Source organism: Methyloprofundus sedimenti (assembly GCF_002072955.1).
GTDB lineage: Bacteria > Pseudomonadota > Gammaproteobacteria > Methylococcales > Methylomonadaceae > Methyloprofundus > Methyloprofundus sedimenti.
This window is the reverse complement of the sequence record NZ_LPUF01000003.1, coordinates 287,585-345,255: the sequence shown is the minus strand read 5'-3', so window position 1 is coordinate 345,255 and position 57,671 is coordinate 287,585. Positions and strand designations below refer to the sequence as shown.

The window sequence follows — 57,671 nt, the reverse complement described above, 5'->3', positions numbered from 1 at the left end:
TTATTATAAAAAAGCGATGATGGCATTGACTGTTTGTTTGAACTATACTCTTCGAATAGCAAAGAAATATTTAGAGAGATAGTTATAAAAATCAAAGATTTTTATCCTTGGCTAGTTTAGACAGCGCAACTGACAAACCATCAAAAATTACAAGTCTCAAACGAGCTTTCAGGCAATGCTTCAGGAGACGTTGGGCTGTGCTTCCTCTTAATCCTGTCACTGGGTTTAATTAAATGATTTGGTTGGCGAGGATGGCTAGACACGCAATTCAAAAACGATAACTCCTCAATAATTTATAACTAATGTTGTGGGTGCTAATGAATGATATCATCAGCTAATGTAGACATAACCTAAAAAAATCTCTGATACAAATCTAGTTTTTCACAGTTAATATCTATTTATTAGCCTGTCCATAAATGTTTTTAGGTCAGATAAGAAGCTTTCCCATGACACAAAAAAATATTTTATATTTAATTTTCGCTATTTTTGTTTTCAGTGTCGGAATTATAGTTGGAAAAATAGGTATGATTTCAACAGAAAAGGTAAATGTACTTGAAGAGCGAATAGCAGCTTTGGAGAGAATGAATGATTCAGGTTTTTTATTAGCAGAGCAAAAACCTGAGAACTACCAATTTGGAATTGATATGTTGGAAGAGAAGCTAAAGCATATCGAGAACAATATTTATCCCCGCTTGAAACTAATTGAGCAAGAACTTCGAGAATATTCTTATGCCAGACAAGAGCAGCAAGTGGACGATGATGAAAAAGTCTTAAGTGCTAATGATGAACTCGAATCCAGTATTGGTTTATTGGAACAGGCCGCTGCAATTGGTGTTTTGGATAAATCGACACAGGTCAAACTGGATGAAATAATCAAGAAAATGGATCCGGAAACAAACAAACGATTTTGGGAGCGAATGTTTTCTGACTTGGAAACTGGAAAATTTGAATTGCCTGAAGATGATGTATCAAATGAGCCAGTATTTCCATAAGAGACAAGGTTTATTTTTTTAAAATGAATCTGATCCTGATTATGTCAATCAAAAAAATGACTTCCAAAAACGGACAGCGCTTCCTATCACTTTGGATAAATATTAAGCTTCGCAGGTGAAATTGTCTGAACTCTTGTACATGCTTAATAATACCGAAAACTGTTTCAACAGTTGATTTTCTTTTGGCGTAGAGTTGTCCCTTATTTTATTTTTAATCGATGCCGCATTGCTTCAACCGGGGAGAGTTTGGATAGGTCCTTTTCTGGCTCATGTTTATTCCTTTGTTTCAGTGTCTGGTTATGAGATTATCGTTTTTCTGTGATATAGGGGATATATTCGATTCGTCACAGGCAGTCACATTGGACTCACTGCAATGCCCTGTATCCGCTAATATATTGTCTATTCTCCCTAAGCTCTGTCAGGGAGTTGACTGAATTTGTTTATGCCGGGAACTATTTCGTGTTTATCATTGGCGTGTTGTGCCACAGCATGCGCAAACAATTAAGTGTGTGTCAATATCTGTCTGGGCATTATAAGCTTGTTCAAAGCCCGTTTTTGTACATTGGACTAGGGATAAAAAACCAGCCGATATTTTTGCGTTAATCATGGGGTAGCATTATACCTGCATGGTAAGGGGGAATGCTTTCATAGTCTCTGAAACCATGCCCCTAACCAGGTTATATATTTTTAGTGAAGAAGTTTTTTATTCGGTTGCTTCTGTAACAGGCTTTAGCATGGAAGTGCGCCCCACCATAATATCAACAGCCTTTTTTAATCTTTTAAATACTGAGTCCTGGCGATAAGGTATACCGTATTTTTTACACACCTCGACAACTTTTGGTTGTACATATTGATATTGACTTAATGGTATATCAGGCCATAAATGATGTTCTATCTGGTAATTTAACCAGCCATAAAAAAAATCATTAAAGTCTGACCCCGTTGGGTAATTGACCGAGCCTAGAATCTGACGCAGAAAAAATTCCCCTCGACCCTTGCCTTTGTCCTCAAACATCATGACATCATCACCCGCATGATTAGGCACGATGACTAGAAATGAATGTATATTTGTAAATGCCTCTGCCAAAAGGGTGGTCAGAAAAACATTGATAACAGCAAAGGTACCCAGCGGTAAAAACAGCAGCGGTAACAAGATAAAACGAAAGCCAACATATGGCAGTATACTTTCGAACCATAATGCTCGCCCCTGTTTGGTAAACAGGCTCCAGGCACCTGATCGCGTCATTTCAGGTAAAACTTCTCTCTTTTGCCTGGTCTGACTTATACGTAACTCTTTGTGTGTTCTGGGGGTGTAATACAAAATTTTCCATGCAGCTGTAAACAGAGCGACGATAACATAACGTAAGCCCATTGGAATGCTGGATTGTCTTAGCCATTCCATATTATGCTGTAAATGGTCCGGGTCCAGTTTTTCGCCGAGATTATAATGATGTAATATATCGTGTTCCTGATGCCATCCTGCAGGTGTGATCCAGTCCGGCCAGTCCAAAAAGCGTCGCCATCCCTGAGCAAATTTTTGACTGGTATAGCTTTCTGGAATATTAGCTATTTTGTCATAGCCTTTATGCACGATGGGGTGAGTCATTTGAGTCCAGCGTGTGAAACTGCCCTGGCTGATTAGTAACGCTGAAATCGGGTTAGGAAAAATCCATGCTGTTGCATAACCCAATATTGAACACAACTGTCCCCAGCGCTCCATTTTTTTTAAATGTTGAAAATCCTGCTCGCCAACGCGAGCCAAAACTTCTTGATGAATTTCATTAAGATCTTTTGCCAGTGCTTCTCTATCTACGTTTTGGTAACTGTTTAAACTCATTTTCTTTAAATTATTTGGTCGGGTAAAGGCTGGCCTGAAAAATAGGCTTGCAGATTACTTAATACTTTTTCACCCATCGCTGTTCTAGTGGTAAGTGTGGCGCTGCCTAGATGAGGTAAAAGTGAGACATTATCCAGTGTTAATAATTCGCCCGGCACATTTGGCTCAGCTTCATAAACATCTAGTCCTGCTCCGGCAATATGCTTGCTTTTCAGTACGTCAATCAATGCCTGAGTATCAACAATATCTCCGCGAGCTGTATTTATAAGATGGGCTGTTGGTTTCATTAGCTTAAACCTGTCTGCATTTCATCAAATGTCGAGTTTCATATCCTCCAGGACAATGCAAAGAGACAAAATCAGACATTTGTAGTAATTCTTCTATAGTTTCGCAGCGTGTCGCATGTAAGTCATCGATAACATATTCATCTGCAGGGCTGGGTTTGAAATAAACAATATTCATATCAAAACCGTGATGAGCTTTTCTGGCCATCGCTTGAGCGATCCTGCCAAAGCCGATTAACCCCAGTGTCGCGCCGGTAACATTGCTGCTTAACATATGCGTCGGGCACCAGCCCTGCCATTGTTTACTGCGTACCAGTCTATCGCCTTCAACACCTCGCCGAGCGGACATCAGTAATAAGGTCATAGCAATGTCAGCAGTGCTATGGGTTAAAACTCCCGGTGTGTTAGTAATAATTAGGCCTTGTTGCCTGGCAGCCGTGACATCAATATGGTTATAACCGACACCGAAGTTAGCCAGAATTTTACAGCGTTTATTGGCAACATTTAAAACCTCAGCGGGAAACGAATCACATACAGTAGGGCAGACGGCATCATATTCTTGCAGGGCAGATTTAAACTCTTCTTGACTTAGAGGTCGGTCGTCTTTATTGAATGTAACCTGATAGCGAGCTTGTAATTTAGCCTCGACAGATTCAGGCCATTTTCGTGTAATAAAAACTTTGGGTTTATTCATAATGTAGAAGTGAACTTTCGTCCGGTGCAAGCTTGTCTAAAGACGTAATTGGTGATGCCTGCAATAAAAAAGGCACTACTGTTATGACTGTAATAACAGTAGTGCCTTGCATTATCGAGAAGGCATTAATTTATGCTGTTACAGTTGCACGATAATATTCAATCGCTGCTGCAACACCGCTACCAGGCACGATATCAATGCCGCAATCCAATAGTGCCATTTCTACGCCGGCGATTGCACCTAGCATAGACACGTCATTCATATCGCCAATATGACCGATACGGAATACTTTGCCCATCACTTCTGATAGGCCGCCGCCTAATGAAATATCATATTTATTAAAAGCCTTTGCAATCACATCGCGAGCATCTTTGTCTTCTGGTACGACAATGGCAGAAACTGTGTCTGACTCAAAGCCGGGTTGAGCGCAAAGTTTTAAACCCCAGGCAGTAACAGCTCTACGAGTACCTTCAGCTAAACGGTGGTGACGTGCGTATACATTTTCCATACCTTCTTCCAATAGGATATCTAATGATGCACGTAAGCCGTGTAGCATCGGAGTAGAAGGTGTGTAAGGCGTGTAGCCATCTTTATTGGAGTTCATTTGATCTTTTAGATCTAAGAAGCAACGAGGAAATTTTGCAGAGTCTAAACACGCTAATGCTTTTTGGCTGAAAGCCAGGATAGCTAATCCAGCGGGCAACATAAAACCTTTTTGTGAACCACTGATTGAAGCATCAATACCCCATTCATCCATGCGGTAATCAAGGCTGGCAATAGAACTTACGCCATCAACAAACAATAAAGCAGGGTGCTTTGCTGCATCCATGGCTTTACGTACGCCACTAATATCACTGGTTACGCCGGTTGCTGTTTCGTTGTGTGTGGCTAAAACGGCTTTAATTTCATGTGCAGTATCTTCTTTTAGGCGTGCTTCCATGTCATCTAAAGGAATACCTTTGCCCCATTGAACTTCGTGCATTTCTACATCTAAACCTAGACGTTGCGCCATGTTCATCCATAAATGGCTGAATTGACCAAAACGGTAGATAAGTACTTTATCGCCTGGGCTTAAAGTGTTTGTTAGAGCAATTTCCCAGCCCGCTGTTCCTGTAGCAGGGAAGACAAATGCCTGCCCGGTTTCTGTTCTAAATACTTTTTTTAGGTCTTCTAAAATAGGCTTAAGTAACAGTGGAAACGTTGGTGCGCGGTGATCTTCCATAGGAAGATGCATTGCACTTAATACTTCATGTGGAGAGTTAGTAGGGCCTGGGATATAAAGGTGGTTACGACCAGCCATTGAAATGCCTCATAAAAGATTAAAATTATAGGAAAATTTGTCAATCATGACATAGATAGTGATTGACATCAAGTTGTGAAAATACAAGCTTCTAAGAAGAATGTACAAGTATGAAAACTCTGCCCTGAGAAGTATATACACTGCAAATAAAATATTTTTCTGAATGCCTGCACAGTGCAGACAAGTTGTCCACGCTTCCAAACAAAGTTGCTCAAGTTATTTGCTGTATATTCCTTAAAAGCTTTACACAAGTAGGCACAGAGAACATTAAGTTACTTTTCTCTGTGAGCTTAGTGACAGGTACTTTCGTCTGCTAAGCTACCGTGTTATTATGAGTTTTTCTTAGAAAATAATGGTTAGCGCAATGAAAAAAATTATAACAGGCCTATTACCTGCTTTGTTGGCTTTAGCAGTATTTGATGTAAATGCAAGATATGTTCCTTATGAAGGCCAGGCACAAAAGAGTTCATCTAATGAGTATGACCAGAATAAGGATGGATATATTACTGCAGATGAAGTTGAAGTAGAACTGCGTGAAGATGCGATAGATATAGCGATTGAAATGCAGCAAAAAGGCAAGTCTCAAGAAGAAATTGATCAGGTGATTATGAATATGGAAGATAGTATTGAGCAAGATGCTGAAAAAATCATTGATAAAATGGACAAAGATGATGACGAGTTAGTTGAGCCTGAAGAGCAATAAATAATATTGCTCTAAATCTTAATGTAGCTTTATTTAATAAAGCTACATTAAGTCGAACACATCGAATCCCCTGTTAAATCTCAGTTTCACTCAAATAACATCCTGGATCTTCAGCCCAGGCATCATCGTATACCTGCTGTGCTCTAACTCTGGTATTGCCATTGCAAATATTTTGATAACTGCAAGTACCACAACGTCCTTTCAATGGACGCGGCGATTGTTTTAATCCAGCCATCAACGGGTCTGAGATATCTTGCCAGATTTCCGAAAAAGGGCGTTGCTGAACATTGCCTAAATCATAATGCCACCAGAAAGTATCTGGATGAACATTACCCAGGTTATCAATATTGGCCACATTAACCCCGGATGCATTACCGCCCCATTGTTCCAGTTTGGCTTGCAGGTGTGCCGCTTGTTGAGGGAAATTTTTATGGACCCAATGTAAAAAATATACTGCATCAGCATCATTGTTGCCGGTAACAATTTCTCTATGTATTCCTTGCTGTTCCCATTGCAGGCACTTTTCAAATAGCAAATCCATTGCTGTACGAGTCATGCTAAAAAAGGCATCGCTTTTACGGTTTTTATTACCCCGTCCTCCATAATTAAGATGTGATAAATAAAATTTATCAATATCTTTTTCGTCCATTAAAGCAAGCATGGCCGGGAAATCTAGCACATTATCCTGAGTAAGAGTAAAACGAATGCCGGCTTTAATACCTTGTTTACGGCAAAGTTCTATGCCGCGTACTGATGCATCAAACGAGCCCTGCTGTTGACGAAAATTATCATGGGTTGCCCCTATGCCGTCTAAACTAACGCCAACATATTGATAATTGATAGCGGCTATTTGCCGGATATTTTGTTCAGTAATCAGCGTGCCGTTACTGGACAGGGCGACATAAAATCCCATATCCCTGGCGCGTTTTGAAATACTAAAAATATCGGGGTGTAATAGAGGTTCTCCGCCAGACAGGATAAGTACAGGTACTTGAAATGCTTTCAAGTCGTCCATGACCTTATATATCGACTCGGTGCTTAGCTCACCTGGAAAATCAATATCCGCAGAGGTGGTATAGCAATGTTTGCAGGTAAGATTGCAACGCCTAATCAGGTTCCAAATGACTACTGGCGCGGCTGGTTTTCTAACGGCTTTGAGCGGTGTTGGATGCAATACTTCACGCATAAATTGGCTAAGACGGAACATTATTTTTAATCCTTAATCCGGTTTTTTTCAGAATACGGGTGCTGTATAGCACTTCATGCGCGCGACAGTGGTCGCCAAGTAAGTCCGCTATTTGCTGGATTTGTAATTCGGCAGCTGCTGCAGATTTGCCATGAACCATGGCAAATAAATTGTAGGGCCAGTCTGGTAAGTGACGTGGACGATGGTAACAATGACTAACAAAATCCAAAGCCCCGATTTTTTTTCCTAACTCATCAATATACGCATCCTCGATATCCCATACGGTCATGCCATTATGTTTATAGCCTAATTTATAATGATTAGGAATCGCACCAATACGGCGAATTATTCCTTGCTCTTGCATGTGTATTAAGCGCTGCATTAACTCATCGGTGCTAATGCCGATTTGTTCAGCAAGGCTTTGGTAAGGCTCGGGTGTTAGTGGCAATCCGGCTTGGCTGGCGCTGATAATTGCCCGGTCAATTTGATCCATCAGGCTTCCAGTTTTAAGCCGACAAAGTATTCTTGTATTTTTGGCATATTGTAGACAGTTAATTTGGTTTGGGTCTCAATTTGAGTAATTACTTGCTGAATTTGTACCGGCGTTTCGGTGGCGAGTACAAACCACATATTTAACAGGTGTTTACGAGCATAATTATGGGCAACTTCAGGAAATGCGTTAATAGTTTCAGCAATTGTATCGTAGTTATCTTCGGGCACTTTGAGTGCAGCCAAGGTCAGTGCGCCACCCATATGTTCAGCATGAAACATGGGGCCAAAGCGTGATAATATGCCACTATCTAGTAATATCTGTAAGCGCTCAAGCAATTCCTGTTCGCTAATGTTCAACGTCTCGGCGACTCGCTGATAAGGCGCAGGGCAGATAGGGAATCCTTCTTGTAATCTGTTGATAATCGTGCGGTCTATATCGTCCATTTTTACTTATTTGCTGTGACTGGGGTGGGAAAATAAACGGCCCCGCGTTGCTTAAAACAACGACGGCTAAATAAAATATCATGCGCATAATTTTCTAAAGCGCAGCTTTCAATTAAATAGCTTAGTTGTTGTTGTACTTTTTCGCGGGATTTGCCGTGGATCATGCAAAACAGGTTATACGGCCAATGTTCACCGTGGCGCGGGCGTTGATAGCATAAGTTAATAAACTGAAACTGGCTGACCTGCTGCCCCATTTGATTAACTAGCGCATCAGGGATATTGAATACCACCATGGCATTTGACTGATAACCTAAACGTCGGTGTTTAACAATCACACCGAGTCGTTTAATTAAGCCTTGTTGTTTGAGCTTAGCCAGGCGCGAGATGACTTCGGCTTCGTCTAAATTCAATTGTTCAGCAATTAGCGCATAAGGGCGCGAGGCAATCGGCAAACCCTCTTGCACAGCAGCAACTAATTGTAAGTCAATGGCTTCGATCATGCGCTAAAGAGAAGAGGAGTGGCTTGACTTTCTACTTGCGATTCTAAATCCAGTTGAAAGCCTAAGTTTATAAAATAATCTTCCAGCAATGGCAGTTGCATCGTTTTAAATTGAGTTTGCCTTTCGATTTGTTTAATAACAGCCGATAAATGTATTTGATCACTGGCGATTAGCACAAACCAAAGATTAAAATGGTGCTCGCGCTCATAATTGTGATTAACTTCGGGGAAGCCACTGATTATACCGGCTACTTTAGCCAGTTGTTGCTGTGGGATTGCCATGGCAACTAAGGTGCTGATACCGATATGATTAGGCTGGATAATAGGTCCAATACGACTAATGAAATCTTGCTCTGATAAAACAGAAAATGCGGTGAGAACTTCATCTTCGGTTACGCCTAAGGTATTCGCAATATCTAAGTAAGGCGTAGGCGATAGTGGGAAGTCCTGCTGATATTCATTGAGCAGTTGTTTGTGTAGTGGGCTGAGCATTGTAATTCAATGATGTATTATTGTTATATGGCGTTGTTATTGAATTTTAGATAATTTTTTTTCTGGTTGTGAGAATATCATCATGCCAATCGGCATATTTCAGTTCATATTCATTATCTACTAGTGAGTTCCATACTGCTTGCTTGGTTAGAATGCGTTTGGTATCACTCATTTTTGTAGCTCTACTGTATATATAAATAGCAAATAACTTTTTGCTGGTTTACTTATTAGGCATTGCATTTACAACCCCATCTTATGCGCCCGCGAACTAAAAAATATACCGCTAGGCTTATTAGCTGGTAAACGCGCAATTTCTTTAAAGCTGCTGGTGTCGTAAACAATGACTTGATTATCATCGCGCGCTGAAACCCAGACGTGTTCACCACGCGGGGTAAATTCCATATGTAATACCGCTTTTCCAGGTGTTAAAGACTGTATTATTTGTAAATTTTTAGTATCAATTATTTGCACCTGTGCATTGTCGGGGAACGCAAAATTTACCCAGATATGCCGACCATCAGGGCGCGCCATAACAAATACTGGCTGACCGATAACCGGGATACGTTTAATTAATTGCCAGGTGTTTTGATTAACCACTAAAACTTCATGTTGGCCGACAGCGGGAACGAACATTAAATTCCCTGCCATAGCCCATCCTTCAAGATGCGGCATTTTATATACCGGCATTTTTTCATCATTTTTACCATAATCGGGCAGGATGCGTTTTACACCTTGTTCTGGCGACCACAGATCTAATAAGGCTAAACCACGATCACCAAATAAACCGGCAATATAATAACGCCCATCAGGCGAGAGCAGGGCATCATAAGGTTGTTTACCAATATTTTTGAATTTTTGAATTTGAGGTCGGGCGGGTTCTTTGAGATCAGCTACCCAGATTTCACCGGCATCGAATAAGCTAAAAATAAATTTCTGATTTGGTGCATCGACTAAACCAACCACTTTTGATAACTGCTGGTCGCCATACAGCGCAGGAATATCTGCGATTAATTCCAATGTTTCTGTGGAAAAAACTTTTACACCACCAGGCGTGTAATTAGAAACGGCAATCAACCTGCCATCTTGGGAAATAGCGCCGCCGATGCTGTTGCCCGCCTGAATAATTCGCTTGGCTACTTTATTTTCTAATAAATCAATTTTAGTCAGGCCACCATCACGCCCAAAGATAAAAGCGTATCGGGCATCTCGGGAGAATACAACAGAAGCATGGGACAAGTCACCTAAGTCTGAAATTCTACTTAAGGCGTTTTTATAAGTGGTATTTACAATTTGTATCGCAGCTGGTTCTCTTTCAATAACGACACCCAAGTCACCTGTGCCAAGTAACTCAGCAAATATGCCTGGAGAAAATAGTAGTAAGCTGAGCAAAGGTATTAGATGCTTCATATAGTATTTAATAATGCGCTGTGTTAACGGGCTAATTTCTGACTCTTTCATTTGTTTTACCTTAAAGGGCATGAAGATATTGGTATTATTACGCGATTATCTTTATGAGCCTCAGGGCGATAAATACAGTTAAGCGGATTATTTTGACCACGGCATAATAGGGACAGTTGATATACTATTAGCGGGTGCTCCATCAATCAATTTCCGGCTGATAGCGAGGTAAATAAGGGTATTGCGCTTTTTATCAAATACCCGCATTACACGTGTTTCCTTAAAAAAAAGCGAAGTATCTTCACTGAAAGCGACTTCTTGCTCAGGTAGTTTGGAATCTATAATAATCTCACCTATCTGACGACAATCCAGCGAAAATTGGGCGGGATCTTCGGCTAAACCAAAAGTGCCTTTAAGCCCGCCTTTTTTAGCCTGGCTCATATAGCAACTAACGCCTTTAACTTTTGGATCATCATAAGCTTGTACACATACTTTATGATTTGAGCCAATTAGTTTCCAGGACGTAGTTACGCAGTCAACTTCTTCAGCGTGAATATTAACAGTCGTTAGACTAGATAGAAGTGCTAAAAATGTGGTAATTTTTTTCATAATTGTTCGCTGCTTATGTCAATAATTTTGAGAACTAGTGGACCAGAGTCCGTTCTACAGGTTTCTTTAGTAATTCTTGTACTAACCAGCGTGTTTCGTCTACTGAAATAAACGATTTCCACGGCGGCATTGCTGTTCCTTTGCGGCCATTTTGTATCGTTGCAATTAAATAATCATTAGTTTTGTTAACTAGCCTTGAGGCTAATAAAGGCGGTCCCAAACCGCCTTTTAATGTGAGTCCATGGCAAGAGCCGCAATCATGCTTAAGCATGTTGCGTAACTCTTTTTGCCTATCCTGAGGAGGATTAATCGAAAAAGCAGGGGCTGAGCAGAGTAAACTCAGGCATATAAATAGATAACGAATCATTGTTTAGCGTTGTCGGTCGGTTTAGTGATGTACCCGATTCTGTTATGCGCCAAAGGTTAAGGCTTCAAGCGACTATAATAAGAGGCAATATTATTAATATCCCGATCCGATAAAGACCCTGCGATATTATTCATAATATCAGACACGCGCGTTTTATCACGATACTGCTTTAAAGCGCTTTCCAGATAAGCTTCATCACGTCCAGCCAAGGGAGGAAAGGGTGCTTCGGCGCTGGTTTTGCGTATGCCGTGACATTGCGAACAAACCGCAGCCGCTTTAGATTCTCCGGCATAAATACTGGCCGCCTGACTTGTTGCATTAAAACTAAAAGCGAATAACGCAGCAAGGGAATAAGTAAATAGTTTCATTAGTTTTACTCCATTTCGTCAGGTGATAGTCCACGTGTCATATATTTCACTCGGCCGCGAGAAAAAATGCCTGCGGGGCTTTCCATTTGAATAGAACCGGTTTTTTTCATTGAAGTTGAATCGTATACTACAACTTCATCACCCGCATAACCGGCACTGACATATAAAGATTTACCATCAGCACTGTATTCAGGAAAATAAGCATGTCCCCCGACATCCAGGGTTTTTACTACTTCCAGCGATTTTTTGTCAATTAATTGAATGGTACGTGCGCGTCTATCTTTGGTAATAATATCCACCGCAACATAAGGTGCATTGGCATGGGCTGCTGGTGATTCAGTGCCGCCAGAAACAGGAACTTGTTTAACCAGTTCCATGGTATCTAAATCCCAAACACTGACCACGGTTTTATCACATGTACCGAAGTTAGTGCCAAACCCCAAGGTACGGCCATCAACCTTAACCGCTGCGCCACCGCCTACATGTGGTACACAGCCCGCCGGTAATTTTTTAATAATTTCGCGTTTTTCTAAATCAATAGCCGCCACGATGCTGTCGTCATAAGAGGCAATCATTAATTTTTTACCTTTATGGGTCAAGAAAGCATCATGTAAATGACGACCCACATTTTTGATTTTAGTGACCGGGAAATCATCTTTTAAATCTACTACCCAAACTTGACCGGCATTTTCTAAAGCGATGGCAAAAATATCAGCATAAGGGGTGCCAATGATCATACCTGAATCAGAGCTAACCATTTTACCGTCGGGATCGATACCTTCTAATTCAAATTGCTTTAAAGGCTCTAAGGTTTCCGCATCTAATATAACAGCATTATGCGGCACAAACGAACCGGCCATCAGGTACTTACCATCGCGCGAAATGCCTATGCCCGGGCCATTCCAGCCGGTTTTAATGCTGCGTACCGCTTGCATAGTATATAAATCAACTTTATAAATTTCCGCCGTATCGGTTTTTACATAAGCCCAGCGTTCATTTGCGGGGCTAAACTCGATTATATGCGCTGCGGTCACTGTGGGCACGACGCCGATTTGTTGGTGTGTTTTGCTATTGATAAATACTGCTTCAGAGCCATCCCCACGACCATACTTTCCACGCGCAGCAACACCGATAATATCGTCCATGCTGTCGATTTTAAAAGTGGGTTTATTAGGTAATTTTGATTCGTCTTTAACGTAGACTTTTAAAGATGCTTGCATATCTTTAATAGTGAAGGCCGGATTAGCTAATTTTGGTGTGCTTTGTAAATGTTTGACCATGTCGCGGATATCGTTATCGGATAAGCGACCGAAGAACGGAGGCATTAAAGTTTCAAAACTACCGGTCATAATTAAGGTACGTAAAGCCGTCGGACTACGACCTTTTAAAGTTTCGGAATTCAACGCCGGAGCTAAATAACCGCCATGATCTGAGCCATGACAACTGGCGCAGTTATCTTGATACAGCTGATGCATTTTATGACTGTCATCTGATGCCGCATATGCGTTAGCTGATGTGAAAAGTACGCTGATGCTAATGGCTAAAATGGATTTTTTAAGGGTTTTTATTTTTAGTTCCATGTGTATTCCTGTTGCCTGTAAAGATAATGTTGATTCGATATTTATTTTTCGTAATTAAACCATGGAAGTAGATTATACGCACCTTTTAATGTTAAATAAAATAACGCTTATCATGATAGTCCTTCCTGTTTTGTTATTTAACATACTCTGATTTTGCTACTAAATCAAGCCAACAAATATCGGATCGATATTTGTTTGACTTGATCGATTTGTTTGTTTATAGTATCGATTCAATATCAATAAAAAGAGGACTTGATAATTATGAGTACTGCAATTTTTTACCATGCGGGGTGTCCTGTATGTTTAGGTGCTGAACAAATGCTAGCGAATGCTATTGATAGCAAAAAATATACTATCGAAAATGTACACTTAGGTACGCATGCGAAGCGTATAAAAGAAGCAGAAGAAGCGGGTGTTAAATCTGTCCCCGCTCTTGTGCTAGACGGAGAGGTATTTCATATTAACTTTGGCGCAGCTATTGCTGACTTGAAAAATTAGAGGCTAACGAAAATGACTGAAGAAACACAAGAAAAAGATTATTCTGTTTATTACATTGCATTGGTCGCGATTATTGCTGTTAGTGTCCTGTTGACAGTAAAAAGTAGTGAATCAGATAAATTTGCCCCCATCAAAGATCAAATCAACGAAGAGCACCGTCTCATGAACATTCGTGTATTAAATTAATCTTTCACATAAAATGATAACAAGAGTGGAGAACAGCTTATGAAACTAAAACTTATCGGAACCCTACTTGCATTGACCTATTTTTCTAGTCCGGCCTTTGCAACTGAATATATTTATCGAGACTTAATGGGAAATACTTTACCTTCTGCAAAATGTGAGTCATTAGCGGATGCTAAAGCGAGCGCAGTAAAGCCTTACAAGTTCAAAAGTTATTCAAAAAAATTCTGTCAAACTCAAGGATATGGATGGCATGTTGATGAAATAAAAGATAATGGTGAGGTGGCATGTAATGAATGTTCAGATGAAAAAGGTCTGCAAAAATGCTATGTAAAAGATATTACTGTTACCTGCAAACGTATTAAGCCGGGGACAGTAGGAATGCTTCCAGGGAAAGGCTAAGTAATATGCATCAAACACTTAGGCAATTTATTTTATTGAAAGTGTGGACCGATGGCCCGTCCGCGTTTCGCAGAAAATCTGCAGGAAATCATAAGATAAATAGTGTTATGCATATTCCCAAGCTGTAGTTATGAAAAGAGGCCTTTAAGGCCTCTTGTCTTTATTAAGGGCATTGATATTTATAAAGCACTCCAAGTGAAATTTCTGGAAGCGGAACCTAAGCAAAGTGAATATTTTTAGTCTGTGATAGTGATAGAGCCAGATGTTATCTCGAAGCACTTTTTTTTGCGTAGAGAAAATACAAGGCTTTGCGATATCGCTTTAAGCCATTTGAGGCAACAAAATAAAAACCTATGCAGGGTTTTTATGAATGGACGCAGGGCAAATCATGGCAATGCATTTTATTAGTCACGTTAAGTTTTTGCTGCGTTGTGGGATAGGATAACCAAAATGAGTTTGCATAAACGTAGGGATTCCCCCCGCTTCGTTGTGAGTTAAGTATCGTTAATAGGTTTTATACAGACATTCTAAAGATTAGAATTCTGGAAGAGCATGGTATGATGAAAAAATAAACAAATTCATCATTAATCAAAAGCGTGAAGATATAAAAAAATTATTTTTAGTCTTTATCGACGTGATGACCACTTTCTTATTACATAGCCCAGGCGCATTGCTTTAAACATTTGCAAATCAACAAAAAAGTTATACAAAAAACAGAAATCTTCGAGTTTGTAAGGTGCATGTCTGCATTAATTCGCTCTGAGCAACGTAAAAAATGTACAGAACTTAGATTACAACTTGTGCATTTTGAAACATTAGATTATTTATCACATTCTAGCCAATATACTGATACGCCGGCTGCTACAGCCTCTTATTTTGGTATGACACGAGGAACCGTTTCTCAGTCCTTGATTGTTCTGGAAAAAAAGGGATATATAGAAAAAAATAAGGATGCAATAGATAAACGTATCATTCATGTGAATTTGCTTCCTGCAGGGCTGGTTATTTTAAAAAAGGCTCGTACAACTGAATTATTAACTAAAGCAACAGCTTTACTTAAACAAAATGGGGCTGCTCCAATCGATAATAACATTTTTGTATCTACACTCAATGCCTTAAAAAAAGCATCACGCTCTCAACCTTTCATAGTAGGTAATAACCATAAATTTAATACCATGAGAAAGCCGAATGTATTTGATTTGATTGAATGTATGGCTGCATTAATTCGTTCTGAGGAGCGTAAAAAATGTACTGAGATGAAGTTGCAGCTGGTGCATTTTCAGGTTTTGGAATATTTATCTTTTTGTAATAAATACAGTGATACTCCGGCTGCTATTGCAAATTATTTAGGGATGACCCGGGGAACGATTTCTCAGACGCTGATTATTCTTGAGAAAAGGGCATTTATTAAAAAAAATCAGGATATTTCAGATAAGCGGGTATTTCATGTTCAGTTACTGCCTAAAGGCTTAAATACCTTAAATAAAGCAAAACCAACAGAGTTATTTCAAAGAGCGGCGAAAATTCTACAAGAAAGTTCACCGGTAGAGGGAGGGGAAGAGATTTTTATTGAGGCTCTTACCGCATTGCAAAAAGCCAACGATTCAAACTCTTTTGGTGTCTGTAAAACATGTAAAAATTTTAGCAGAACACCAAAAGGCTTTTTCTGTGAATTAACACAGGAAAAATTAAGCAAAAAGGATAGTGAGAAGATTTGTCAGGAGCATGTACCTATTTAATAGGATGGATATAGCAATGCCTTTTGCTATTCTGAATTCATCTAACTAGTACAATTCATTTTTTTGCCTGGAACGTATAATATTTTATTTGAAATAGTTCAGTATATGATTTGAATTCAGGAAACATAATGAAACTCATTATCGCAATTATAAAACTTTTCAAAGTAAAGGATGTTCGTGAGCAGTTAAACCAAATAGGTGTCAAAAAAATGACAATTATTGATGTAAAAGGCTTTGGTTAACAAAAAGGGCATATTGAATGATATCGAGGTGCAGAATATAACATTGATTTTATTGCACAAATAAGATTAGAGGTGGTTGTGTCAGACGTTAGAGTTGATGCAACTATAGACGCTATCTTGCAAGAATCGAGAACTGAAAAAAATAGGCGATGGTAAGATTTTTGTTATTAATCAGGAATCAGTTATTCGTATAAGAACGGATGAAATGGGCGATGAAGCCTGATAATTTGCTGAGTTGTTTATAGTTAAAATAACAGCGTTTTATCTGATGGGTAATTTAAGTTACATGACTATTTAAAGAGAAAATATAATAATAATGATAATAAATAAATCTTCTTTAACAGATAATGACTTGCTGTTGAATTATAAAACAAGCCTGCGTTATGACTTACCCGCAAGTATTATTGTTTTTCTGGTAGCATTACCATTGTGTCTGGGTATTGCACTTGCCTCAGGGGCTCCTCTGTCTGCTGGTTTAATAGCTGGGGTAGTCGGGGGAATCATAGTGACTAGTTTTAGCGGCTCAGCATTGGGTATAACTGGTCCATCAGCGGGTTTGGCTGTGATAGTCTTTGCGGCTATTCAAGAATTAAGTTTTGATGCAGTACTGCTTGCCGTTGTTTTAGCAGGAATTATTCAGTTCATTTTAGGGAATTTAGGGGCGGGTATTATTGGTTATTATTTTCCTTCGGCTGTAATTAACGGCATGTTAGCAGGTATTGGTATTATTATTTTTCTGAAGCAAATTCCTCATGCAATGGGCTATGATAAGGATTATGAGGGGGATATCACGTTCTTTCAGATGGATGACTATACAACCTTGTCAGAATTGCAGCATATGTTTGATTTTATTGCTCCTGGAGCGGTTGTTATCAGTTTAATTTGCCTGGGGATTTTACTCTTATGGGAAACTGACTGGATTAAACAGTACCGTTTTAGACAATGGATACATGGTGCAGTATTAGTGGGCATCGCAGGTGTGTTATTAAATCAGCTGTTTATATCTGTTTACCCGGAATGGGCTTTGAGTGGCAATCACCTGGTCAGATTACCCGTTGCTGAATCGCTGAAAGATGTGTTTGGTTTATTTACACTGCCTGATTTTAGTCAAATCAATAATCCTGCAATTTATCCAGTTGCTATTACTATTGCTATTGTGGCAAGTCTGGAAACTTTATTGTGCGTTGAAGCGGTTGACAAACTTGACCCTTATAAGCGTGTAACCTCAAATAACCGAGAGCTTAGAGCGCAAGGTATCGGTAATATTTGTTCAGGTTTAATCGGTGGTTTACCAATGACTCAATTGATTGTGCGCAGTTCCACTAATATCCAATCGGGTGGGCGTACTAAAATGTCTGCTTTTCTTCATGGCATTTTCCTGTTGATAGTGGTGTTATTGATTCCTGATGCGGCTAATAAAATTCCCTTAGCTAGTTTAGCGGTTATTTTATTGATGGTAGGTTATAAATTAGCCAGGCCAGCGCTGTTTAAAAGCATGTACCAGGTTGGTTACTTTCACTTTATTCCGTTTATTGCAACTATTTTGGGGCTGATTTTTTCTGATATGTTGACAGGTATCAGCATAGGAATGATTTTTGCGCTGTCGTTTATTTTGCTAGAAAATTTGCAAGTCGGATTTTATTTGCATGAACAAAACAAGTTAAATAAAACCATTATTACGTTATCTGATAATGTCTCTTTTCTGAACAAGGCTAATATACTTCGGGTATTGAGTAATTTTCCGAACAAATCAGATGTTGTTATTGATGCCACTTATGCAAAATATATTGATTATGATGTTTATGAAGTAATTCAAAATTTTACAGTGGATGCTCGGCGCAAGGGAATTAAACTGGTAATACAAAACTTGCGCGGGTTTGGCTTTTTAAAACCTGTAGAACGTGCTTTACCGGTTACTAAAGAATCCCAGCAGGCATTACTACCGGCAGACGTACTGACTATACTGAAGGCTGGTAACAGTCGTTTTGTCAATAATCTTAAAAATAATCGTAATCTACTGGAGCAGGCTAATGAGAGTGTTGAAGGCCAGTTTCCTATTGCTATTATCTTAAGCTGCATCGATTCACGGACATCTGCTGAATTGATTTTTGATCAGGGATTGGGCGATGTCTTTAGTGTTAGAGTCGCCGGAAATGTAGTGAATGATGATATTCTGGGCAGTATGGAGTATGCCTGTAAAGTGTCTGGATCCAAGCTGGTTGTAGTTTTGGGACATACCCACTGCGGCGCTATTAGAGGTGCTTGTTCGGGAGCCGAACTAGGGCATTTGACTGGTCTGCTGGAAAAAATTCGGCCTGCAGTTGAATCAGTTAAAATAGGCAGGATTGCTAAAAATGGCACGCTAGATTGCTCCTTGGAAGAGAAAGTGGCTGAGCGCAATGTCGAAATAATGGTCGAGCAAATTAAACAGAGGAGCGAAGTATTGGCTGAAATGGCAGTAGCGGGTGAAATTGATATCGTTGGCGCAATTTATAATATAGAAACAGGAATAGTCGAGTTTTATCAGTAAATATACATGGTTTTGATACGGTGTAATTTGATAAGTGTATTAAGTAAAAGTATTGGCCTTAACGCGCCACTATTTTTCGCGAAAGCAGCAAAGCGACGGGGCCCGTCCGGTCTTCGCCCTGGGCTTAGGGTTCATTACGTACCCTGATAAAAACCGCAAATCTTGGGATCCCGCTATCTGTGAACCCCTGATAACGAAAACTAATAGTACTGCCTATGGCTGGAGGCCTTTCTCTGTCTTTGTGGCTAAAGCCACTGCCGATAAAAAATATTTTACCCGTACTGGATCTAACTTTAATGGCTCCCATTTTACCTGCAAATTGCCCTTTTCCAGCACGATAACCAATAACGCTGGCTTCTGCATCAGTAAATAGCTTTAGCTTCAGTAAGTCATTACTCCTGCCACTACGATAAATCCCTGTTTTATGATGAAGCATGATTCCCTCGCCACCCTTGTTTGTAATGATTTTAAGGTGATGCATAAGTTCTTCATTAGTAGATAACTGATATTGAGGAATAATGCTAAGGTAGGGCGTCTGGATTTGCTCATCAATATTTCGCATAACAGCAAGCCTATTTGAAAAAGATCCTTGATGATCTGGCAGATCAAATATCATAAACTTGATTTTCTTCCAGCCTGAGTGTGGCTTTTGTTTTTTGATAATCGACACTGTTTGCTGGTATTCTCCTCTCGCCATCCATAATTCCCCGTCTAAAGGCATGTCAGGAAATCCATCTATAAACCAATTTGGAGCAGCAAGTGCTATACCTCCGCGGGAAATTAGCTGATGTCCATTCCAGCGGGCACGAACTCCATCAAGTTTTTCGCTCACCCAGTAATCCGTTATAACAACAGATGGCTGAAAAGTTCTAGCCAGCATAAGCTTGGGTTTTTCAATTGCCAGTGCTGGTGATGAAGCTAATAGGATACTTACAAAAAATGCACTATAAGGATAAATTAATTGAATAATCAAACTTCTAAAAAAATTGATATATCACCGTAAAGTGCAGGATTTAATGCAGAAAAAAGTACATATAAGCTAATTTAGCGTATTCAATACAGGAGATAGACACGAAAGCCATCGAGTTTTTAGAATTCATCAACTTGACGACCATTAGTTATAGTGAACCCCGTGAAATTATAATGACATGGGCTGCTTCCGTTTTATCGTTGTCCTGTAATGCTCTGAATTAAGTAAGCAGAAAAGTGGAATCTAAGATGGATAACAGATTACAACCTTAATTGGATAAGTTGAGTTAAAAAATACAGTAGCTGAGCAGGAAGTTAACATCTTTATCTGCTTGTTTAGGTCTGACATTACCAGAAGATGAGCTCATAAAGCGTGTTGTGAAGCGATGTTTTCCACCACTAATTTCAACAAAATAAGGAGTGTTTCTTAAGACTTTGATGATAACTATCTGGTAGGGTTGAGTCTGGTCCAGAGTTGCCTGATAAAAACCCTGGTGTGCAATTTCATTCGTTGTGTCGCTACTTAATCTAATGAAATTAAGGATTAAATCGACTGCTGTCCGAATGGGAGAAAATATGCTTATCCACATATTTAAATCTTTATTTTGTAATTCTTTTTCTTGTTCTAGCCAATAGTGATAAGACGGCAGGTCGAATGAACAAGTTCCACCAGGAATGTTACTGCGTTGGCAAATAGTTTGAAACAAGTCACTTTTCATGCTGGAGATATCAATTTTTCCATTGGTTGCATAGAGGATTTTACTGGTTGAGTCTAGGTCATCCAGTATTTTACGTAACATTTTGGTATCTACGCCTTCGTGGTTTGAAAGTTGGTTTAGTCTATTTGAATGGCGTTCCAATTCTTTAAGCGTTTCGGCTTTTAAATCATGGCGACTAAGAACTTGTAAAATTTCAACTAGCGTATTGATTGTTGCCTTTTTATCCCATATGCCAGAGCCTGCAATAAAATGGTCTAGTTGTAAAAAAAGTTGTTCCAGACGAATGAACACACGCATGCGTTCATTAAAAGGAAATTCGTAGCTGATATATTCAGTAGTCACTGTGCTTGTTTAAGGAATTGGTTATGTAAGGTTTTAACTTGTTGGCTTAGGTAGCTTAAATCTTGAGTATTATAAATAATACTGTCTGCATGTGCTAAGCGCTCTGTTCTACTCACTTGACTGTTTATAATAGAGGTAATTAGCGAGTCACTGAGTTTATCGCGTAATTTTACTCTATTAACCTGCATTTCCATAGGGCAGTCAATGACTAAAATATGATCAACTAGAGATTGCATTCCAGTCTCTATTAACAGAGGGACAGAAATAATGACATAAGGGGTAGTCAGTTTACTTACTTGCTGGTCGATTTCTGCATAAACCAAAGGATGTATAATATTTTCTAGTAGGCGTTTTTTTTTCGCGTCCTGGAAAATACAATCACGCAGTTTACTTCTATTCATGCTGCCATCAGGGTTGATACAGTGAGTTCCAAAATCAGTTTTAATTTGCTCTAATGCTTTTTGACCAGGAGTAACAAGCTCATGAGCGATTTTATCAGCATCAATCACAGGAATGGCATGTTGCTTAAATAAATCAGAGACGGTTGATTTGCCACAGCCAATACCCCCGGTAAGACCTACTTTATACATAGGTATACTTACATTAAGCCGGTGCTTGATAAATACAGCTTATTTATTTGTTCACCCCATAATAAGGCGATCCAGCCCGCAATCGCGAGATAAGGTCCAAAAGGTATAGGGATGTTTTTATCACGTTGTACGAAAATAATCATTGAAGTGCCGATAATGGCACCGACTAAAGATGATAACAGGGTAATTAATGGCAGATATTGCCAGCCTAGCCAGGCGCCAAATAATGCGAGTAATTTGAAATCACCATAACCCATGCCTTCTTTACCGGTGAGTAGTTTAAATAACTGATAAATAGTCCACAAGAATAAGTATCCAGCTATCGCTCCAATAATACTGGAAACTGGATCGGTGAAAATATTAAACAGGCTTAAAAATAAGCCTAGCCATAATACTGGTAATGTAATGTTGTCAGGTAATAATTGATGATCAAAATCAATACCGCTCAGTGCGATTAAGGTCCAGGTGAGAATGAGAGCAAACAAGGTTTCTATTTGACCTCCTAGCTTGTAGGCAACAACGACAGATAAAACGCCAGTCAGTGCTTCAATGATGGGATAACGTATCGAAATGCTTGTTTGACAATTAGCGCATTTACCTTTTAACAATAGATAACTCAGTACAGGAATATTTTGCCACGCTTGTATTTTTGCATTACATGCAGGGCATTGGGAGCCAGGCAGGGCAAGATTAAAAGTTCCCTTAACTGTTTCGGAAACCGGAAGATCTAGAAATTCCTGACATTCCTGTTTCCAGCCACGCTGCATCATGATAGGGAGACGGTAAATAACAACATTAAGAAAACTACCCACCATTAATCCTATGATGCCAATCATCGGACAAAGTAAAGCAGGTGAATTTAAAATAATAGAATATGACGACATATAGTTTTATAAAATAAGAAGTACTTTACAGGGTGATCGTTAGTTGGTGAAATCAATGTTGTTTGCATGTCAGCTAGGGCACAATTTCTGCTCCACGCTCAACAATATAAACGTGCATAAACAATGAAACTGAGCCTTGTCGAATATTAAGATAAGAAATCAATTAATTAAAAAAGCCACAAAGTTCAAGTCAATATGTATCATGTTTCAGTGAGTTCAGTGCTGAAAAAATATATCAATAGATTCTCAAATATTAAATTTCCATTCTAAATCTTTGCAGTCCTTATGAATCTGGAATTCTTGTTTGGGTATGTGGAAGTTATTTATCTGAAAAAGTCTATATGCTGTTTTTAACCTACAGCAGCTCCAAGTTTGAAGATCGGTAAATACATCGCGACAAGTAATCCGCCGACTAAAATACCTAGAATAACCATGATAAAAGGTTCCATTAAACTGCTCAGGTTATCGACCAGATTGTCAACTTCTTCTTCATAAAAATCAGCGACTTTATTTAGCATTTTATCGATAGAACCTGACTCTTCGCCAATCGCAAGCATTTGTACCACCATATGAGGAAATAAATTTGTCTGAGTCATTGAATATTGTAAACTCTGTCCAGTAGTAACATTTTCTCGCATTTGCATAACAGCGTTATAGTAAATAATATTACCCGTTGCACCGGCAACAGATTCTAAAGCTTCTACTAAGGGAACCCCTGCAGCTGACATGGTCGCTAAGGTTCTTGCAAAACGAGCAATGGCAGATTTATGCAGAATCATCCCTATAATGGGCAGTTTTAATAGCGCGCGATCAAGAAAATAATTGAATTTTTTGGAGCGTTTTTTGAAATACATAAAGATGTATACCGTCGCAACGATGCTGCCGACGACATAATAATAATTGGCAACCATCCACTCAGAAAGGCCCATCACCCATAATGTAAAGCCAGGTAAATCAGCACCAAAACTGTCAAATAGATCTTTAAAAACGGGGACAACAAAAATCAACATGATAGCGGTTACGATAAAAGCAACGACAACGACCGCAATCGGGTAAGTTAAGGCTTTTTTAATTTTTGCCTTGATAGTTTCAGTTTTTTCTTTATAAGTCGCAATTTTATCCAGAAGGCCTTCTAGAATCCCTGCATGTTCACCTGCTTCGACTAAGTTACAGTATAAGTCATCAAAATAGACAGGTCGTTTTCTAAGTGCCTGGGCTAACGTGTCTCCTTCTTCAATATCTTCTTTAATTGTCTGTAACATTTCTGTCATTGCTGGATTTTCATGGCCTTTAGCAATAATATCAAGAGATTGTACCATCGGGATGCCAGACTCCAGCATAGTCGCAAGCTGCCTGGAAAAAACGGCAATATCTTTTGCACCTATTGACCTTTTGGCTTTAGCAAAAAGATCCTTTGGTTTTTTCTTTATAGCAATTACACGGATGCCTTGGCGGCGTAATTCTGCACGTGCAACTGCTTCACTAACGGCGACTTGTTCACCTTTAATGACTTTGCCACTTTTATCTTTGCCTTTCCAGCTAAAATCTATTTGGGCTATGTATTGTGCCATAATTACTCTCTTGTTACTCGATCAATTTCTTCTATAGAAGTTACACCTTGCATGACTTTTAGTAAGCCTGATCGACGTAAGTCATTGACTCCTTCCGAAGTTGCTTGCTCTGCAAGTTGCATGGCATTGCAACCCTCCAAGATACGGCCACGCATTTGTTCAGTGATGGGCATCACCTGATAAATCCCTACGCGACCTTTATACCCAGCATTACAGTGCTCACAGCCCACAGCTTTATATGCGGTAAAGGTGCCCACTTCTTGTTTTTTGAATCCAGCCTCCAGTAAAATTTTGTCTGGATATTTTGCATTGGTTTTGCATTTTTCACATAGACGTCTAGTCAGCCTTTGCGCCATAATCAGTAATACTGAAGATACGATATTAAAAGCCGGAACGCCCATTTGCATTAAACGGTTCAGGGATTGAGGCGCATCATTAGTATGCAATGTGGATAATACCAAATGACCTGTTTGTGCGGCTTTTACAGCAATGTCTGCTGTTTCAAGATCTCGAATCTCACCCACCATAATGACATCAGGATCCTGGCGCAGGAAGGCTCTTAATGCAACAGGAAAGGTTAGGCCTGCTTTAACATTCATATTCACCTGATTAATACCTTCAACAGTAATCTCAACCGGGTCTTCAGCCGTTGATATGTTGCGTTCCATCGTGTTAAGAATATGCAAACCGGTATACAATGATACGGTTTTACCACTACCTGTAGGCCCGGTAACCAAAATCATGCCATATGGCTTCTGAATGGCATCAAGAAAGTGCTTTTTTTGCTCAGGTTCAAAACCAAGTTCTTCAATGCCCATCTCGGCGCTAGCAGGGTCTAATATACGTAAGACTACTTTTTCACCAAATAGGGTTGGACAGGTACTAACACGAAAATCAATGGATCTGTTTTTTGAAATTTTCATTTTAATACGCCCATCCTGAGGGATACGGCGTTCTGCTATGTCCATTTTGGCCATAACTTTTATACGTGAAATAATTCGATGAGATATATTAGAAGGAGGGCTGGCAATTTCAGATAACATGCCATCGCTTCTAAAGCGGATACGGAAGCTTTTTTCATACGGCTCTAAATGGATATCAGAAGCGCCTTTTTTAATAGCATCCAGAAAAACTTTATTGACAAAACGAACGATGGGAGCATCATCAATATCACTAGTATCTTCTTCTATTACCTGGCTATTGCCATCAGTAATAATAATATTTTCAAGGTCGGTATCAATCAAGTCACTTATAGAGGTATCACCAGCTTCTATAAATGATTCTATATATCTAGTAAGCTTGTCTTCTTCAACCAGGATAGTTTCAGTATTTAAGCGAGTATGAAATTTAATATCATCCAGCGCCTGAACATTAGTCGGGTCTGATAAACCAATAAATAAGCGATTACCTCTCTGGAAAAGAGGTAAGACATGATGTTGGCGGATGAGTCTTTCGCTGACTAGGTTGTAGGGCAGGGCAGACTTATCTATTGCAGATAAATCAAAGAAAGGTACACCAAATTTAGTGGAAACATGTTGTGCTGCTACTTTTGCATCAATAAGCTTATTTTTAACTAAATAACTAATTAGCGGCACATTATTTTTTTGTGCCTCAATCTCATGCGTCGCAGCTTCAGCTTCAGTCAATAAGCCTTCTTTTACGATGCATTTTAGTAAGCCACTAAATTGTATCTCTGATGAATTTTCCGCCATAAAATTATTATAGATATTGTCTTTCATCCATTAAATATAGATGAAACTTCATCATTAGCCAAGTTATTCATTAATATTGATTAAGTAGAAGTTTTATTAAGGATAAGTATTAAAAGCAATTCTCTTGCTACCTGGATTAATCATTCTGGAAATTTTGTTTTGCAATTTTTGATGCAAGGAGAAATCGAATTCGGTATCCCTTGCATCTTTAAAGAGTAAAAATACTGATATCAATGTTTACAATAGTCTAATTTTTTGTAATTGCTGATTAAAATTAGTCAGTGAGCTTTGTATATTGACCAATTTTTCTTTTTCTTTGTCAATAACATTTGCGGGTGCTTTATCGACAAATTTAGGGTTATTCAATTTCCCTTCAATACGCGGTAAATCTTTTTCTAGTCTGGCAATTTCTTTTTCCAGACGGTTCATTTCTGCTACTTTATCAATTAAACCGGCCATGGGGATAAGAATACGTAGTTCGCCAACTAAAGCAATGGCAGACTCGGGAGCAGTTTCATGGGTTTCTAAACAGGTAATTGATTCAATACGGCCAAGTTTTTGTAAATAAATCCGAGCATGTGGCAGGTATTGCTGGTCTAATATACTGATGTTTTCCAGTAAAACTGGTAAAGGTTTGCCTGGCGCAATATTCATTTCTCCACGAATTCGTCGGACACCTAAAATAAATTGTTTAGTCCATTCAGTAGTGGCAATAGCTTGCTGGTCTATTTGTGCCGTATCTGATTCAGGATATGCCTGTAACATTATCGTTGCAGCGTTTACCCCAGCCAATGGCGCTACACGTTGCCAGATTTCTTCGGTAATAAAAGGCATGATCGGATGCGCAAGACGCAATACTGTTTCTAAAACAGTTAATAATGTTTTGCGGGTGCCACGTTGTAGTGCTTCATTATCTGATTGCAATGAAATTTTTGACAATTCTAAATACCAGTCACAATAGTCATTCCAGATAAATTCATAAATTTCTTGGGCGGCGTGGTCAAAACGGTAATTTTCAATAGCATCGCTCGTGGTGGCAATAACCTGATTTAAACGCGATACGATCCATTTGTCTGTCTGGCTGCACTCCAGAACACCTCCAGTTACTCCACAATCCTGCTCTTCAGTATTCATCAGTACAAAACGTGCAGCATTCCATAATTTGTTACAGAAATTACGGTAACCTTCTATCCGGCCACTGTCCAGACGAATATCTCGACCTGTTGACGCAAGTGAAGCAAAGGTAAAGCGGAGTGCATCAGTTCCATAAGAAGGAATACCAGCCGGAAATGCTTTACGGGTCGCTTTTTCGATTTTTTCTGCCAGGTGCGGTTGCATCATTCCTGAGACACGCTTGGTTACTAAATCTTCTAAACAAATGCCATCAATTAAATCAATAGGGTCTAAGACATTACCTTTAGATTTAGACATTTTTTGGCCTTCCGCATCGCGTACTAGCCCATGTATATAAACCTTTTTGAAAGGTACATCACCCATGAATTTTTTGCCCATCATAATCATGCGAGCTACCCAGAAAAAGATAATATCAAAGCCTGTGACTAAAACAGCACCAGGATAATGCTGCTCTAGTTCAGGTGTCTTTTCAGGCCAGCCTAAGGTTGAAAAAGGCCACAGTGCTGAAGAAAACCAGGTGTCTAATACATCTTCATCTTGTTTTAATGCATAGCCATCAGTTAGATTATGTTTTTCACGAACGTCTTGCTCAGTGCGTCCAACATAAATATTACCCAATTCATCATACCAGGCAGGGATACGGTGCCCCCACCAAATCTGCCGCGAAATACACCAATCCTGTATATTATTCATCCAGTCGTAATAGGTATTTTTCCAGTTATCAGGAACAAATTGAATCTCGCCACTTTTAACTGCCTCTAAAGCGGGTTCAGCAAGTGGTGCAACTTTGACATACCATTGGTCAGTTAGTAACGGTTCTATGATGCTGCCCGAACGATCGCCGCGTGGCACCATTAATTTATGGTCGTCAATTTTTTCTAATAGACCCAGGGAGTCCAGATCGGCCACGATTTGTTTACGAGCCGCGACACGGTCCAAGCCTATATATTGTGCAGGAATTAAGTCTTGTTCCTCTTCTTCATTAGCGCGAATTGCTGCATCAACGGTAAAAATATTAATTAGACCACCATGAATTTGGTTTTGAATGGCAGAGATTTCTTTGTGCCGTGTCCAGACCTCGTAGTCATTAAAGTCATGTGCAGGGGTAATTTTAACGCAACCTGTACCAAATTCAGGATCCACATACTCATCGGCAATAATCGGAATTAATCGACCTGAAAGCGGTAACTTAATAAATTCACCAAGCAAGTGTTTGTAACGCTCGTCATTTGGATGAATCGCTACAGCCGCATCACCGAGCATGGTTTCAGGGCGCGTTGTGGCGACGATTAAATGCCCGGATCCATTAGACAGTGGATAACGCATATGCCACATAGAGCCGTTTTCTTCTTCGGATAACACTTCTAAATCCGATACTGCGGTATGTAATACGGGGTCCCAGTTAACCAGGCGTTTACCACGATAAATCAAGCCTTCTTCATACAGGCTGATAAACACTTCTTTAACTGCTTCAGATAATCCATCATCCATCGTAAAGCGTTCGCGTGACCAGTCCAGTGATGCCCCCATGCGGCGTAATTGCTTGGTAATCGTGCCGCCTGATTCCTCTTTCCAGTCCCATATACGCTCAATAAATTTTTCGCGTCCATAGTCATGCCGGGTTTTACCTTCCTGGTTAATTAAACGTTCAACCACCATTTGTGTAGCTATCCCGGCATGATCAGTTCCCGGTTGCCACAAAGTGTTATAGCCTTTCATGCGATGGTAACGGGTAAGCGCATCCATAATAGTATCCTGGAAAGCGTGCCCCATATGCAAACTGCCCGTGACATTAGGAGGTGGAATCATAATACAGAATGATTTACCTTCCTGCCTGGGAGCGAAGTAATTTTTTTCTTCCCAAGTGGTGTACCAATGTTGTTCGATAGCAGCGGGGTTGTATGTTTTTTCCATGAATGCGGTTTAGATATAGATTGAAAAGTTTTTATTAAGAGTGATGTAAGCTGAATTATGTTATCTGGCGAAGCATAGATAACATAATCCGACACTGCTTTTTAAACAGTCTATTGTCGGGTTGAGTTTATCTTGCTTGGCAATAAAAATTTAATCCAGACTACGTTACATTGTATGGGTATTAGGTGTTATACCTTGCTGTTGATACTGGCGGTAACGCAACCTGCCTGCTTGTTTTTGGGTTTCATCATTATCTAATAACTCAAGGATTTGTTCTGATAGCATGAAATTTTCAGGACATTTTGTCGATAAATTAATCAGTGTATGTTGCCAGGGTGCAGGGGCTTGTTGTGTGCCAATTATAACGGTATTAGCAATGCTCGGTAAGTCATTCTGGTAAATTTCGTGTGCCACAAAACTGTTGGCACGAAAAGTCCAAAGCTGTTTATCCATTTGTTGCGCCTGGATTAAATTATCAGTCAGTATATAAGTTTTAAATCCCAGGCGAAAAGCCTTTTCAGCTAATTTGCAGGCAAATAGTTGTCGTCCCTGTTCCGACTGGGACGACAAGATATAAAAATTAACCTTAGGCGGCATTCGAGCGGTCTAGTAAATATTGTACTAATAGCGGCACAGGGCGACCTGTTGCACCTTTTGCATCTCCAGTTTTCCAGGCTGTCCCTGCTATATCCAGATGCGCCCATTGGTAGTCTTCGGTAAATCGCGATAGAAAACAAGCAGCTGTAATGGTTCCGGCATCACGCCCGCCGATATTGGCTATATCGGCAAAGTTAGATTTTAACTGATCCTGATATTCATCCCATAAAGGTAAACGCCAGACACTATCCAAAGCGGTTTCACTTGCGCTATATAGGTCATTGCAAAGTGCATCGTCATTACCCAGCAAGCCACTAGGTACACGTCCTAAGGCAACCAAACACGCACCTGTCAGCGTTGCCATATCAATCACTACATCGGGGTTGAATTTTTTGGCGTAAGTGAGTGCATCACACAGAATTAGACGACCTTCAGCATCGGTATTTAATATTTCGATAGTCAGCCCAGCCATGCTGGTGACAATATCTCCAGGTTTATTGGCATCGCCATCAGGCATATTTTCGGAAGAGGGGATAATGCCGATAATATTCAATGGCAGTTCTAATTGCGCTGCTGCCTGCAATGCACCAAGAACGGCTGCACTACCGCACATATCATATTTCATTTCATCCATGCCAGCACCCGGTTTTAAAGAAATACCACCGGCATCAAAGGTTAAACCTTTGCCAACAAATACAATCGGCTGAACATTTTTATCGGCCCCTTTATATTCCAGAGTAATTAGTTTAGCCGGTTGACGGCTACCGCGACTGACTGAAAGAAAAGAGCCCATACCGAGTTTTTCCATATCGGCTTCTTCCAGAATTTCAGCTGTTAAATTTTTATTTTGCTTGGCTATCTCAAGTGCTTGTCCAGCCAGATACGTTGGTGTACAAATATTTCCTGGTAAATCAGAGACGCGTTTTGCCAGTGCAACGCCTTGTGCAATTGCTTTGCCTTGATTAATGCCTGTTTGAATAGCATCTGTATCTGTCAGGCTATTCAGGCTTAAAGCTTTTAGAGCCAGTATGTCTGCTGGTTTACTTTTGCAATCATTAAATTGATAGAATGATGTATCAAAAGCTTCAATAATCTGCCGTGCGTTCCAGGTGATACTGTGTTTAGCCAGCTTAATTTCGGTTAAATAACAGTCAGCGCTGCTGATTTGGGTTGATTTTAGTGTATTAGCGGCAGCATTTATTGCTTTACGATAATCCTTCGGCGTTAATTTGTCGGCATCGCCAAAGCCCACTAGTAACGTACGTTTAATTGCAGCATAGGGTAAATAATTTATCAGCAAGGTATCAGCAACTTTACCCTTGATATCACCGCGTTGGAGAGTATCCGTAATTAAACCATCGGTCAATAAATCCAGTTTTTGCGCTGCTGGGCTTAGCTGTTTATTTTCAAAAACTGCTACGATAAGGCATTCAGTTTTCAGTGTTTCTATAGGGGTGTTGGCTAATAAATAATCCATAAAGCTCATTAGGAGGTTGGGTTGATAATGTAAATGATTATACAATATATTTGGCCTGTATAAGTTTGCTGTGCAGTATTATCGGAAAAACAGTCGACACAAAGTCTCAATCATGAGTGTGTAAAGCTCACAGAGGGTAGTCTATTTTTTCAACAGGGCGTCCACGGGTCGTTAAATAAGCAATTTTTTTATTGACTGTGTCCGCTAATTATTGCTTATATGTGCATAGTTTTTTAACAATAGGTTTTTCATTGGATCAATGTACGTTTCAACTTTCATCAACTGAAGGCAAAATAAGTAAAGCGCATATTCAGGGCGACTGGGTCATGGGTAATATTGTGCCCAGTTTCAAGTCAGTTAAGCCTCAACTGGAAAAACAGAGCTGTGTGCAGCTTGACTTAAAGATTCAGCAACTAGGCCGCTGGGATAGCCGTTTCGTGCTTTTTTTATTTCAGTTAGATGCGTATTGTAAAGAACAGGGTATTGTCCTTAATATGGCGGATGTGCCCGCTGCAGCACAAGGCTTATTACATCAAGCCTCTGCTTTTCCAGTGCGTGACAGTGGGCAAAAGATTCTACATGAAGCATCATTCCTTGCGCGGTTAGGACAGCAAACGTTGGCTTTTTATCAGCAAACTCAGGCTATGCTAACGTTTGTTGGTGAAGCATGTCTGAGCAGTTTACGTTTATTACAAGGTAAGGCCTGTTTTCGACAAAGAGATTTATGGCTGATTATGCAAGAATGCGGCCCCGGCGCATTAGCTATTGTCACATTAATTAGCCTGCTAGTGGGATTGATACTCGCATTTGTCGGTGCCATGCAGCTTAAGATTTTTGGGGCGCAAATTTATGTAGCCAATCTGGTAGGTTTAGGCATGGCCAGGGAAATGGGGGCGATGATGACGGCTATTATTATGGCAGGGCGCACGGGGGCTGCATTTGCTTCGCAGCTAGGCTCCATGCAGGTGAATGAGGAAATTGATGCTCTGGAAACCTTAGGAATTTCACCGATTGATTTTCTCGTTTTACCGCGTATGTTAGCGCTGATTATTATGCTGCCGCTATTATGTTTATATGCTGATTTGATGGGGATTCTGGGGGGATTATTAGTTAGTGTGACTTTGCTGGATATTTCAGTGGTCGAGTATTTAATACAGACCAAATCCGCACTCGATCTGAATGACTTTTTTGCAGGATTAATTAAAAGCAGTGTCTTTGGCGTATTGGTAGCATTATCCGGGTGTTTAAGTGGTATGCAATGTGGACGCAGTTCTTCTTCCGTTGGAGATGCGGCAACAGCCGCCGTAGTAGCTGGAATAGTGAGTATTGTAGTCGCAGATGCTACTTTGACAGTGGTTTATCAGATTATAGATTTTTAATATGAAACAAGTACATATTGAGGTTAAAAACTTAACGATGGCTTATGGTGATTTTATTATCCAGCAGGATCTTAATTTCAGTATCTATAAAGGCGATATTTTTATCGTAATGGGCGGTAATGGCTGTGGGAAAAGTACCTTACTCAGGCATCTATTAGGTTTAAAGGCACCTGCTGCAGGTGATATTTATTATCAGGATGCAAATTTATGGAAAATTTCTGAAACAGAGCGTAAGAAAATCATGCGTGCTAATGGTGTAATGTATCAAAGCGGTGCATTATGGAGTTCATTGACCCTGGCGGAAAACATAGAGTTGCCCTTAAAAGAATATACGGATTTAAGTTATGATGAAATTCAAGGTCTGGCTTACTTTAAGCTGGCATTAGTCGGTCTGGTGGGATTTGAGGAATATTATCCGGCAGAAATTAGTGGTGGCATGAAAAAAAGAGCGGGCCTTGCAAGGGCTTTGGCATTGGATCCGGATATTTTGTTTTTTGACGAACCTTCCGCTGGCTTAGATCCTTTGAGTGCCAAATTATTAGATGACTTGATTATTAGTATTCAGGCAAGTCTAGGCACGACAATTGTTGTCGTAACTCATGATTTGCCTAGCCTGTTTGCCATTGGTACGGATAGTGTTTTTCTGGATTCGATCAGTAAAACACAAATTGCCCAAGGCCCACCTAAAGATTTATTAAATAAATGTCCAAACCCTGTTGTACAACAGTTTTTAAGTAGAGGGATGCATGAGTAAACAAGCTAATCCGACTATTATTGGTGTTTTTGTGATGGGAGCAGTGTTGATTGCTCTTTTGGGCATTACAGTGTTTACCAGTGGTCAATGGTTCACGGCGAAATCCAGATATGTTATTTATTTTAATGAATCAGTGAATGGTTTATCTATTGGTGCTTTGGTAAAAATGCAGGGTGTCCCGATAGGGAAGGTAACCGATATTCAAGTACAACTAGATCCAAACACTAAACGTATATTGACGCCGGTATTTATTGAAATAGATCATCAAAAATGTAAACAAATACTGGATCTAAAGGATCCTCATAGCGACAAGATGGTTATGGAGCAATTGATAAGTGATGGTTTGCGTATGCAATTGCAATATACCAGTTTAGTCACTGGGCAATTATATATAGAATCTTTATTAAACCCCAAGTTACCAGTTAAGTTAACCGGTTTAAATCATGATTTTGTAGAATTGCCTGCGATTACCTCCAGTAGTCAGGAGGTGCAAAAAAATATAACTGATGTAATTAGAGAGTTTCAGAATCTTGATATTCAGGAGTTGTTTACAGAGTTGTTGTTAACGGTTAAAAATATTAAGCAAATTACGGGTTCTGATGAAACCAAACAGGCGATTCATGCTTTATCAGCTTCTTTAACTGAATTAGAAGGTATTCTAACTACTTTTAATAAGCATTCAGTGGCGATTGCTGTTAATGCTGAAACAACTTTGAAGCATAGCAGTACGACTATGCAAAAACTGGATAATGCAACTGCGCCTTTATTGGCGGATATTCAACAAACGATTGCAAATACCAATTTAACGCTTGATCAATTTAAAGTGAGTGCAGACAATATAAGTGAAGTATTCAATGGAGATGCTCAGTTACAACGCAATTTAAATAGCACTTTAATAGAGTTAAGCCGTTCTGCAAAATCCTTACGCTTATTAGCGGATTATTTAGAGCGTCACCCTGAAGCGATTATTCAAGGAAAAAAACGCTAAGATGAGTAGCAATGGATAAACCAGGTTTTTGCCCATAGTATGTTTTTCGTTTTTTTAGTAAATTTTTGTTAACAAATAAGTTCAGTAAACAAACCATACTATTGCTGGTTTCAAAAACGATTTTTTCTTAGCCGGAGTTCAGTAAATACAGCTAGTTCAGAAGCTCCTTGCATAGCCAGTGTTTGTTGTATGTCAGGACTGTCAGTACGTAAAAACGGGTTAGTGGTCTGTTCCTGTTCCAGGGTTGTTGGAACGGTCGGTAGGTTATTTTCCCTGAGTTGCTTAATACGCTCAACTGCTTTAAGTAAGTTAGTATTCTCAGGTTCTACTGAAAGTGCAAATTGTGCATTCGCAGCCGTATATTCATGCGCGCAGTAGACTTTTGTATCTAAAGGAAGGCTGGAAAATTTTTTTAACGATTGCAGCATTTGTTCGGCTGAACCTTCAAATAAACGACCGCAACCGATTGCAAATAAGGTATCACCACAGAAAAGTGCCTTAGCTTCAGGCTGATAAAAGGCGATATGGCCGATAGTATGTCCTGAACAACTAATTACCTGAAACTCGTAGTTGCCCAGTTTAAAGATGTCACCTTCACTTAATGATATATCAATACCAGGGATACGTTGCTGGTCTGTTGCAGATCCGACAATTTTACACTGAGTTTTCTTTTTTAACGCCAGGTTTCCACCAATATGATCTCCATGATGATGGGTGTTAAGAATATAGTTAAGTTGCCAGTTTTTTTGTTTAAGTACATCTAATACTGGTTCTGCTAACGCTGGATCAACGACGGCTGTTTCTTGCGATTCAGGGTCATGAATAAGGTAAATGTAATTATCATTAAGAACTGGAATTTGTTGTATATCTAACATCATAATTACTCAATCTAGTAGTGAAGGGTGGACAACGCTAATGTCCACCCCTGATTAATTTGTCCCTGCTATTTAATCACAAAATATAGAAAACTTTGTCCGCGTTGCAAATGCAGAAGGAGTTGATCATGTGATAAGCTTGCTGCTTGCTTTAAATCTGCGAGTGTCGCGACCTCTTTTTTATTGACTGCCAAAATAATATCGCCGTCCATCAAACCCACTTGGGCAGCAGGACTATTTGCTTGTACACCCGTAATCAATAAGCCTTTGCTAACACCTTGATAGGGTTGCTTCGTGCTCAGTTCTTTTAAAGTTGCGCCTTTTAATAAAGGCAATTCAGTAGACGAGGCAGTTAGTCGCCCTGGAGAAGCGCCACCTATTTTCGCTGTTACTGTCATAAGTTGCTTGTCGCGGTATAAATCAACACTTACTTCTTCATCGACACGTTTCATGCCGATATTAGTGCGTAATGAACTAGCGCCGGTTATTTTTTTTCCATTGATAGCAACAATCACATCGCCTGCCTTAATACCTGCTTTTTCAGCGGCACTATTAGGCGATACTTTTGATACCAATGCGCCACGTTTGCCTTTTAAATCCATGGCATCAGCAAGGTCAGAGTTTAAATCCTGAATTTGTACACCTAACAAGCCACGTTTAATCTCCCCATGTTCCAGTAACTGATTCATGACTTTTTTTGTCATGTTAATAGGAATCGAAAAACCAATACCTACATTACCACCTGAGGGAGCGAGTATCGCAGAATTGATACCGATCAAGCGTCCACGTAAATCAATTAATGCACCACCTGAATTACCCGGATTGATAGAGGCATCTGTCTGGATAAAGTTCTCATAGCCTTCAATACCTAGATTGGTTCGTCCCAACGCACTAATCATGCCTGAAGTTACGGTATGGCTAAGGCCAAATGGATTACCAATTGCCACAGCAAAATCCCCGACCTGTAATTCATCAGAATCACCCAGAGGAATACTGGTCAAGTCCTTGGCCTCTACTTGTAAAACAGCAATATCTGTTTCTGCGTCTGTGCCAATTAATTTGGCTTTTAATTTTTGCTTGTTATGTAAAGTAACAAAGATAGTGTCAGCGTTAGCGATTACGTGGTTATTAGTAATGATATAACCCTTATTTGCATCGACAATGACGCCTGAGCCTATGCCCTGAGTTTGCCTTTGTGTAGGCATTTGCGGCACAAAACGACGAAAATAGGGATCATTCATCATCGGGTGCTGTTGGACAGCAACAGTACCTTGCGTAGAAATGTTAACAACACTGGGTAATACATTTTTTAGCATAGGAGCCAGCGTAGGAATAGTTTGCTGAGGCGATAATGGGTAGCTACTATCAGGTGAATCACTAAAGGCCGAGACTTGGCTAGCCGCCATGGTTATGCTTAAAGTTAAACTAAATAATAGGTGTTTTTTTATGTTCATAATAAATACGTAATGGCTAAAAAGCGTTAGATTATCAAATGCCAGGGTATGAATCTTGAGCCTGAAAACAAAGTCAATAATGTTTATTTCAATATGTAGTATGACTCTCAGATCTATCTTATAGGCAAAATAATAAAATACAAGGGTAGGATGAACGACCCGTTAATTTGTATTAAATTTTATAAATCATTGAAATATAAGTATATATTTATTTTACGGGAAAAATATAGTAAATTAGTCGGGAAATATTTGACATGTTTTCCTGTTACAATATAATAAATTACTAATATATATTTACTCGAAACTATTTAATAATAATAATTTTTGAAAGCTGTTTAATGGGCTTTTTATAAACCGGGGAAGAATAAAATGAAACTAAAATTACTTATGTCTAGCGCGTTAATCGTTCTGGTAAGTGGCTGTTCAAAATCTGAACAAGCACCTGTTGTCGTAGAAAAAGCAGCGGTATACAACGAAACCTTGAATCCTCGCCAAAAAGAATATCCAAATCATTTGGGCTTTAACGATTTACATATTCAAGCGATCCGACATATAAAACCTGATACCCATGATGTCAACGATCCCAAATTACAAACAATAGTGCATCATCATTGTAAAGCCTATGACGACGGTACTTTTATTTGCTTAATGTTCCACTCAGGTATGAAAGATCAGGATAAGCCAATTGGTTTTGAGTACATTATTACTACAGCGCAATATAATTCATTGCCAGAAGAAGAAAAACATTACTGGCATTATCATCTGGTAGAAGTGCCAAGAGCTCATGCAACATTTCCGGATTTAACAGCTGAAGAAGCTGCAAAAATATTACCTGCAGTTAACGAGACCTACGGTAAAGTTATTTATTTTAAAAATATGGATGATGAATTTCCGTTGGGTGAACCTTACGTCCTGATTGTTCAGGATATGCCTGAGCAAGACTAAATATCTATTTAAATTTTCCATGATAAATTGTTGAGGGCTAAAGGCTGCTTTGCTAATACTGGAGATTATTGGTTAAAGTAGCTTTAACCCTTTTTTCTGAGCCCTTTCATTAAAGGGCTTTTTTTTCGAAAATCTATAAAGCATTCGATGCAACATAAAGATATGTAATGCAGACTCTGAATGTTCGTGTTTTGGAGCAAGATATGCAAAAAGTTAGCATGGGTTTCTTACTGTGTTTACAGGTTTCATTGGTTTTAGCAGATAACTTACTTGGCCTGCCAGGGCTTTCTATACCAGTAAATAACCAGCAAACACTTAAAAAAATCGCCTTGGGTAAAAAGCTTTTTAATGATAAACGTCTAAGCCAGGATGAAACAATTAGCTGTGCTAGTTGTCATGATAAAAACAGGGCCTTTACTGACGGACAAAAAGTTGCTGTTGGTATTAGACAACAAGTCGGTTTTAGAAATGCACCAACAGTTATCAATGCAGCTTATTACCAGACTTTATTTTTAGATGGCAGAGCAGCCAGTCTAGAAGAGCAGGCACTTGGTCCTTTTTTGAATCCTATCGAGCATGGCTTAAAAAGTCATCGGCAAATCGTTGAGGTAGTTGCTCAAGACCCTTATTATCAGCAACAGTTTACAGTAGTATTTAATTCGGCAGAAATAACGGTACAGCAGATAGCTCAAGCTATAGCGAGTTTTGAGCGTACATTGATTGCAGGCAACTCAGCTTTCGATCGCTATTTATTCGGTCGTGATAGGCTGGCGTTAACTCCAAGCGAAGCGCGTGGAATGCGCCTTTTTAGACGCAAAGGCAACTGTGCCAACTGCCACGAGATAAGCGGCAAAGATGCCTTGTTTATGGATAATCGATTTTATAATCTAGGTGTAGGTTTTGATAAAGTGAATCCACAAATAGATGTGTTTGTTCAAGCTATAAGAACAGGGGAGAATGCAGATGAATTTTCTTTTACCGAGGCACAGAGGGCAGAATTAGGTCGATTTAACGTAACTCATGCCATTGCCGATTTAGGTAAATTTAAAACCCCTACGCTGCGAAATGTCGCCTTAACGGCACCCTATATGCATGATGGCAGTATTCATACCTTAGCAGAGGTTGTTGAATACTATGATAAAGGCGGCGATAAAAATGCATTTCAGGATCCCGCTATTTTCCCTTTGCATTTAACAAATCAGGAAAAAAAAGATTTAGTGGCTTTTCTTAACGCTTTGACCAGTGAGCAGTATTTGTCTAAATGAAGTGTAAAAGGCTTAGAGGACCTGTAGGAAAATGGGATACTGGCCATTCTAGCAACCTTGGTAGAGTATCTTTCAAGGCTTCATAATGAGTCTATGCAGGTACATTGACCATCTAGAGAGCCAGTATTTTTTTAATTATTTAACCGCTTATTAATGCTTTCGCGTGTAACACCAGTTTCATTAACAATTGTGTGTTCTGAATTCAGATGTTAATTATGTGTGAATTTTGATTTTATATCTCGCAGCAAAAAATTAATCAAATATATTACCGTGATGGTAGCGTTCGTCAGCGCCTGCAGCCTGGGTTAGAGCGGCTACATTGTCTTTGGTGAAAAAACCATCAAAGCCATGGCAGCGTTCAACATATTCAGTGATCAAAAGTGAGTATTCAGAATGTTTAGAAAAAATCTGCTTGAGATTAGGCTTATCTGTACATTCACCAACGACATTTGCAAGAAAAGGGAGGCCGTAACTTTTCAGGGTATCCACAACAAAATCAATGTTCTTTTCTCCGCCCATATGATCTCCGTCTTTTACTTCATAGGCGATATGATGCATACGTCTGCCATAATTTCTGACAAAATCTTCTGTAGGCATGGGTAAGTTCTCGAATGAATTCACAAATGAAGGTATATTATTCGCGGTAAAGACCTTGGCTGGAGAAAATTTATCATCATCGACACCGGGATGTCTATTGACATTAGTTGATGAATTTTGGTCGGCAATATTATAGGCACCCCAGAAGTAATAGTTTGACATGGTGAGAAACTCGAGAATAGCATCTTCTCTTTCACCCGACAAGATTCGCGTCGCCATATGATCGACACCCAGTAATAATTCATTTGTCTCTTTTGCTGCGGCTCTGTCTGCTGCTTGTGCGAGTGCTTCTATTTCATTTTTACGTAATAAAATACGTTGCCCCAACTCAATTTTATCCATTTCAAATGCCTCTATAGGCATATAACCTACACGATTGCCTGTCAGTGAAGAAGGCTGAGTGAAGTTGAAATGGCGGTTGGAGAAGAACTTGTTTTCGGTTTCATCGGGGTAATGAAAACGAATATTATGCGATTCAAGAATATTTCGCGTTTCTGCCAAGTCACGAGTATTGAATACTTCACCCACATAACGCGCGTTAGGTTTTTTACGTGCCAGTGGATAAAGCAGGTTTAGACGTGTTAAATCATCTCTGAAGGTTTTATCCAGAGGTTCCAGAACGATGTAGCGGGGCCATTCAGGTCTGGCTTGCATAATATAGATCTTGTGCGTTTCATTAAGATAAGCATCCTGAAAGCGGAATGGTGTAAGTAGGTATAATTCTTCCATATAGGCCAGAGCGTCTCCGGTTTCTACCTGAACGACAAGTGCGCAAATATTTTCCAGTAAATCATCAATCCCACTCGATTTTCGGCGTTGAAATATTTTCAGACGATAGTCGTTGAAAAAATCCGAGTTTTTTTTGTCACCTACGGGTTGGTAAGTCATGATGGACAAACTCATTTTTAGCTCCTGATATGTGATAGTTATTCAGACTGGAATAACAGGCGTTGAGTATCAAGCCTTATGTTAATCTTGTCCTGAAATGGCATTCATGGCCTAGGTTCAGATAATTATAATTGATGCTTAATGGGATGATAATTAGGTTCCCAGAAAGTCTCATTAATTTTATCCTGTAATATTTCAATGGATGTCTTAGACGCAACACCGTCGCTCTGAGCTTGCAAACCGACTGCAAGTGCAATATTCTTGCTCACCTTACGGATATCCTCTAGAGGAGGAAGCAAACCGGATTCGGAAGAGCCGGTATCGTTTTCCGCACTTTCACTAAGCGCAATGGCGGCAGCCATTAACATGCCATCAGTTACTCGGCTGGCTTCGGAAGCAAGTATACCCAGGCCTATCCCAGGAAAGATATAACTGTTATTGCATTGAGCTATGGGGTAATTTTGCCCCTTATAATTGACCGGTGAGAATGGACTTCCGGTAGCTATCAATGCCTTGCCGTCGGACCATTTTATCACATCAGCAGGTTCTGCTTCGATACGTGCAGTAGGATTAGATAAAGGAAAAATGATCGGTGTTGCAGTACCGCGAGTCATTTCACGGATAATTTCTTCTGTAAAAAGCCCTGGTTGTCCTGAGACGCCAATCAAAATAGCTGGGCGTGCCTGTTTTATCACCTCTAACAAACTGATGCTTTGAGAGCTGTCTGCTGACCAGTTTGCTACCCGGGTATAAGATTGTGCCAGGCGCTGTTGAAACGGGAATTTTGCTTCCATGCCATCATGCACCAGGCCGTGACGGTCAACCATGAATATATGCCGGCGCGCATCTGCTTCTGTTAGCCCTAGCATCACCATAGCAGCAATAATTTGTTCGGCTATGCCGCAACCTGCAGAACCTGCTCCGAGAAAAACAACATTTTGCTCACATAGACTGACATTGGCAGCTTTAACCGCTGCTAGTAAGGTGCCAACCGTCACTGCTGCCGTGCCTTGTATATCATCATTGAAGGTACATAGTTGATCGCGATATTTCTCCAGTAAAGGTGTTGCATGGATCAGAGCAAAATCCTCAAATTGTAATACCACTTGCGGCCATTTGCGTATTACGGCCTGTACAAATAAATCCAGAAATTCGTAATATTGTTCACCATTTATGCGCGAATGACGCCAGCCTATGTATAAGGGGTCTTTGATGCGTTCTTCATTATTGGTGCCCACATCCAGGGTAATAGGTAGAGTCGTTGCCGGATCTATGCCTCCGCATACGCTATAAAGAGAAAGTTTGCCAATTGGAATTCCCATTCCACCCGCTCCCTGATCGCCTAAGCCGAGAATGCGCTCACCATCAGTTACTACAATGACGCGAATATTTTTGCCGATAGCATTGTCTAAAATAGTCTCAATATATTGACGTTCGGGATAACTGATAAAAAGCCCTCTGGAACGCCGGTAGATTTCACTAAATTTTTGACAGGCTTCACCGACTACAGGTGTATAGATAATGGGCATCATTTCTGTCAGGTGGTCATGCACCATGCGGTAAAAAAGTATTTCATTATTATCCTGAAGAGCACGCAAATAAATATGTTTTTCCAGTTCAGTTTCAAACATGGAAAATGCTTCGTAGGCGCGTAGAGCCTGATCATCGAGACTCTCAATATGTGGGGGTAATAAGCCGAGCAAGCCCAATTCAATGCGTTCTTCTTCACTAAATGCGGTGCCTTTATTTAGTAATGGATTTTCCAGTATGGCATTGCCCGATAATGACGTGGGGGCCAATATATCTAGCTGTGTTTTTGCTGTATTAAATTCTTCGGTCATAGGTGCTCTCCATTCAAATCGTTGTTCAGTGTGCGGAGTAAAAAATTTTACTGGTACTTAATAATCTTGCCAAGGGCATCATTACGATAAATTGGTAGAATACTGTTATATCGGTTGTGTGGAATTATTAAAAATACTCCGGTGATGCTTTTTGCCAATCGGCAAAATATGTTTTTGGAACATCATTTGACAGTAATTGACCTGGCTGCAATGGTGTGTAGATTTCATCAAAGTGCAATAAGCCTTGATCAAAACGGCGGTAAATATCTGATGGACGAAGCATATCAGGATGTTCATAGCCAATAGCTCCGCATAGCTGCAAAAACGAAGAGACGGTTTGATCCTGGAAATTAGCCACTCGTACATGTTTGTTTTCGACATTCACTGCTTTTCCCCGGTTTGGATTTTGGGTGGCAATGCCGGTTGGACATTTGTTGGTATTGCAGGCTTGTGATTGAACACATCCCAACGCCAGCATCATGGTCCGCGCAGCATTAACAGTATCGGCACCCAGAGCAACTTTTGCCAGCAGGTCAAACCCTGATGCAGTTTTTCCTGAAGCAATAATCCGTATCTGGTCTTTAATATTGAGCCCAATCAGAACCTGATTCACATAATAAATCGCTTCCAGGCACGGAGTACCTAGACGGTTGGAGAATTCTAACGGAGCTGCACCTGTTCCACCTTCTGCTCCATCAATAGTAATAAAATCCGGGAAAATTTGAGATTCAAGCATCGCTTTGCAAATTGAGAGAAATTCACTTTTCTTGCCCAGGCACAATTTAAAGCCAACAGGCTTGCCACCACTTAGCTCACGTAGTTGTTGAACAAATTGCAGTAAACCTTTAGGTGTACTGAAAGCGCTGTGTGCAGGGGGAGAGACAACATCCTTTCCTGCCTCAACCAGACGGATTTTGGCAATTTCCTTGCTTACTTTAGCGGCAGGTAATATACCACCATGAGAAGGTTTAGCTCCTTGTGATAGTTTGATTTCTATCATTTTTACAACGTCAAGAGATGCACGCTCCTGAAAGGCATCGGCATTAAAACTCCCATCCTGATTACGACAACCAAAATACCCGGTACCAATTTGCCAGATAATATCTCCACCAAATTTTAAATGATAGGGACTAAGACCTCCTTCCCCAGTATTATGGGCAAACCCGCCTATTTTGGCGCCTTTATTCAAAGCTAATATGGCATTTGCACTTAAGGCCCCAAAGCTCATTGCTGAGATATTTAATCGAGAAGCACTATATGGCTGAGTACATTGCGTACCACCGAATAATACTCTAGTATCCTGTTTAGCAATTTCTTTTGGATTCAGAGAATGCTCTGCAGATAGATAACCATCTTCCAGAATATCCACCTCGGTTCCAAAGGGTAAAGTATCAGGAAATAATCGGGCGCGTCGATAAACCAGGTTCCTTTGTTCACGGTTAAAGGGTCTTTCTTCTATATTATTGGCAATAAAATACTGGTGAATTTCGGGGCGTATATATTCAAGAATATAACGCAGATAACAAACCACAGGGTAATTACGGCGTAAGTTGCTGCGGCTAAAGTATATATCGTAGCCCCCGATAATTGCCCATAGCAGGCAAAATCCGGTCAGATAATAGGCATCTGGATAATTTGTCGCCAGAGTAATGCTGGCAGGAACCCCGAGCAGGGTGATCAGCCAATATACTTTTACCATAAAGGTCATAGTTGGTCCTGTGATTTCAGTGAACATTCATAGTAGGGCGTGGCTTTAGCCCGCCAAAGTCTGTTTGCGGGCTAAAGCCACGCCCTACGTGCTTTTATTTCAGTTTTAAATCCAGTAAAAAAATATAAATAACATGAGCCAGACGACATCAACAAAGTGCCAGTACCAGGCGGTCGCACTGAAGGCAAAATGATTCTCTGGAGAAAAATCTCCCTGAATACTGCGTATCAACATAACGATTAACATCGTCGAGCCGATGGTAACATGCGCGCCATGAAACCCGGTTAAAAGAAAAAACAGGCTACCGTAGCTACCTGCATTGAGCGTTAGACCATGCTGTTGATAAGCAGCATAATATTCCGAAGCCTGGCAGCCGAGAAAAGTTGCTCCCAGCAGTATGGTAAAAAACAGTCCGCCGATTAATACAGCTCGCCTTTTCAGGCATAGGCCCCAATGAGCAATGGTTAAGGTGACACCACTGGATAATAGCAATAAAGTATTCAGCGCCGGGATTCCCCAGATATTGCCTACTGAATTAGCGCCGAGAAATTGTCTGTTATCTGGATTATGTAATAAAGGCCAGCCCCCAGAAAAATCCGGCCATAATAAGATATGTGTCAATGGGCGAATAGCCCCACTTAATTCAGGCACACTGAACACCCGGGTATAAAAAAGCGCGCCAAAGAAACTAGCAAAAAAAAGAACTTCAGAAAAAATGAACCAGGTCATTCCCCAGCGAAACGAATAACCCACTTGCGTATTATAGTTTGACGCTTTATTCTCGCGTATGACATTAGTAAACCAGGCACACATTGCTCCCAGAATACAGAGTAAGCCAAGATATAGCAGGTAGGGGCCAAACCAGCGATCATGTAACCAATTCGCGGCACCAATAAAGAAAAGAATAATACTTGCACATAAAGATACCGGCCAGACAGAAGGTCCCGGTATGAAATATTGGCTATTACGGCTATGTTTTATTGGCTGTACGTTCATTACTTAATGTCCGGAGGCGTCTGAAAACTATGGTGCGGAGGTGGTGATGACAGCGTCCACTCCAATCCATCAGCTCCATCCCATACCTGAGCAGTCGTGCGCGGTCCTCTTTTTATAGTGCGCACCACATTATAAAGAAATATAAGCTGGGAGAATCCGAAGATAAAGGCTCCTACTGTCACAATCATATTGAAATTAGTAAATTGCAGCGCATAATCAGGTATTCTTCTGGGCATACCCGCCAGACCAAGAAAATGCATGGGAAAAAAAGTTAGATTGGTCGCAAAAACCATCAGCCAGAAATGCCATTGACCTAAAGTTTCGCTGTACATCCTGCCACACCATTTAGGTAGCCAGTAATAGATACCGGCAATATAGGCAAATACGGCACCAGGTACCAGCACATAATGGAAATGGCCAACAATAAAATAACTGTCTTGATACTGAAAATCACTCGGTGCAATCGACATCATGATGCCGGTAAAACCTCCGAAGGTAAACATCACAATAAACCCGACGGCAAATAACATCGGTGTTTCGAAAGTTATTGAACCCTGATACATGGTCGCTAGCCAATTAAATATTTTTATGCCGGTTGGAATTGCAATTAACATGGTGGCATACATAAAATAAATTTCTGCTGCCAGAGGCAAACCACTGGTAAACATATGGTGTGCCCAAACCGTAAGGGATAAAAACGCAATGGCAAGGGTCGCGACAACCATACGGTTATAACCAAACAACTTTTTACGACTAAAGGTAGGGATAACCTGGCTGATAACGCCAAATGCCGGCAAAATCAGTACGTAGACTTCCGGATGCCCGAAGAACCAGAATAAATGCTGGAACAACAAAGGATCTCCACCACCGGCTGAATTAAAAAAGCTGGTGCCAAAATTTCGGTCTGCCAGCATCATGGTTACTGCACCTGCCAGCACAGGCATAATAGTCAGCAAGAGGAAGGCGGTGACTAACCATGTCCATACAAACATCGGCAGTTTCATCCAGGTCATACCTGGCGCGCGCATATTAATGATAGTGGCAATGATGTTGATTGATCCCAGGATTGATGAAATCCCCAGCATATGCACAGAAAAAATCAGAAAATCAGTGCTAGGTGGGCCAAAACTAGTGGAAAGGGGTACATACATAGTCCAGCCAAAATTAGGACCACCGCCATCCATGAAAATAGTGCTACCGAGCAGTAAAATAGCAAACACCAGTATCCAGAAACTCATATTATTAAGCCGCGGAAGTGCCATATCCGGAGCACCGATCATCATGGGTATTTGCCAGTTTGCCAGGCCAACAGCCACGGGCATAATCACCGTCAGGAGCATGATTAGACCATGCATTGTGACCAGCACATTATAAAAATTTGGACTGACCAGTTGTAAGCCCGGAATGAACAGTTCTGCACGCAAGATCAGGGCCATTGCTCCACCAACAAAAAACATCACAAAACTAAGACAAAGATATAATGTACCAATATCTTTATGGTTAGTGGTAAATACCCAGTGCTTTAGAAAGCCGGTCAAGCCCCCGCAAGTTTTTTCTGCGGCTTGTTCAGTCATTGAATCTGGTTGCATATTCATGGTTGTGTTGCTCTAATCCGGTTATTTTGATCGGCGCATCTGCACTTGTTCAGGTGTTATAAGATCACCGGTATCATGATCCCAGGCATTGCGTTCGTATGTAATGATAGCTGCAATTTCAGCGTTACTGAGTTGCCCTGCAAATGCAGGCATGGCACTGCCGGGAACGCCTTGTAGTACCAGGTCTATATGCCGACTGATGGGTTTACCTACTACCACAGAGCTGGTAGTTAATGCTGGAAACAGCGGCGGGATTCCACTGCCATCTTCCTGATGACACGCTGCGCAATAATGCATATAGTGCTCTCTTCCTTTACGCATTTCTGTATCCATTTTCCATTTGACGGTCTCCTCAGGGTGAGGTGGTTTATTCTGCTGTGCAAGCCACTGAGTAAACTCTTGTTCCGTAACCGCTTTAACGACGATAGGCATAAATGCATGATCGACTCCGCATAGCTCAGCACACTGGCCCCGATAAATTCCCAGTTCAAGAATTTTCGCCCAGGATTCATGTATATAACCAGGAATCGCGTCACGTTTTACCCCTAGTTCCGGGACCCACCAGGAATGAATAACATCATCTGACGTTACCAAAAAACGCACTTTCTGATGAACAGGTAAAACGAGAGGTTTATCGACCTCCAGTAAATACCATTCTCCCTTTTTGGCATGTCCATGAATCTGCTCTGTTGGCGTAGACAACCTGCTGTAGAATTCAATGTCTTTATCCAGATAGGCATAGTGCCATTGCCATTGCGATCCAGTAATTTTGATAGTGATATCAGCATTAGATTCATCTTCCATATCTATTAGAACCAGGGTTGAAGGGATAGCCATGGCGACCAGAATGAGAAAAGGAGTGACTGTCCAGATATTTTCCAGGGTACTGTTATTATCGAAATCAGTCGGTTTTGCGCCGCGCGAGCGCCGGTAACGAAACAGAATGAAAATCAGAAAGGAATATACTATCAAGCCGATACCCGCACAAATTGCCATGGTGAGCATATGCAAGTCATAGATATCCCGACTTACAGGAGTCACGCCTTTGGGTAGGTTGATGCTCCATTCGGCCATAGCAGATATCGGCATGCTAATTCCGAAGGCAGTCAGACACTGTTTCAAATATGAGAGATACGATTTTTCAGGGTTCATTTTATTGATACTCTCACCACAATGTATAGTTATTTTGTTTCTGGCTTTGCTGTACCAGATATTTCACCGCTGCAATAATTTCTGTGTCAGTACAATGAGAACATCCTCCTTTGACTGGCATATTGGCTTTACCCTGCAGTGTATTTAAAATTAGCACATCCATATTTTTTTTAATTCGCGCCTGCCATTGCTGCTCATCACCGATTTTCGGTGCTCCCAATTGCCCCTGGTCATGACAGACGCTACAGTTGTTGCGGTAAACCTGCTTACCCAGAGTAAAGCTAGTCGTTGCAACTCGAGGTAAGGGCAATGGATTTTGCAACTCGATCCACTGCGAATGCAATAGTGATTGATACAGAATGTAATCTACCCCGGCCTTTACATCAGCATCATTGCAGGTAACACACGCGCCTTTTACCGGCATTTTATTGAAACCGTTAATCGCATGACTATACAAACCGGATAAGCCCTTGTCAGAACTTGCAAGGCGTTGTTCCCAGTTGGCTTGATCACCTATTCTGGGCGCCCCTGCCTCACCCTTTAAATGGCAGATGACACATACATTGGCATAAACCTGTTCGCCGCGTTTTAATCGAGGTTGATCCTCAAGTCGCTGTGGCAGATTACGTGGCTGCTTGCTGACGACACTTTTTAAATATTCAGCAATTGCGAGGCTGTCGTCATCGGTTAAATATTGTAAGCTGTCATGATTGGCATCAGCCATCGGTCCTCTGACAGGGCCTGCAGCATTAATCAACTGGCTCTTGCGAAACACATTAGCCACTTGATACCTGCGTGCACTACTTAATCCCAAGCCAGTGATATCCGGCGCCCAGTATCCTTCGATCAACGAGCCAGTAAGAAAATATTTTTTTTCTTCTGCGCCCATTACATTCATTGGCGTATGGCACATGGTGCAATGCCCCAGACCATTAACTAGATAGGCTCCACGGTTCCATGCCTCAGATTTGTCCGGGTCGCTGTTAAAAACTCCCTGGTCAGGATAAAAGTAGAGACTCTTCCAGACAGTTTGCCAGATTCGCCAATCAATTATAGCAGGTAGTGTATTGCCTTTATTTCCCAGGCTAACGGCAGGGATAACCTGCAAATAGGCCCAGATGTCCTTTAAATCTTGTGGCTTGATACGATTGAAATAAACATAGGGAAATGCGGGAAAGGAATTGGAACCATTCGGGCGTATACCCTGGTGCATGACCTGTATGAAATCCTGCTCACTCCAGTTGCCAATCCCGGTTGTTTTATCGGGTGTAATATTGGGCGTAAAAAAGGTACCAAAAGGAGTGTCGATAGGCAAACCGCCAGAAAACGGATATGTTCCTGCCTTAGGATTACTATGGCAAGCAATACAATCACCGATTTTTACCAGATATTCTCCACGCTTTACCGCTGCTGCATTCGGTAACTGCTCATAAAGGATTTTTGGGTAATCTGGATAAATGCCGAGAATTTTTGTATTTGAAGAGATCGGGTGCCAGGCATGCGCTGAAGGGGTAAACACAAGAGTCCAAAGCACTATCAGCAAATAAAAAGCTTTGCTGGTCGTTGTTGTACAAAACCGAATTAGATTAGGATTGTTAGGCATGAACTATTTTTTTCTTTTAAGATTATTATCTGCGAATCTGTCCGGTATGAAATCAGTTAGAACTTAAAAGCACTCAACTCGAAGTCACTTGTGTAAATTCCAAATCAGGCAGTGACTAACAACTAAATAGTTACCGGCTTAGGTTTCAATAAATTGTCATATTTTTCAATGTACCATTTAATTAAAGCGAACTTCAAGTTATTGAGCAAATACTTTTCTTACGCCCTTGCAAAGCTTAATGTAGGATGAGCAAAAATGATTTTGTCGGGCAGGGCTGGATAAGTGTATATTTGCACGTAATAAAGTTTGGTTATTATATTCTAAACAGCGCACAGTTTGTTTGTATTTAGTCTGATTGATTCAAAGTAAGGAGCAGCTAATATGGTCAAGAATGTAAGTGAAACAATACTCGATAACCTCGCAGATGCGAGTGTAGCAGATATTTTTGGGGTCACTGGCGATGTTTTAAACACCTTGCTGGAAAGCAATCCGCACAGATCCGCGTTTCCGCTGGATAAGACGGCATGAAGAAAATGCGGCCTAGGCCGCTGATATTGCTTCAGCTAGACAGCAGGCCATAGACTCCAAATTACTGTTTATCATTGATGCGATAGTCAGCCCGGATGAATTGACGATGCTACTTAATGTAGCCGATTGAATCGGCTGACCAAACCATCAATGACTTGTTAGCATTGGCTAATAGCTTATAACCATAACAGGATTTACCGTGCTTTTTTGTCCAGGTTGCATCGCTTGTCATTTATAGGTCATAAAAAAGCCAATATACGAAACGTAATAAATTCATCCTTATTGCATTTAATATTACTTAAATAATTCATCCAACGTTAATTCATAGCTTGATGAAAATGTGTCTAAAAAATACTTAACCTCTGGCAAGGCAATAGCTTTTAATTTAGCCTCAATATCTTTTTCAGCAATAGAAAATTCCTGGTTTCCAGCAGCCACTTCCATTTTACATTTAAGGTAGGCAGAAATAGTATCTGCGGCTTTAATAATAATTTTATGGTCTTTAGGTAACTCTTCCTCGATCATTGATGTTCTGTAATCATCTTTAAGGCCTTCAGGAAGTAAGTTTAATAATTCATACTCCGCTTTCTTTTCAATGGTTTTATAAGCCCTGGTTATTTCAAGCGAGTGGTATTTGATGGGAGAAGGCATATCACCTGTAAGGACTTCGCTACAGTCGTGATACAGCGCCGCAACAACTATGGCATTTACATCAAGATTGCCGTCAAAATAACGATTTTTTATCAAGGCTAAAGCATGAGAAATAACCGAGACTTCCCAGCTATGTTCCATGACATTCTCAGCAACCGCATTACGCTTTAATCCCCAGCGTTGCAGCCAACGAATTTTACTGATGTATGCGAAAAAGTGACTCTTCATGAGTATTATCCTGATCGATTAAAGAAAATATTCCAACTCATCTTTATAAGGAAGTGTAGGCTCGTATAGCTGATGATAACCTTTTCCTACAGCACCTCTAAATTGAATTAATATAGGTGGATTTAATCCAATAGATAAAATATGATTGATAGCAATACCAGGATATGGATCAATGTAAATAATTTCTTTTATGCCTAATTGATAAGCTTTTTTTGCACATAATTCACAAGGGCTGGCAGTAGTAAACAGCTTACCGCCTTCAATAGCTTGTCCACCATATTTTACTATTTGTAAAAATGCATTTTCTTCAGCATGAAGTGATCGCGTATGAACTTGGTTTTTCTCATCAGGTTCAATAGCATTTTTTAAGTCCTTAAAGCAGTAGGCAGGATTCCGCCCCCCTAAATCTTCACTTTTTATTAGAATTTTTTTAAATTTCTTTTCAGCTTGGGCTCTAAGTTTCTCATCATTCCTCTCGTATTCACTATATATAACGGGATCAAAATCATTAAGTAAACCATCTACAGAACGAAGTGAACAGGGTACTTGACCTTGTGGAACATCATTCCAGCCAATTGCTTTCACTGAATAATTTGAATCGGTAATGACAGCACCTACTTGTCGTGAAATACAACCTGAGTTTGTCTTTGCGGTATATGCAAACTGCATAACCCTTTCTAGCGGTGTTGGCGAAATTAAACCAGGGTGTAGCATTAAAGAGAAATACCATGCAAGCTGTGATTTCAATACATTGTGATTAGTGATTTCATTTCTTGGGTTAAATAAATGTATATCTGATATTTCAATACACCTTTTTACATTCTGACCAATAAATTCTTTATGCTTAAGAGGTTCCTTACCACTCTCCTTCCAATCCATTTCTTCAATCTGATCAGCAGTGAACTTATGTGTTTTTTAAATACTCATTTTTGTCTTTAGTAGTAGCATTAATTGAAACAAGATAAAAAGCTGAATATCGATCTTTAAAAAACTGGGCTTCATAAGGATTCCTAATGGCATCAATTACAATGAAAGCTTTATTTTTCTTAAAAGCCCTAATGATTTTAACAATTCTATTAATTGTTTCTGGTAAATGAAATACCTTTTTGGGAGAGAATTCAAGGGTGTCATAATTAGTGTCTACGCGGCCTAACTTTCTTATTGATACTCCAGCCGCTTGATAAGTAGATATATATAAATCATTGCATAGGGATCTAAGGTCATCTTTAAATTCTTTTGTAAATGTTTTTATTGCCTTAAAGTATGAAATGCAATGCTCCAACTGATCTTTATTTGGATTTTCTTTTTTCTCATGATTTAAAAGATAATCACGACAAAAAGTAAACTCTTCAGTTATCTTATTTTGATTAAAAATTCCTGTTTCCAGTTTTTCCCGTATTTTCTCCTCAGTAATACTGTTGTCACTCCCCTTATATGAGCGCCATATAAACTCCAGTATTTCTTCTGAATTTAAGGTGAGAAGATATACAGAAATAAGATCGCTAACTTTAATTGAGTAAAATTTATTCCAATTGTTTTCAGCATAGCTTTTTACAATGTCATATCGTTTTTGACTCAATCCACTATAAAAATTAATGCCATTGTATGTTGCATCTTTATATTCAGGAAATTGAGGTGGGTCTGATTCCAATATGTTTGCAGCAGTAGTGCAACCTGAGCCTGTTCTACCTGTTAACCCTATTAATACAAACTGGCTTCTTTCAAGAAAGAGGTTAGAAATTTGATTATCCATAGTTGTCTCTTATTTTTTATTTTTACGCTACCAAAGATTGTACTGTCGCCTGCATTAATTTTTCAGCATCACTATAAGATTGGGTGAGTTGTTGTTCAAGTTGATCGCATAGGTTCATTAGTTGATCGACTTTGACTACTATGCGTTTTTGTTCAGCTTCAGGTGGTATTGGAATAGGCATATTCCTTAGTCCAGTTAATGGAACTGTTTTCTGTGCAATACCAGTAGCTATATTAGATGCATAATCAAAAGCATACTTTGAACGAAGAACTAAATTTATGTATTGGTCTGGTGTCGATTTAGATGATTTTAAAATTGCAACGTGCCGCTGGACACAAAAATCATACGAAACATCAATCATAATAGGAATCCCATAAGAGCCTGTAACAGTATATAGAATATCTTTTTTGGTTGGCTTTCGGCTCCAATTTAATTTTTCATAATATTCATTTGGTACAAACCTACAATTTTCTCTGTTAATTTTGCCTTGGTTTAAATTTCCAATAACTAAAAAAGGAATGCCAGTATTTGCTTTGGGTGGAGCTTGATGATCACCATCGGTAACAACAGCCATAATTTCATGTAGTCGAGTCCATTCCCATGATGCTGGTAAATCAAAACTCTGTTCAGAAAGGTCTATGGGAATAAGTGGCTTACCATTTTTGATTAAACCGTTATCAACAAGCTTATCTTTTTCGAGAGCAATTTTATTTAATAAGGTTAATGCTGTGTCATCATTTTTGTCTTGAGAAACTAACTTTCCCATTAGTGCTAATGTAGTTATTACCTGTCTCAATGCCTTAACATTCTCCAATCCCACCAAATGTTTTTTCTTGCGGCCTTCGCCATCAGGCATGGGGAGGGTGCAGCCGTAGAGGGTGTTGAAGTGTTGGGCGATACGTTTCCAGTTTTGCTCGAAGCTGGCTTTTGTCTCGCTGACTGAAACGGTTGCCGATGTTTTTTGGCTTTTTGTCGTTTGTTGTGGCTCAGGGTTTAACAGTGCATTGATGGCAGCGGTATTGGCACGCAAAACATTATTGGCTTGTTGCTGTTGTTGGACTTCTAATTTGTCGCAGAGAGCCATTAATTCATCGACTTTAGCGACGATGCGTTTTTGTTCTTCTAGGGGAGGAAGTGGAATTGGGATAGAGCGTAATTGTCCTAGCGAAACAAATGATTGCACAGCACCTGAAGCTTCTTCTTTCATCCAAACAGCTGCTAATTTTAAAAACAACAGTAAAAACTCTGGAACACTTTGACTTCGATCATAATATTTGAAAAGACCTACATTCTTTACGCTAAAGATTGGATCAATATCGATAATTACAGGGTTTCCAATACTACCGATCATTGCAAATAAAATATCATCCTTATCAACTTTTGAACGTTCAGAAATTTTTGCATGGTCTTCGTCTGATATGTACTTAACATTTGTTAAATCTAACTTCCCAGAATAAATATTCTTACTGGTAACTAAAGGAAGTCCGTTATCTTGATATTTAGGACTATCGTGAGTACCATCTCGAATATCATAAATATCTGATGCTCTAGCCCATACCCAATTGTCAGGTATTAAAAAACGTTTCTCATCTTCATCGATTTCACCTGAATATTTAGCGCGTTTGAGAATTTTGGACTTTATTAACATCTCTTTTTTTGTAATCAAATCATCCAAAAGAGAAGTGGAGTTTTAGGCTATTCTCAACAAGTTTGCCCATTACAGCAAGTTGAAGCACCATTTCTTTAATTTTTTCAATTCCACCAGGCGCACTAGCAAAAACAGGAAACTGATCAATAAATCCCGCCAAATTCCCCGCCTCTGGCACTAGCTTATCCATCTCCATTATTGCTGGGCCTCAGTCAATGCTTTTTCCAGTTCCGCTTTTAGCTGATCTAAAGTATTGGCTATTTTACCTTGCAGGTTTTGGTAATCTGCCAACAGCTCATCAGGATCACCATGATCAATGTCAATTTGATGTGGGTTTTTAACATCAAGGTTGTAATTGCTGGATTTAATCTCCTCGATAGAAACTTTCCACGCTTGCTCGTTTTCTACACGGTCTTTACGCTGTTCACCACCCCACCATTGTTTACAGCTATCAAACTCGGCCAGTTTCATCGGCTTGGTTTTGTTATAGGCTTTTACCCCTGTTGCTAATTGTTGTTCGTAATACCAGGTTTCTTGGGTGGGTGAGCCTTTTTCAAAAAACAGGATATTGGTTTTTATGCTGGTATAAGGCGCAAAGACTGAATTAGGTAGGCGGACAATGGTATGCAGGTTACATTCATCCAGTAGTTTTTCTTTAATTTTGGTTTTTACGCCTTCACCAAATAAAGTGCCATCGGGTAATACTATGGCGGCCCTGCCATTGGCTTCTAAAATATGTACAATCAATTGCAGAAATAAATCAGCGGTTTCGCGAGTGCGGGTCGCGGCAGGGAAATTCAATTCGATGCCATCTTCTTCCATGCCACCAAATGGTGGATTAGCAACTACGACCTTTACTCGATCTCTTGGCCCCCAGTCACGCAGAGGTCGTGCTAAGGTGTTATCGTGCAAGATTTGGCTGGGCACTTCGATACCATGCAGCAACATATTAGTTGTACACAGCAAATGCGGTAATTGTTTTTTCTCTACCCCATAAATCTGCTTTTGTAATATTTGATTGTCTTCGGGGGTATTAACACTGCCCGATTCTTTAATATGATCCATAGTACAGGCTAAAAAACCGCCTGTGCCACAAGCAGGGTCCATGACTTTTTCGCCTAACTTGGGATTAATCACATCCACCATAAAACGAGTGACGGCTCTTGGCGTGTAAAACTCACCTGAATTTCCTGAGGATTGCAGGTCTTTTAGAATGGTTTCATAAATATCGCCAAAGGTATGGCGTTCACTGGAGGAGTTAAAATCTATTTCATCAACTTTATTCACGACCTGGCGCAGTAGTGTGCCGTTTTTCATGTAGTTAAAGGCATCACTAAAGGCTTCTTTAGCGACAAAACCACGCGCATTGCTAGTCGGTGTGGCATGTAGGTTTTTTATACCAGGAAATAATTTTCCATTGATAAAGTCGAGCATACCATCGCCAGTTATGCCTTCTCTATTACTTGCCCAGTTGCGCCAAAGTAACGCTTCTGGAATGGGTGACTCGTAGTTGTCATCCATCATTTCTAGCTCTTCTTCCTGTGCATCAAAGATTTTCAGGAATAATAGCCAGGCCATTTGGCCTATGCGCTGGGCATCGCCATCGACACCTGCATCTTTACGCATAATGTCCTGGATGGATTTTACGATATTGGAAATTGACATATTTTGTTTTGTTTTTTGGGTGATAGGTTGTTACGCGGGCATGGGGAGTATGGCGTCAACGAGAAACGTTTCAAGCTTGTAGCTTGTTATTACGCTTGAACCAAGCTGCTTAAAGAGCACTTCACTGGCAGCTGTTTCACATAGCCATTGACTCATGTTCTCTGGATTTTTATGTCTAAATGCACGCGCTGTAAACAGGCCAACACAGATACCTTGTTGTGGATCACGCGCTGACGGGTATTCAAATGCTTCAACACCTGATGCTCGCATCGCTGAACCTAACTGTTGTGACTGGATGTACTGAGTTGGGCTGGCGATTTCATCTGCATAATTATCAAAGGGAGCTTGCTGCAAGCTGACGCCTTGCTGTGATTGATAATCGACTGAAAAAAGCGAATGCTCTGTGCGGATCTGGTTTTTAATCGGCGTACCCGCCATTGAATTCCAAAATACAAAGCGATAATAAGCCGATTCAGCCAATGTGACATTAACACTGGCACCAGCATAAAAAATACTGGGCTCATGCACACCGCCAAAGCGTGAGCCCCATTTTAATGGCGGGTAACGAAAAGGCGTGGACAGCAAGTAGTGATAGGCACTTAAATTTTCCCTGTAGACGGGCTTGGTGTTCTCCAGCATTTCTTCAAGCAGGGCTTGTTCATCCAGCGTGTCAACATAGCCCAAGGTGGCAATTTGTTCCTGGCTTTCAACCAGGCGATAGAGTGTCCCGTTTAAATATCCTATCTGCTGCGCTCCGTTGCACGTATCCCATAGCATTAAACTTTTCCCCGAATGGCATCAACAAACTGCACAACCGTCATCAGGCCTTGAATGCTTGCTATTTGTTTGGCGGGTATACCACCGGTGACATTATTGTGCGTGTGCATAAAGTGTTTGATCCACTCTGAATCACCCCCTGTTAACGCAAACAAAGCTCTGGCGATGCGTACCACCAGAAGGGCAATTTCCCCTTGCTTGGACATAGGATCAAGTGATTGATTTTGTTTTAGGCGGCTAATAGCCGTGCGATGCACACCCAATACTGCCGCTAATTCAGCCTGCTTTAATCCTAACTGTTCAGAGGCCTTCAACACTGCTTTAGCCAGGACTGTTTCTGGTGTAGGTTTAAGTTGTTCTAATGCAGACATATTACACTCTTCTTTATGTTATATATGCACATATAATAGTTTAAATGTGCATATATAACAACCGTCAGCGCTCATTTATCATTTTTTGTCCACGAAAGGCACGAAAAACACGAACGTTACACCCCAAAACAGTTACGTATATTCTCAATAAGCTGTCATCATTCATAGCTACAAATAATTTAAATCTTTCGCTCTTATTTCGTGCCTTTCGTGTTTTTCGTGGACTCTTTTTTTATTATCCGTGGATAAAATTTAACTATAAAGCACTTGTTCCAGATCTTTAACGGCTTGTTGATATTGTGCTTTGCCGCCGAAGCCTTTAATCAGCTCTATAGGGCGACCCATTTCACTGAAAGGTTGTACTTTAAGAACTGCAACATTTTCAATCGGGGTAATGCCTTCATCGGCATATTTTTCTAATAAGGCTTCCAGCACTTTTTGTGCTTGCTCACCATATTTACTGAATATATCCCGTTTACGCACCTGATCAGCACGCTCCTTGCGGGTTAACGGTGGCTGGCCGTAGACAATATGGCAGATTAGATCAAAAGCACCATAATCCTTGCCTACTTCATCTTCTAATGCTTGCCAGATAACACCCTGTTCTTCCAGTTCTTCAATCACCGCCTGTTTCTGATCGGTATCATTCCATTTACGCAAAAAATCATTGAGGGTAGCATATTCCTGTTTGACAGTTTTGCTGGTGTAATCTTTAAGTGATTCAGTAATGAGTTTGCCGTCGCTGCCGATATATTGCACACGTTCTGAGACGACTTTCACCGATACACCTTTTACGATATATTTTTTGGGGGGTTCATCTATACCATCACCTAAACCACCTGAGCCATCTGTATAACTATCATCAGAACCTTGACTGTTATTTGAGTCGGTATCATCATCTTCCTCATCTTCGGGTGGAACAGTCGAGTCACCGCCTTTGGGTTGGTATATCACTTCGGCTTCGCCATCAAAGTCTTCATCGGCAAACAGTTCAGTGGCTTTTTTGAAATCCATGATGGTAAACCAGAGCTTGCCATAATCTTCGTCAATCCGTGTGCCACGACCAATCACCTGTTTGAATTTGGTCATGGATTTTATGCGTTGATCCAGAATGATTAATTTACAGGTTTTGGCATCGACCCCTGTACTCATTAATTCAGAGGTAGTGGCAATCACAGGATAGGCTTGTTCCGGGTCGATAAAATTATCCAGTTCAGCTTTTCCTTCTGTATCGTCGCCGGTAATTTTCATCACATATTTCC

Annotated in this window: 55 protein-coding genes and 1 pseudogene (1 of these 56 cut by a window edge); 14 read left to right on the top strand and 42 right to left on the bottom strand. The window is 40.2% G+C overall.

Annotation, left to right across the window (positions count from 1 at the left end; all coding sequences use genetic code 11):
• The first annotated feature begins 446 nt into the window (after positions 1–446).
• A complete protein-coding gene (locus tag AU255_RS16465; RefSeq protein ID WP_080523993.1) occupies positions 447–992 on the top strand; it encodes a hypothetical protein in 546 nt (181 codons plus the stop codon).
• Between the two features lie 703 nt (positions 993–1,695).
• Here AU255_RS16465 and AU255_RS16460 read toward each other — a convergent pair.
• From AU255_RS16460 to AU255_RS16450, 4 genes are all read right to left on the bottom strand, one after another.
• Positions 1,696–2,829: a fatty acid desaturase family protein gene (locus AU255_RS16460; RefSeq protein ID WP_080523992.1), complete on the bottom strand. Its 1,134-nt coding sequence runs from the start codon at positions 2,827–2,829 to the stop codon at positions 1,696–1,698.
• Between the two features lie 5 nt (positions 2,830–2,834).
• Entirely contained in the window at positions 2,835–3,116 is a 282-nt protein-coding gene (locus AU255_RS21240; RefSeq protein WP_332889071.1) for a 2-hydroxyacid dehydrogenase, read from the bottom strand.
• 4 nt (positions 3,117–3,120) lie between these two features.
• The gene (locus AU255_RS16455) at positions 3,121–3,807 is read right to left on the bottom strand and encodes an NAD(P)-dependent oxidoreductase (protein WP_332889070.1); all 687 of its coding nucleotides are present in this window, start codon (positions 3,805–3,807) and stop codon (positions 3,121–3,123) included.
• A gap of 130 nt (positions 3,808–3,937) precedes the next feature.
• Positions 3,938–5,107 (bottom strand): aminotransferase class V-fold PLP-dependent enzyme, encoded by a 1,170-nt coding sequence (locus AU255_RS16450; RefSeq protein WP_080523991.1) that lies wholly within the window; start codon positions 5,105–5,107, stop codon positions 3,938–3,940.
• A gap of 364 nt (positions 5,108–5,471) precedes the next feature.
• Here AU255_RS16450 and AU255_RS16445 point away from each other — a divergent pair, with 364 nt between their 5' ends.
• Positions 5,472–5,810, top strand: coding sequence for a hypothetical protein (locus AU255_RS16445; RefSeq protein WP_080523990.1), 339 nt, complete (start codon positions 5,472–5,474; stop codon positions 5,808–5,810).
• Positions 5,811–5,883: 73 nt separating this feature from the next.
• Here AU255_RS16445 and nirJ read toward each other — a convergent pair whose 3' ends face one another.
• The 11 genes from nirJ to AU255_RS16395 form a co-directional block, all read right to left on the bottom strand.
• Positions 5,884–7,017, bottom strand: coding sequence for a heme d1 biosynthesis radical SAM protein NirJ (gene nirJ / locus AU255_RS16440; RefSeq protein WP_080523989.1), 1,134 nt, complete (start codon positions 7,015–7,017; stop codon positions 5,884–5,886).
• Positions 7,004–7,489: a siroheme decarboxylase subunit beta gene (gene ahbB, locus AU255_RS16435; protein ID WP_080523988.1), complete on the bottom strand. Its 486-nt coding sequence runs from the start codon at positions 7,487–7,489 to the stop codon at positions 7,004–7,006. Before ahbB (AU255_RS16435) ends, nirJ begins: the two co-directional genes overlap by 14 nt.
• Entirely contained in the window at positions 7,489–7,932 is a 444-nt protein-coding gene (locus AU255_RS16430; protein ID WP_080523987.1) for an Lrp/AsnC family transcriptional regulator, read from the bottom strand. Before AU255_RS16430 ends, ahbB (AU255_RS16435) begins: the two co-directional genes overlap by 1 nt.
• Positions 7,933–7,934: 2 nt before the next feature.
• On the bottom strand, positions 7,935–8,432 hold the full coding sequence (ahbB, locus tag AU255_RS16425) for a siroheme decarboxylase subunit beta (protein ID WP_080523986.1): 498 nt from the start codon (positions 8,430–8,432) through the stop codon (positions 7,935–7,937).
• Positions 8,429–8,923, bottom strand: a complete 495-nt coding sequence (locus AU255_RS16420) for an Lrp/AsnC family transcriptional regulator (RefSeq protein ID WP_080523985.1) — start codon at positions 8,921–8,923, stop codon at positions 8,429–8,431. The genes ahbB (AU255_RS16425) and AU255_RS16420 overlap by 4 nt, the downstream gene beginning before the upstream one ends.
• A 46-nt stretch (positions 8,924–8,969) precedes the next feature.
• A complete protein-coding gene (locus AU255_RS21145) occupies positions 8,970–9,095 on the bottom strand; it encodes a hypothetical protein (protein WP_269844820.1) in 126 nt (41 codons plus the stop codon).
• A gap of 68 nt (positions 9,096–9,163) precedes the next feature.
• Entirely contained in the window at positions 9,164–10,381 is a 1,218-nt protein-coding gene (locus AU255_RS16415) for a cytochrome D1 domain-containing protein (protein ID WP_332889069.1), read from the bottom strand.
• A gap of 87 nt (positions 10,382–10,468) precedes the next feature.
• The gene (locus tag AU255_RS16410) at positions 10,469–10,930 is read right to left on the bottom strand and encodes a CreA family protein (protein ID WP_080523984.1); all 462 of its coding nucleotides are present in this window, start codon (positions 10,928–10,930) and stop codon (positions 10,469–10,471) included.
• Positions 10,931–10,964: 34 nt separating this feature from the next.
• A complete protein-coding gene (locus AU255_RS16405; protein WP_080523983.1) occupies positions 10,965–11,297 on the bottom strand; it encodes a c-type cytochrome in 333 nt (110 codons plus the stop codon).
• Positions 11,298–11,353: 56 nt separating this feature from the next.
• Positions 11,354–11,665 (bottom strand): c-type cytochrome, encoded by a 312-nt coding sequence (locus tag AU255_RS16400; protein ID WP_080523982.1) that lies wholly within the window; start codon positions 11,663–11,665, stop codon positions 11,354–11,356.
• 5 nt (positions 11,666–11,670) lie between these two features.
• A complete protein-coding gene (locus tag AU255_RS16395) occupies positions 11,671–13,245 on the bottom strand; it encodes a nitrite reductase (protein ID WP_080523981.1) in 1,575 nt (524 codons plus the stop codon).
• 261 nt (positions 13,246–13,506) lie between these two features.
• On the opposite strand from AU255_RS16395, the gene AU255_RS16390 reads away from it, so the two are divergent.
• From AU255_RS16390 to AU255_RS16370, 6 genes and pseudogenes are all read left to right on the top strand, one after another.
• Entirely contained in the window at positions 13,507–13,743 is a 237-nt protein-coding gene (locus AU255_RS16390) for a thioredoxin family protein (RefSeq protein WP_198942671.1), read from the top strand.
• Positions 13,744–13,755: 12 nt separating this feature from the next.
• On the top strand, positions 13,756–13,929 hold the full coding sequence (locus AU255_RS20490) for a hypothetical protein (protein WP_198942670.1): 174 nt from the start codon (positions 13,756–13,758) through the stop codon (positions 13,927–13,929).
• Positions 13,930–13,968: 39 nt separating this feature from the next.
• The gene (locus AU255_RS16385; protein WP_080523980.1) at positions 13,969–14,328 is read left to right on the top strand and encodes a hypothetical protein; all 360 of its coding nucleotides are present in this window, start codon (positions 13,969–13,971) and stop codon (positions 14,326–14,328) included.
• A 683-nt stretch (positions 14,329–15,011) separates the two neighbouring features.
• Positions 15,012–16,067 (top strand): MarR family winged helix-turn-helix transcriptional regulator, encoded by a 1,056-nt coding sequence (locus tag AU255_RS21235; protein WP_332889068.1) that lies wholly within the window; start codon positions 15,012–15,014, stop codon positions 16,065–16,067.
• A 128-nt stretch (positions 16,068–16,195) separates the two neighbouring features.
• Positions 16,196–16,532, top strand: a pseudogene (locus tag AU255_RS21565) (P-II family nitrogen regulator).
• Between the two features lie 93 nt (positions 16,533–16,625).
• Positions 16,626–18,839 carry a bifunctional SulP family inorganic anion transporter/carbonic anhydrase gene (locus tag AU255_RS16370; RefSeq protein ID WP_080523979.1) on the top strand — a complete coding sequence of 738 codons (2,214 nt, stop codon included), beginning with the start codon at positions 16,626–16,628 and terminating at the stop codon, positions 18,837–18,839.
• Positions 18,840–18,963: 124 nt separating this feature from the next.
• On the opposite strand, the gene AU255_RS16365 is transcribed toward AU255_RS16370, so the two are convergent.
• The 9 genes from AU255_RS16365 to AU255_RS16325 form a co-directional block, all read right to left on the bottom strand.
• Positions 18,964–19,812: a DNA ligase gene (locus tag AU255_RS16365; protein ID WP_269844819.1), complete on the bottom strand. Its 849-nt coding sequence runs from the start codon at positions 19,810–19,812 to the stop codon at positions 18,964–18,966.
• Positions 19,813–20,095: 283 nt separating this feature from the next.
• Positions 20,096–20,869, bottom strand: coding sequence for a cell division protein ZapD (zapD, locus tag AU255_RS16360; protein ID WP_233144712.1), 774 nt, complete (start codon positions 20,867–20,869; stop codon positions 20,096–20,098).
• Complete coding sequence (gene coaE / locus AU255_RS16355; protein WP_080523977.1) at positions 20,866–21,459, bottom strand: dephospho-CoA kinase; 594 nt, start codon at positions 21,457–21,459, stop codon at positions 20,866–20,868. Before coaE ends, zapD begins: the two co-directional genes overlap by 4 nt.
• 8 nt (positions 21,460–21,467) lie before the next feature.
• Entirely contained in the window at positions 21,468–22,343 is an 876-nt protein-coding gene (locus AU255_RS16350; RefSeq protein ID WP_080523976.1) for a prepilin peptidase, read from the bottom strand.
• A gap of 350 nt (positions 22,344–22,693) precedes the next feature.
• Positions 22,694–23,914 (bottom strand): type II secretion system F family protein, encoded by a 1,221-nt coding sequence (locus AU255_RS16345; RefSeq protein ID WP_080523975.1) that lies wholly within the window; start codon positions 23,912–23,914, stop codon positions 22,694–22,696.
• Positions 23,915–23,916: 2 nt separating this feature from the next.
• Complete coding sequence (gene pilB, locus AU255_RS16340) at positions 23,917–25,626, bottom strand: type IV-A pilus assembly ATPase PilB (RefSeq protein WP_080524191.1); 1,710 nt, start codon at positions 25,624–25,626, stop codon at positions 23,917–23,919.
• Between the two features lie 237 nt (positions 25,627–25,863).
• Entirely contained in the window at positions 25,864–28,674 is a 2,811-nt protein-coding gene (locus AU255_RS16335) for a valine--tRNA ligase (RefSeq protein ID WP_080523974.1), read from the bottom strand.
• A gap of 165 nt (positions 28,675–28,839) precedes the next feature.
• The gene (locus tag AU255_RS16330; RefSeq protein WP_080523973.1) at positions 28,840–29,271 is read right to left on the bottom strand and encodes a DNA polymerase III subunit chi; all 432 of its coding nucleotides are present in this window, start codon (positions 29,269–29,271) and stop codon (positions 28,840–28,842) included.
• Entirely contained in the window at positions 29,261–30,748 is a 1,488-nt protein-coding gene (locus AU255_RS16325) for a leucyl aminopeptidase (protein ID WP_080523972.1), read from the bottom strand. Before AU255_RS16325 ends, AU255_RS16330 begins: the two co-directional genes overlap by 11 nt.
• A 251-nt stretch (positions 30,749–30,999) precedes the next feature.
• Here AU255_RS16325 and AU255_RS16320 point away from each other — a divergent pair, with 251 nt between their 5' ends.
• The 3 genes from AU255_RS16320 to AU255_RS16310 are packed head-to-tail and all read left to right on the top strand — an operon-like array spanning position 31,000 to position 33,869.
• A complete protein-coding gene (locus tag AU255_RS16320) occupies positions 31,000–32,127 on the top strand; it encodes an MlaE family ABC transporter permease (RefSeq protein WP_198942669.1) in 1,128 nt (375 codons plus the stop codon).
• A gap of 1 nt (position 32,128) precedes the next feature.
• Positions 32,129–32,881, top strand: coding sequence for an ABC transporter ATP-binding protein (locus AU255_RS16315; RefSeq protein WP_080523971.1), 753 nt, complete (start codon positions 32,129–32,131; stop codon positions 32,879–32,881).
• Positions 32,874–33,869: an MlaD family protein gene (locus AU255_RS16310; RefSeq protein WP_080523970.1), complete on the top strand. Its 996-nt coding sequence runs from the start codon at positions 32,874–32,876 to the stop codon at positions 33,867–33,869. The genes AU255_RS16315 and AU255_RS16310 overlap by 8 nt, the downstream gene beginning before the upstream one ends.
• A 110-nt stretch (positions 33,870–33,979) precedes the next feature.
• Here AU255_RS16310 and gloB read toward each other — a convergent pair whose 3' ends face one another.
• Positions 33,980–34,747 (bottom strand): hydroxyacylglutathione hydrolase, encoded by a 768-nt coding sequence (gene gloB, locus AU255_RS16305; RefSeq protein WP_332889067.1) that lies wholly within the window; start codon positions 34,745–34,747, stop codon positions 33,980–33,982.
• Positions 34,748–34,812: 65 nt separating this feature from the next.
• The gene (locus AU255_RS16300) at positions 34,813–36,198 is read right to left on the bottom strand and encodes a DegQ family serine endoprotease (RefSeq protein WP_080523969.1); all 1,386 of its coding nucleotides are present in this window, start codon (positions 36,196–36,198) and stop codon (positions 34,813–34,815) included.
• Between the two features lie 369 nt (positions 36,199–36,567).
• Between AU255_RS16300 and AU255_RS16295 the strand changes: the two genes are divergently transcribed.
• Positions 36,568–37,143, top strand: coding sequence for a DUF1264 domain-containing protein (locus AU255_RS16295; protein WP_080523968.1), 576 nt, complete (start codon positions 36,568–36,570; stop codon positions 37,141–37,143).
• A 203-nt stretch (positions 37,144–37,346) separates the two neighbouring features.
• Entirely contained in the window at positions 37,347–38,408 is a 1,062-nt protein-coding gene (locus tag AU255_RS16290) for a cytochrome-c peroxidase (protein ID WP_080524188.1), read from the top strand.
• Positions 38,409–38,660: 252 nt separating this feature from the next.
• On the opposite strand, the gene AU255_RS16285 is transcribed toward AU255_RS16290, so the two are convergent.
• The 7 genes from AU255_RS16285 to AU255_RS16255 form a co-directional block, all read right to left on the bottom strand.
• On the bottom strand, positions 38,661–39,908 hold the full coding sequence (locus AU255_RS16285) for a hypothetical protein (protein WP_080523967.1): 1,248 nt from the start codon (positions 39,906–39,908) through the stop codon (positions 38,661–38,663).
• A gap of 110 nt (positions 39,909–40,018) precedes the next feature.
• Positions 40,019–41,734 carry an NAD-dependent malic enzyme gene (locus AU255_RS16280; RefSeq protein WP_080523966.1) on the bottom strand — a complete coding sequence of 572 codons (1,716 nt, stop codon included), beginning with the start codon at positions 41,732–41,734 and terminating at the stop codon, positions 40,019–40,021.
• 127 nt (positions 41,735–41,861) lie between these two features.
• The gene (locus AU255_RS16275) at positions 41,862–43,442 is read right to left on the bottom strand and encodes an FMN-binding glutamate synthase family protein (protein ID WP_080523965.1); all 1,581 of its coding nucleotides are present in this window, start codon (positions 43,440–43,442) and stop codon (positions 41,862–41,864) included.
• Between the two features lie 105 nt (positions 43,443–43,547).
• On the bottom strand, positions 43,548–44,438 hold the full coding sequence (locus tag AU255_RS16270) for a cytochrome c oxidase subunit 3 (protein WP_080523964.1): 891 nt from the start codon (positions 44,436–44,438) through the stop codon (positions 43,548–43,550).
• Complete coding sequence (ctaD, locus tag AU255_RS16265) at positions 44,438–46,012, bottom strand: cytochrome c oxidase subunit I (RefSeq protein WP_408606496.1); 1,575 nt, start codon at positions 46,010–46,012, stop codon at positions 44,438–44,440. Before ctaD ends, AU255_RS16270 begins: the two co-directional genes overlap by 1 nt.
• Positions 46,013–46,054: 42 nt before the next feature.
• Positions 46,055–47,122: a cytochrome c oxidase subunit II gene (coxB, locus tag AU255_RS16260; RefSeq protein ID WP_143736001.1), complete on the bottom strand. Its 1,068-nt coding sequence runs from the start codon at positions 47,120–47,122 to the stop codon at positions 46,055–46,057.
• Between the two features lie 76 nt (positions 47,123–47,198).
• The gene (locus AU255_RS16255; protein WP_080523961.1) at positions 47,199–48,788 is read right to left on the bottom strand and encodes a c-type cytochrome; all 1,590 of its coding nucleotides are present in this window, start codon (positions 48,786–48,788) and stop codon (positions 47,199–47,201) included.
• Positions 48,789–49,169: 381 nt separating this feature from the next.
• Here AU255_RS16255 and AU255_RS20180 point away from each other — a divergent pair, with 381 nt between their 5' ends.
• Complete coding sequence (locus tag AU255_RS20180; protein WP_158083156.1) at positions 49,170–49,316, top strand: hypothetical protein; 147 nt, start codon at positions 49,170–49,172, stop codon at positions 49,314–49,316.
• 294 nt (positions 49,317–49,610) lie between these two features.
• Here the strand turns inward: AU255_RS20180 and yfbR are convergent, their stop codons facing one another.
• From yfbR to hsdR, 9 genes are all read right to left on the bottom strand, one after another.
• Positions 49,611–50,195: a 5'-deoxynucleotidase gene (gene yfbR / locus AU255_RS16250; protein WP_080523960.1), complete on the bottom strand. Its 585-nt coding sequence runs from the start codon at positions 50,193–50,195 to the stop codon at positions 49,611–49,613.
• A gap of 18 nt (positions 50,196–50,213) precedes the next feature.
• On the bottom strand, positions 50,214–51,074 hold the full coding sequence (locus AU255_RS20485; RefSeq protein WP_198942668.1) for a cytidine/deoxycytidylate deaminase family protein: 861 nt from the start codon (positions 51,072–51,074) through the stop codon (positions 50,214–50,216).
• A gap of 25 nt (positions 51,075–51,099) precedes the next feature.
• On the bottom strand, positions 51,100–51,948 hold the full coding sequence (locus tag AU255_RS20480; protein WP_198942667.1) for a nucleoside/nucleotide kinase family protein: 849 nt from the start codon (positions 51,946–51,948) through the stop codon (positions 51,100–51,102).
• Between the two features lie 22 nt (positions 51,949–51,970).
• The gene (locus AU255_RS16240) at positions 51,971–53,623 is read right to left on the bottom strand and encodes a restriction endonuclease subunit S (protein ID WP_080523959.1); all 1,653 of its coding nucleotides are present in this window, start codon (positions 53,621–53,623) and stop codon (positions 51,971–51,973) included.
• On the bottom strand, positions 53,616–53,786 hold the full coding sequence (locus AU255_RS20175) for a hypothetical protein (RefSeq protein ID WP_233144710.1): 171 nt from the start codon (positions 53,784–53,786) through the stop codon (positions 53,616–53,618). Before AU255_RS20175 ends, AU255_RS16240 begins: the two co-directional genes overlap by 8 nt.
• Before the next feature lie 5 nt (positions 53,787–53,791).
• Complete coding sequence (locus AU255_RS16235; RefSeq protein WP_080523958.1) at positions 53,792–55,261, bottom strand: type I restriction-modification system subunit M; 1,470 nt, start codon at positions 55,259–55,261, stop codon at positions 53,792–53,794.
• Positions 55,262–55,291: 30 nt separating this feature from the next.
• A complete protein-coding gene (locus AU255_RS16230) occupies positions 55,292–56,038 on the bottom strand; it encodes an RES family NAD+ phosphorylase (protein ID WP_080523957.1) in 747 nt (248 codons plus the stop codon).
• Complete coding sequence (locus AU255_RS16225) at positions 56,038–56,409, bottom strand: MbcA/ParS/Xre antitoxin family protein (RefSeq protein WP_080523956.1); 372 nt, start codon at positions 56,407–56,409, stop codon at positions 56,038–56,040. The genes AU255_RS16230 and AU255_RS16225 overlap by 1 nt, the downstream gene beginning before the upstream one ends.
• A gap of 252 nt (positions 56,410–56,661) precedes the next feature.
• Positions 56,662–57,671: the 3' portion of an EcoAI/FtnUII family type I restriction enzme subunit R gene (gene hsdR, locus AU255_RS16220; RefSeq protein WP_080523955.1), read on the bottom strand. The gene runs 1,351 nt beyond the window's last position; the window shows 1,010 of its 2,361 coding nt (coding positions 1,352–2,361); the start codon falls outside the window, past its right edge; it ends in the stop codon at positions 56,662–56,664.

Bases quoted from the DNA above. Each gene is read 5' to 3' on its own strand.
- AU255_RS16230 (WP_080523957.1), bottom strand. From the start codon at position 56,038: ATGCTATGGGATACGTGCAACGGAGCGCAGCAGATAGGATATTTAAAC.
- AU255_RS16300 (WP_080523969.1), bottom strand. From the start codon at position 36,198: ATGAACATAAAAAAACACCTATTATTTAGTTTAACTTTAAGCATAACC.
- AU255_RS20175 (WP_233144710.1), bottom strand. From the start codon at position 53,786: ATGGATAAGCTAGTGCCAGAGGCGGGGAATTTGGCGGGATTTATTGAT.
- AU255_RS16330 (WP_080523973.1), bottom strand. From the start codon at position 29,271: ATGCCGCCTAAGGTTAATTTTTATATCTTGTCGTCCCAGTCGGAACAG.
- AU255_RS20180 (WP_158083156.1), top strand. From the start codon at position 49,170: ATGGTCAAGAATGTAAGTGAAACAATACTCGATAACCTCGCAGATGCG.
- AU255_RS16410 (WP_080523984.1), bottom strand. From the start codon at position 10,930: ATGAAAAAAATTACCACATTTTTAGCACTTCTATCTAGTCTAACGACT.
- pilB (WP_080524191.1), bottom strand. From the start codon at position 25,626: ATGGCGGAAAATTCATCAGAGATACAATTTAGTGGCTTACTAAAATGC.
- AU255_RS16465 (WP_080523993.1), top strand. From the start codon at position 447: ATGACACAAAAAAATATTTTATATTTAATTTTCGCTATTTTTGTTTTC.
- AU255_RS16285 (WP_080523967.1), bottom strand. From the start codon at position 39,908: ATGAGTTTGTCCATCATGACTTACCAACCCGTAGGTGACAAAAAAAAC.
- AU255_RS16385 (WP_080523980.1), top strand. From the start codon at position 13,969: ATGAAACTAAAACTTATCGGAACCCTACTTGCATTGACCTATTTTTCT.
- coxB (WP_143736001.1), bottom strand. From the start codon at position 47,122: ATGCCGATATCTGCTATGGCCGAATGGAGCATCAACCTACCCAAAGGC.
- AU255_RS16420 (WP_080523985.1), bottom strand. From the start codon at position 8,923: ATGCTCAGCCCACTACACAAACAACTGCTCAATGAATATCAGCAGGAC.
- AU255_RS16255 (WP_080523961.1), bottom strand. From the start codon at position 48,788: ATGCCTAACAATCCTAATCTAATTCGGTTTTGTACAACAACGACCAGC.
- AU255_RS16270 (WP_080523964.1), bottom strand. From the start codon at position 44,438: ATGAACGTACAGCCAATAAAACATAGCCGTAATAGCCAATATTTCATA.
- AU255_RS16445 (WP_080523990.1), top strand. From the start codon at position 5,472: ATGAAAAAAATTATAACAGGCCTATTACCTGCTTTGTTGGCTTTAGCA.
- AU255_RS16235 (WP_080523958.1), bottom strand. From the start codon at position 55,261: ATGTCAATTTCCAATATCGTAAAATCCATCCAGGACATTATGCGTAAA.
- AU255_RS21145 (WP_269844820.1), bottom strand. From the start codon at position 9,095: ATGAGTGATACCAAACGCATTCTAACCAAGCAAGCAGTATGGAACTCA.
- AU255_RS16275 (WP_080523965.1), bottom strand. From the start codon at position 43,442: ATGACCTTTATGGTAAAAGTATATTGGCTGATCACCCTGCTCGGGGTT.
- AU255_RS16370 (WP_080523979.1), top strand. From the start codon at position 16,626: ATGATAATAAATAAATCTTCTTTAACAGATAATGACTTGCTGTTGAAT.
- yfbR (WP_080523960.1), bottom strand. From the start codon at position 50,195: ATGAAGAGTCACTTTTTCGCATACATCAGTAAAATTCGTTGGCTGCAA.
- AU255_RS16290 (WP_080524188.1), top strand. From the start codon at position 37,347: ATGCAAAAAGTTAGCATGGGTTTCTTACTGTGTTTACAGGTTTCATTG.
- AU255_RS16460 (WP_080523992.1), bottom strand. From the start codon at position 2,829: ATGAGTTTAAACAGTTACCAAAACGTAGATAGAGAAGCACTGGCAAAA.
- AU255_RS16350 (WP_080523976.1), bottom strand. From the start codon at position 22,343: ATGTCGTCATATTCTATTATTTTAAATTCACCTGCTTTACTTTGTCCG.
- AU255_RS20480 (WP_198942667.1), bottom strand. From the start codon at position 51,948: ATGGATAATCAAATTTCTAACCTCTTTCTTGAAAGAAGCCAGTTTGTA.
- ahbB (WP_080523986.1), bottom strand. From the start codon at position 8,432: ATGATCGAAGCCATTGACTTACAATTAGTTGCTGCTGTGCAAGAGGGT.
- AU255_RS16450 (WP_080523991.1), bottom strand. From the start codon at position 5,107: ATGGCTGGTCGTAACCACCTTTATATCCCAGGCCCTACTAACTCTCCA.
- AU255_RS16415 (WP_332889069.1), bottom strand. From the start codon at position 10,381: ATGAAAGAGTCAGAAATTAGCCCGTTAACACAGCGCATTATTAAATAC.
- AU255_RS16395 (WP_080523981.1), bottom strand. From the start codon at position 13,245: ATGGAACTAAAAATAAAAACCCTTAAAAAATCCATTTTAGCCATTAGC.
- AU255_RS20485 (WP_198942668.1), bottom strand. From the start codon at position 51,074: ATGGATTGGAAGGAGAGTGGTAAGGAACCTCTTAAGCATAAAGAATTT.
- AU255_RS16430 (WP_080523987.1), bottom strand. From the start codon at position 7,932: ATGGACGATATAGACCGCACGATTATCAACAGATTACAAGAAGGATTC.
- nirJ (WP_080523989.1), bottom strand. From the start codon at position 7,017: ATGTTCCGTCTTAGCCAATTTATGCGTGAAGTATTGCATCCAACACCG.
- AU255_RS20490 (WP_198942670.1), top strand. From the start codon at position 13,756: ATGACTGAAGAAACACAAGAAAAAGATTATTCTGTTTATTACATTGCA.
- AU255_RS21240 (WP_332889071.1), bottom strand. From the start codon at position 3,116: ATGAAACCAACAGCCCATCTTATAAATACAGCTCGCGGAGATATTGTT.
- AU255_RS16325 (WP_080523972.1), bottom strand. From the start codon at position 30,748: ATGGATTATTTATTAGCCAACACCCCTATAGAAACACTGAAAACTGAA.
- AU255_RS16390 (WP_198942671.1), top strand. From the start codon at position 13,507: ATGAGTACTGCAATTTTTTACCATGCGGGGTGTCCTGTATGTTTAGGT.
- ahbB (WP_080523988.1), bottom strand. From the start codon at position 7,489: ATGGATCAAATTGACCGGGCAATTATCAGCGCCAGCCAAGCCGGATTG.
- AU255_RS16315 (WP_080523971.1), top strand. From the start codon at position 32,129: ATGAAACAAGTACATATTGAGGTTAAAAACTTAACGATGGCTTATGGT.
- AU255_RS16400 (WP_080523982.1), bottom strand. From the start codon at position 11,665: ATGAAACTATTTACTTATTCCCTTGCTGCGTTATTCGCTTTTAGTTTT.
- AU255_RS16455 (WP_332889070.1), bottom strand. From the start codon at position 3,807: ATGAATAAACCCAAAGTTTTTATTACACGAAAATGGCCTGAATCTGTC.
- AU255_RS16280 (WP_080523966.1), bottom strand. From the start codon at position 41,734: ATGACCGAAGAATTTAATACAGCAAAAACACAGCTAGATATATTGGCC.
- AU255_RS16310 (WP_080523970.1), top strand. From the start codon at position 32,874: ATGAGTAAACAAGCTAATCCGACTATTATTGGTGTTTTTGTGATGGGA.
- AU255_RS16225 (WP_080523956.1), bottom strand. From the start codon at position 56,409: ATGTCTGCATTAGAACAACTTAAACCTACACCAGAAACAGTCCTGGCT.
- AU255_RS16345 (WP_080523975.1), bottom strand. From the start codon at position 23,914: ATGGCACAATACATAGCCCAAATAGATTTTAGCTGGAAAGGCAAAGAT.
- AU255_RS16405 (WP_080523983.1), bottom strand. From the start codon at position 11,297: ATGATTCGTTATCTATTTATATGCCTGAGTTTACTCTGCTCAGCCCCT.
- ctaD (WP_408606496.1), bottom strand. From the start codon at position 46,012: ATGACTGAACAAGCCGCAGAAAAAACTTGCGGGGGCTTGACCGGCTTT.
- gloB (WP_332889067.1), bottom strand. From the start codon at position 34,747: ATGATGTTAGATATACAACAAATTCCAGTTCTTAATGATAATTACATT.
- AU255_RS16295 (WP_080523968.1), top strand. From the start codon at position 36,568: ATGAAACTAAAATTACTTATGTCTAGCGCGTTAATCGTTCTGGTAAGT.
- AU255_RS16335 (WP_080523974.1), bottom strand. From the start codon at position 28,674: ATGGAAAAAACATACAACCCCGCTGCTATCGAACAACATTGGTACACC.
- coaE (WP_080523977.1), bottom strand. From the start codon at position 21,459: ATGTATAAAGTAGGTCTTACCGGGGGTATTGGCTGTGGCAAATCAACC.